At 71.3% G+C, this 55,873-nt stretch carries 54 protein-coding genes and 1 pseudogene (2 of these 55 running past the window's edge); 34 read left to right on the top strand and 21 right to left on the bottom strand.

Going from position 1 to position 55,873, the window contains the following annotated elements; genetic code table 11:
- From SSP08S_RS36280 to SSP08S_RS36240, 9 genes are all read left to right on the top strand, one after another.
- Nucleotides 1-323, top strand: partial view of a sensor histidine kinase gene (locus tag SSP08S_RS36280; RefSeq protein ID WP_019072550.1) — the 3' portion only. The gene continues 1,546 nt to the left of window position 1, outside the view; only the last 323 of its 1,869 coding nucleotides appear in the window; the start codon falls outside the window, past its left edge; its stop codon occupies nucleotides 321-323.
- Nucleotides 320-727 carry a roadblock/LC7 domain-containing protein gene (locus SSP08S_RS36275; protein WP_019072549.1) on the top strand — a complete coding sequence of 136 codons (408 nt, stop codon included), beginning with the start codon at nucleotides 320-322 and terminating at the stop codon, nucleotides 725-727. Before SSP08S_RS36280 ends, SSP08S_RS36275 begins: the two co-directional genes overlap by 4 nt.
- Nucleotides 724-1,068, top strand: a complete 345-nt coding sequence (locus SSP08S_RS36270; protein WP_019072548.1) for a DUF742 domain-containing protein — start codon at nucleotides 724-726, stop codon at nucleotides 1,066-1,068. Before SSP08S_RS36275 ends, SSP08S_RS36270 begins: the two co-directional genes overlap by 4 nt.
- Nucleotides 1,049-1,687 carry a GTP-binding protein gene (locus tag SSP08S_RS36265; protein WP_245608027.1) on the top strand — a complete coding sequence of 213 codons (639 nt, stop codon included), beginning with the start codon at nucleotides 1,049-1,051 and terminating at the stop codon, nucleotides 1,685-1,687. Before SSP08S_RS36270 ends, SSP08S_RS36265 begins: the two co-directional genes overlap by 20 nt.
- A complete protein-coding gene (locus SSP08S_RS36260) occupies nucleotides 1,684-2,889 on the top strand; it encodes a cytochrome P450 (RefSeq protein ID WP_019072546.1) in 1,206 nt (401 codons plus the stop codon). The genes SSP08S_RS36265 and SSP08S_RS36260 overlap by 4 nt, the downstream gene beginning before the upstream one ends.
- A 55-nt stretch (nucleotides 2,890-2,944) precedes the next feature.
- A complete protein-coding gene (locus SSP08S_RS36255) occupies nucleotides 2,945-4,174 on the top strand; it encodes a cytochrome P450 family protein (protein WP_019072545.1) in 1,230 nt (409 codons plus the stop codon).
- A gap of 109 nt (nucleotides 4,175-4,283) precedes the next feature.
- Nucleotides 4,284-5,402, top strand: a complete 1,119-nt coding sequence (serC, locus tag SSP08S_RS36250) for a phosphoserine transaminase (protein ID WP_019072544.1) — start codon at nucleotides 4,284-4,286, stop codon at nucleotides 5,400-5,402.
- Nucleotides 5,403-5,667: 265 nt separating this feature from the next.
- Complete coding sequence (locus SSP08S_RS36245) at nucleotides 5,668-6,492, top strand: acyl carrier protein (protein ID WP_245608026.1); 825 nt, start codon at nucleotides 5,668-5,670, stop codon at nucleotides 6,490-6,492.
- 65 nt (nucleotides 6,493-6,557) lie between these two features.
- Entirely contained in the window at nucleotides 6,558-7,175 is a 618-nt protein-coding gene (locus SSP08S_RS36240) for a transmembrane-type terpene cyclase (RefSeq protein WP_019072542.1), read from the top strand.
- Between the two features lie 550 nt (nucleotides 7,176-7,725).
- Here SSP08S_RS36240 and SSP08S_RS36235 read toward each other — a convergent pair.
- Both SSP08S_RS36235 and SSP08S_RS36230 read right to left on the bottom strand, forming a co-directional pair.
- The gene (locus tag SSP08S_RS36235) at nucleotides 7,726-8,595 is read right to left on the bottom strand and encodes an ABC transporter permease (RefSeq protein WP_019072541.1); all 870 of its coding nucleotides are present in this window, start codon (nucleotides 8,593-8,595) and stop codon (nucleotides 7,726-7,728) included.
- Nucleotides 8,592-9,593, bottom strand: a complete 1,002-nt coding sequence (locus SSP08S_RS36230) for a daunorubicin resistance protein DrrA family ABC transporter ATP-binding protein (RefSeq protein ID WP_019072540.1) — start codon at nucleotides 9,591-9,593, stop codon at nucleotides 8,592-8,594. Before SSP08S_RS36230 ends, SSP08S_RS36235 begins: the two co-directional genes overlap by 4 nt.
- A gap of 85 nt (nucleotides 9,594-9,678) precedes the next feature.
- Between SSP08S_RS36230 and SSP08S_RS36225 the strand changes: the two genes are divergently transcribed.
- Nucleotides 9,679-10,473 carry a TetR/AcrR family transcriptional regulator gene (locus SSP08S_RS36225; RefSeq protein WP_019072539.1) on the top strand — a complete coding sequence of 265 codons (795 nt, stop codon included), beginning with the start codon at nucleotides 9,679-9,681 and terminating at the stop codon, nucleotides 10,471-10,473.
- Here the strand turns inward: SSP08S_RS36225 and SSP08S_RS36220 are convergent.
- Complete coding sequence (locus SSP08S_RS36220; RefSeq protein WP_019072538.1) at nucleotides 10,457-11,446, bottom strand: hypothetical protein; 990 nt, start codon at nucleotides 11,444-11,446, stop codon at nucleotides 10,457-10,459. The genes SSP08S_RS36225 and SSP08S_RS36220 overlap by 17 nt on opposite strands.
- 79 nt (nucleotides 11,447-11,525) lie before the next feature.
- Between SSP08S_RS36220 and SSP08S_RS36215 the strand changes: the two genes are divergently transcribed.
- Complete coding sequence (locus SSP08S_RS36215) at nucleotides 11,526-12,302, top strand: SGNH/GDSL hydrolase family protein (protein WP_019072537.1); 777 nt, start codon at nucleotides 11,526-11,528, stop codon at nucleotides 12,300-12,302.
- Here SSP08S_RS36215 and SSP08S_RS56555 read toward each other — a convergent pair.
- Nucleotides 12,233-13,009, bottom strand: coding sequence for a Stf0 family sulfotransferase (locus tag SSP08S_RS56555; protein ID WP_019072536.1), 777 nt, complete (start codon nucleotides 13,007-13,009; stop codon nucleotides 12,233-12,235). The genes SSP08S_RS36215 and SSP08S_RS56555 overlap by 70 nt on opposite strands.
- Before the next feature lie 146 nt (nucleotides 13,010-13,155).
- Between SSP08S_RS56555 and SSP08S_RS36205 the strand changes: the two genes are divergently transcribed.
- Together SSP08S_RS36205 and SSP08S_RS36200 are read left to right on the top strand one after the other, a co-directional pair.
- The gene (locus SSP08S_RS36205; protein ID WP_019072535.1) at nucleotides 13,156-13,701 is read left to right on the top strand and encodes a Uma2 family endonuclease; all 546 of its coding nucleotides are present in this window, start codon (nucleotides 13,156-13,158) and stop codon (nucleotides 13,699-13,701) included.
- A gap of 44 nt (nucleotides 13,702-13,745) precedes the next feature.
- Complete coding sequence (locus SSP08S_RS36200) at nucleotides 13,746-14,738, top strand: aldo/keto reductase (protein WP_019072534.1); 993 nt, start codon at nucleotides 13,746-13,748, stop codon at nucleotides 14,736-14,738.
- Between the two features lie 201 nt (nucleotides 14,739-14,939).
- On the opposite strand, the gene thpR is transcribed toward SSP08S_RS36200, so the two are convergent.
- Complete coding sequence (thpR, locus tag SSP08S_RS36195) at nucleotides 14,940-15,512, bottom strand: RNA 2',3'-cyclic phosphodiesterase (protein WP_026179135.1); 573 nt, start codon at nucleotides 15,510-15,512, stop codon at nucleotides 14,940-14,942.
- Between the two features lie 84 nt (nucleotides 15,513-15,596).
- On the opposite strand from thpR, the gene SSP08S_RS58400 reads away from it, so the two are divergent.
- Both SSP08S_RS58400 and SSP08S_RS36185 read left to right on the top strand, forming a co-directional pair.
- Nucleotides 15,597-16,163, top strand: coding sequence for a bestrophin-like domain (locus tag SSP08S_RS58400; protein ID WP_019072532.1), 567 nt, complete (start codon nucleotides 15,597-15,599; stop codon nucleotides 16,161-16,163).
- 65 nt (nucleotides 16,164-16,228) lie between these two features.
- A complete protein-coding gene (locus tag SSP08S_RS36185) occupies nucleotides 16,229-16,753 on the top strand; it encodes a GNAT family N-acetyltransferase (RefSeq protein WP_019072531.1) in 525 nt (174 codons plus the stop codon).
- A 15-nt stretch (nucleotides 16,754-16,768) separates the two neighbouring features.
- Here the strand turns inward: SSP08S_RS36185 and SSP08S_RS36180 are convergent, their stop codons facing one another.
- Nucleotides 16,769-18,040, bottom strand: coding sequence for an MFS transporter (locus tag SSP08S_RS36180; protein WP_019072530.1), 1,272 nt, complete (start codon nucleotides 18,038-18,040; stop codon nucleotides 16,769-16,771).
- Between the two features lie 114 nt (nucleotides 18,041-18,154).
- Nucleotides 18,155-18,592, bottom strand: coding sequence for a MarR family winged helix-turn-helix transcriptional regulator (locus tag SSP08S_RS36175; protein WP_019072529.1), 438 nt, complete (start codon nucleotides 18,590-18,592; stop codon nucleotides 18,155-18,157).
- A 163-nt stretch (nucleotides 18,593-18,755) separates the two neighbouring features.
- Here SSP08S_RS36175 and SSP08S_RS36170 point away from each other — a divergent pair, with 163 nt between their 5' ends.
- Together SSP08S_RS36170 and SSP08S_RS36165 are read left to right on the top strand one after the other, a co-directional pair.
- A complete protein-coding gene (locus SSP08S_RS36170; RefSeq protein ID WP_019072528.1) occupies nucleotides 18,756-18,938 on the top strand; it encodes a ribbon-helix-helix protein, CopG family in 183 nt (60 codons plus the stop codon).
- Between the two features lie 91 nt (nucleotides 18,939-19,029).
- On the top strand, nucleotides 19,030-20,079 hold the full coding sequence (locus SSP08S_RS36165; RefSeq protein ID WP_245608025.1) for a phage baseplate protein: 1,050 nt from the start codon (nucleotides 19,030-19,032) through the stop codon (nucleotides 20,077-20,079).
- Between the two features lie 18 nt (nucleotides 20,080-20,097).
- On the opposite strand, the gene SSP08S_RS36160 is transcribed toward SSP08S_RS36165, so the two are convergent.
- Nucleotides 20,098-21,492: an NCS2 family permease gene (locus SSP08S_RS36160; RefSeq protein ID WP_019072526.1), complete on the bottom strand. Its 1,395-nt coding sequence runs from the start codon at nucleotides 21,490-21,492 to the stop codon at nucleotides 20,098-20,100.
- Between the two features lie 133 nt (nucleotides 21,493-21,625).
- Here SSP08S_RS36160 and SSP08S_RS36155 point away from each other — a divergent pair, with 133 nt between their 5' ends.
- Nucleotides 21,626-21,895, top strand: a complete 270-nt coding sequence (locus SSP08S_RS36155) for a DUF2530 domain-containing protein (RefSeq protein ID WP_019072525.1) — start codon at nucleotides 21,626-21,628, stop codon at nucleotides 21,893-21,895.
- 113 nt (nucleotides 21,896-22,008) lie between these two features.
- Complete coding sequence (locus SSP08S_RS36150; RefSeq protein WP_019072524.1) at nucleotides 22,009-24,405, top strand: cation-translocating P-type ATPase; 2,397 nt, start codon at nucleotides 22,009-22,011, stop codon at nucleotides 24,403-24,405.
- 132 nt (nucleotides 24,406-24,537) lie between these two features.
- Here the strand turns inward: SSP08S_RS36150 and SSP08S_RS36145 are convergent, their stop codons facing one another.
- The 5 genes from SSP08S_RS36145 to SSP08S_RS36125 form a co-directional block, all read right to left on the bottom strand.
- Nucleotides 24,538-25,389, bottom strand: coding sequence for a hypothetical protein (locus SSP08S_RS36145; RefSeq protein ID WP_019072523.1), 852 nt, complete (start codon nucleotides 25,387-25,389; stop codon nucleotides 24,538-24,540).
- A 208-nt stretch (nucleotides 25,390-25,597) separates the two neighbouring features.
- A complete protein-coding gene (locus SSP08S_RS36140; RefSeq protein WP_019072522.1) occupies nucleotides 25,598-26,377 on the bottom strand; it encodes a hypothetical protein in 780 nt (259 codons plus the stop codon).
- A gap of 125 nt (nucleotides 26,378-26,502) precedes the next feature.
- Complete coding sequence (locus SSP08S_RS36135) at nucleotides 26,503-29,628, bottom strand: sacsin N-terminal ATP-binding-like domain-containing protein (RefSeq protein ID WP_019072521.1); 3,126 nt, start codon at nucleotides 29,626-29,628, stop codon at nucleotides 26,503-26,505.
- Nucleotides 29,629-29,878: 250 nt separating this feature from the next.
- Nucleotides 29,879-30,547 (bottom strand): Type 1 glutamine amidotransferase-like domain-containing protein, encoded by a 669-nt coding sequence (locus SSP08S_RS36130; RefSeq protein ID WP_019072520.1) that lies wholly within the window; start codon nucleotides 30,545-30,547, stop codon nucleotides 29,879-29,881.
- A gap of 44 nt (nucleotides 30,548-30,591) precedes the next feature.
- Complete coding sequence (locus SSP08S_RS36125; RefSeq protein ID WP_019072519.1) at nucleotides 30,592-31,518, bottom strand: DUF3027 domain-containing protein; 927 nt, start codon at nucleotides 31,516-31,518, stop codon at nucleotides 30,592-30,594.
- Nucleotides 31,519-31,949: 431 nt separating this feature from the next.
- On the opposite strand from SSP08S_RS36125, the gene SSP08S_RS36120 reads away from it, so the two are divergent.
- From SSP08S_RS36120 to SSP08S_RS63770, 5 genes and pseudogenes are all read left to right on the top strand, one after another.
- Nucleotides 31,950-33,374: an MFS transporter gene (locus tag SSP08S_RS36120; protein WP_026179134.1), complete on the top strand. Its 1,425-nt coding sequence runs from the start codon at nucleotides 31,950-31,952 to the stop codon at nucleotides 33,372-33,374.
- A 698-nt stretch (nucleotides 33,375-34,072) separates the two neighbouring features.
- Nucleotides 34,073-34,537 carry a hypothetical protein gene (locus SSP08S_RS36115; RefSeq protein WP_019072517.1) on the top strand — a complete coding sequence of 155 codons (465 nt, stop codon included), beginning with the start codon at nucleotides 34,073-34,075 and terminating at the stop codon, nucleotides 34,535-34,537.
- Nucleotides 34,507-35,187, top strand: a complete 681-nt coding sequence (locus tag SSP08S_RS36110) for a futalosine hydrolase (protein WP_078532630.1) — start codon at nucleotides 34,507-34,509, stop codon at nucleotides 35,185-35,187. The genes SSP08S_RS36115 and SSP08S_RS36110 overlap by 31 nt, the downstream gene beginning before the upstream one ends.
- Entirely contained in the window at nucleotides 35,184-36,032 is an 849-nt protein-coding gene (locus SSP08S_RS36105) for a 1,4-dihydroxy-6-naphtoate synthase (protein ID WP_019072515.1), read from the top strand. Before SSP08S_RS36110 ends, SSP08S_RS36105 begins: the two co-directional genes overlap by 4 nt.
- 73 nt (nucleotides 36,033-36,105) lie before the next feature.
- Nucleotides 36,106-36,201, top strand: a pseudogene (locus SSP08S_RS63770) (1,4-dihydroxy-6-naphthoate synthase); the annotation flags it as partial.
- A gap of 17 nt (nucleotides 36,202-36,218) precedes the next feature.
- Here the strand turns inward: SSP08S_RS63770 and SSP08S_RS64295 are convergent.
- Nucleotides 36,219-36,602, bottom strand: coding sequence for a cold-shock protein (locus SSP08S_RS64295; protein WP_019072514.1), 384 nt, complete (start codon nucleotides 36,600-36,602; stop codon nucleotides 36,219-36,221).
- A 138-nt stretch (nucleotides 36,603-36,740) separates the two neighbouring features.
- Between SSP08S_RS64295 and SSP08S_RS36095 the strand changes: the two genes are divergently transcribed.
- Nucleotides 36,741-36,989 (top strand): SUR7/PalI family protein, encoded by a 249-nt coding sequence (locus tag SSP08S_RS36095; RefSeq protein ID WP_026179132.1) that lies wholly within the window; start codon nucleotides 36,741-36,743, stop codon nucleotides 36,987-36,989.
- Here SSP08S_RS36095 and SSP08S_RS36090 read toward each other — a convergent pair.
- Both SSP08S_RS36090 and SSP08S_RS36085 read right to left on the bottom strand, forming a co-directional pair.
- On the bottom strand, nucleotides 36,968-37,609 hold the full coding sequence (locus tag SSP08S_RS36090; RefSeq protein ID WP_026179131.1) for an HAD family hydrolase: 642 nt from the start codon (nucleotides 37,607-37,609) through the stop codon (nucleotides 36,968-36,970). The genes SSP08S_RS36095 and SSP08S_RS36090 overlap by 22 nt on opposite strands.
- Before the next feature lie 44 nt (nucleotides 37,610-37,653).
- Complete coding sequence (locus tag SSP08S_RS36085; RefSeq protein ID WP_019072511.1) at nucleotides 37,654-38,640, bottom strand: hypothetical protein; 987 nt, start codon at nucleotides 38,638-38,640, stop codon at nucleotides 37,654-37,656.
- A gap of 130 nt (nucleotides 38,641-38,770) precedes the next feature.
- Here SSP08S_RS36085 and SSP08S_RS36080 point away from each other — a divergent pair, with 130 nt between their 5' ends.
- Entirely contained in the window at nucleotides 38,771-41,335 is a 2,565-nt protein-coding gene (locus SSP08S_RS36080) for a helicase C-terminal domain-containing protein (RefSeq protein ID WP_019072510.1), read from the top strand.
- Nucleotides 41,336-41,526: 191 nt separating this feature from the next.
- The gene (locus tag SSP08S_RS36075) at nucleotides 41,527-42,216 is read left to right on the top strand and encodes a hypothetical protein (protein ID WP_026179130.1); all 690 of its coding nucleotides are present in this window, start codon (nucleotides 41,527-41,529) and stop codon (nucleotides 42,214-42,216) included.
- A gap of 20 nt (nucleotides 42,217-42,236) precedes the next feature.
- Here the strand turns inward: SSP08S_RS36075 and SSP08S_RS36070 are convergent, their stop codons facing one another.
- Nucleotides 42,237-42,731, bottom strand: a complete 495-nt coding sequence (locus SSP08S_RS36070; RefSeq protein WP_019072507.1) for an NUDIX hydrolase — start codon at nucleotides 42,729-42,731, stop codon at nucleotides 42,237-42,239.
- 86 nt (nucleotides 42,732-42,817) lie between these two features.
- Here SSP08S_RS36070 and SSP08S_RS36065 point away from each other — a divergent pair, with 86 nt between their 5' ends.
- A complete protein-coding gene (locus SSP08S_RS36065; protein WP_026179129.1) occupies nucleotides 42,818-44,461 on the top strand; it encodes a DNA repair helicase XPB in 1,644 nt (547 codons plus the stop codon).
- Nucleotides 44,462-44,495: 34 nt separating this feature from the next.
- Here SSP08S_RS36065 and SSP08S_RS59855 read toward each other — a convergent pair whose 3' ends face one another.
- Nucleotides 44,496-44,678: a hypothetical protein gene (locus SSP08S_RS59855; protein WP_086022036.1), complete on the bottom strand. Its 183-nt coding sequence runs from the start codon at nucleotides 44,676-44,678 to the stop codon at nucleotides 44,496-44,498.
- Nucleotides 44,679-44,958: 280 nt separating this feature from the next.
- On the opposite strand from SSP08S_RS59855, the gene SSP08S_RS36060 reads away from it, so the two are divergent.
- The gene (locus SSP08S_RS36060) at nucleotides 44,959-47,022 is read left to right on the top strand and encodes a HelD family protein (protein ID WP_019072505.1); all 2,064 of its coding nucleotides are present in this window, start codon (nucleotides 44,959-44,961) and stop codon (nucleotides 47,020-47,022) included.
- Here SSP08S_RS36060 and SSP08S_RS36055 read toward each other — a convergent pair.
- Nucleotides 47,019-47,348: an ArsR/SmtB family transcription factor gene (locus SSP08S_RS36055; RefSeq protein WP_019072504.1), complete on the bottom strand. Its 330-nt coding sequence runs from the start codon at nucleotides 47,346-47,348 to the stop codon at nucleotides 47,019-47,021. The genes SSP08S_RS36060 and SSP08S_RS36055 overlap by 4 nt on opposite strands.
- A gap of 105 nt (nucleotides 47,349-47,453) precedes the next feature.
- On the opposite strand from SSP08S_RS36055, the gene SSP08S_RS36050 reads away from it, so the two are divergent.
- The 3 genes from SSP08S_RS36050 to SSP08S_RS56545 all read left to right on the top strand — a co-directional run bounded on the left by SSP08S_RS36050 (nucleotide 47,454) and on the right by SSP08S_RS56545 (nucleotide 53,079).
- Nucleotides 47,454-48,635 carry an MFS transporter gene (locus tag SSP08S_RS36050; protein WP_019072503.1) on the top strand — a complete coding sequence of 394 codons (1,182 nt, stop codon included), beginning with the start codon at nucleotides 47,454-47,456 and terminating at the stop codon, nucleotides 48,633-48,635.
- Between the two features lie 149 nt (nucleotides 48,636-48,784).
- The gene (locus SSP08S_RS36045; protein ID WP_019072502.1) at nucleotides 48,785-49,216 is read left to right on the top strand and encodes a hypothetical protein; all 432 of its coding nucleotides are present in this window, start codon (nucleotides 48,785-48,787) and stop codon (nucleotides 49,214-49,216) included.
- Nucleotides 49,213-53,079, top strand: coding sequence for an nSTAND1 domain-containing NTPase (locus SSP08S_RS56545; protein WP_051106045.1), 3,867 nt, complete (start codon nucleotides 49,213-49,215; stop codon nucleotides 53,077-53,079). Before SSP08S_RS36045 ends, SSP08S_RS56545 begins: the two co-directional genes overlap by 4 nt.
- Before the next feature lie 7 nt (nucleotides 53,080-53,086).
- On the opposite strand, the gene SSP08S_RS36035 is transcribed toward SSP08S_RS56545, so the two are convergent.
- Together SSP08S_RS36035 and SSP08S_RS36030 are read right to left on the bottom strand one after the other, a co-directional pair.
- Complete coding sequence (locus SSP08S_RS36035) at nucleotides 53,087-53,776, bottom strand: copper homeostasis protein CutC (RefSeq protein ID WP_019072501.1); 690 nt, start codon at nucleotides 53,774-53,776, stop codon at nucleotides 53,087-53,089.
- 117 nt (nucleotides 53,777-53,893) lie between these two features.
- Nucleotides 53,894-54,574 carry a maleylpyruvate isomerase family mycothiol-dependent enzyme gene (locus tag SSP08S_RS36030; RefSeq protein WP_019072500.1) on the bottom strand — a complete coding sequence of 227 codons (681 nt, stop codon included), beginning with the start codon at nucleotides 54,572-54,574 and terminating at the stop codon, nucleotides 53,894-53,896.
- Nucleotides 54,575-54,618: 44 nt separating this feature from the next.
- On the opposite strand from SSP08S_RS36030, the gene SSP08S_RS36025 reads away from it, so the two are divergent.
- Complete coding sequence (locus SSP08S_RS36025) at nucleotides 54,619-55,281, top strand: HD domain-containing protein (RefSeq protein ID WP_019072499.1); 663 nt, start codon at nucleotides 54,619-54,621, stop codon at nucleotides 55,279-55,281.
- Nucleotides 55,282-55,346: 65 nt separating this feature from the next.
- Nucleotides 55,347-55,873, top strand: the 5' portion of a protein-coding gene (locus SSP08S_RS36020) for a GNAT family N-acetyltransferase (protein ID WP_102133490.1). It continues 541 nt past the right edge of the window; only the first 527 of its 1,068 coding nucleotides appear in the window; its start codon is at nucleotides 55,347-55,349; the stop codon falls past the right edge of the window.

Here is a 55,873-nt window from a genome sequence, read left to right as displayed (position 1 = left end):
CGGCCGCCGTGTCGCGCCCCGCGCCCACCGCCGACGACACCCTGGCCCGCGCCGCCCGCTTCAACAGCTTCCGCCAGGCCGTACGCGGCGCGATGACCGAACAGCTGCCGCCCGTACCGGAGTCCGGCCCGAGGACGGCCGAACAGCCCATGCCTGTACGGGAGTCCGGCGCGACGACGGCCGGAAAACTGCCGCCGCCCGTGTGGGAGTCCGGCACGAAGACATCCGAACAGCCCGCGCCCGTACCGGAGTCGGAGCCCGAGCGCCCCGAACACGCCACGTCCCTCACCCACCCGCACCCGGAAGGCAACCCCACCTCATGACCGGCACGACCACCGCCGACGAGAAGCTGACCTGGCTCATCGAGGGCCTCCTGGAGCGCACCCCGGGCGCGCGCCACGCGCTGGTGCTGTCCCGGGACGGCCTGAAGCTGTGCCGGACGCCCGAGCTCTCCGTCGACCAGGCCGACCAGCTCGCCGCGATCGCCGCCGGGATCCAGTCGCTGTCGCACGGCGCGTCGGTGGAGTTCGGGGACGGCAGCGGGGGTGTGCGCTCCGCGATGACGGAGTTCTACGGCGGGGTGCTGTTCATCGTCGAGGCGGGCGACGGCGCGCACCTGGCGCTGGTCACCACGGAGGACGCGGACGCGGGTCTGATCGGGCACAACATGAGCGAGCTGGTCGAGCAGCTCGGCGAGCACCTGCGCGCGGAACCCCGTACGTCATGAGCCGCCCCGGCAGGGACGACTCGCCCGACCGCCTCTACACGCTCACCGGGGGCCGCGCCCGTTCCGCACCGGACAACCCGTTCGACCTGGTGACCCTCGTGGTCGCCGAGTGCGATCCGGCGACCGGTATGCAGTCGGAGCACGCGGCGATCCTGCGGCTCACCGAACACCCCACCGCGGTGGTGGAGTTGGCGGCCGAGCTGAAGCTCCCGGTGAGCATCACCAAGATCCTCCTCTCCGACCTTCTCGCGGCCGGCCGGGTCAGTGCCCGGCATCCGCGGGCGGTCGTGTCCGATCCCGACGTCCTGGAACAGGTGCTCGTTGGACTCCGCAACCTCTGACGCGCGCACCCCCTTGGGTGCCGCCGCCGACAACGGCCTGAAGATCGTGGTCGTCGGCGGCTTCGGCGTCGGCAAGACCACACTGGTCCGTTCGGTCAGCGAGATACGTCCCCTCAACACCGAGGAGACGATGACGAAGGCCGGCGAGGCCGTCGACGACATCAGCGAGGTGCGCGGCAAGTCCGCGACGACCGTCGCCTTCGACTTCGGCCGCATCACGCTCGACGCCCGCAATGTGCTGTACCTGTTCGGCGCCCCCGGCCAGGAACGCTTCTGGTTCCTCTGGGACCGGCTGTTCTCCGGGACGCTCGGCGCGGTCGTCCTCGTCGACACCCGCCGCATCGGCGACTCCTGGTACGCCATCGACCGCCTCGAACACCACGGCACCCCCTTCGTCGTGGCCTGCAACGACTTCGGCGGCCCCGCCTACACCCCGCGGCAGATCCGCGAGGCCCTCGACCTCGACCCGCACGTCCCCCTCCTGGACTGCGACGCCCGCTCCCGCGCGTCCGCGAAGCAGGTCCTGATCTCCCTGGTCGAGCACGTCAAGGGCTCCTACGGCACCCAGGGCCCCGCCCGCCTCCAAGTCCCCGTACCCCACCAGGAGTTGGCCCTGTGACCGCGCCCGTACCGCTGAGTGGACCCAGGTTCCAGACCGAACCGGCGCGGCTGTACCGGGAGATGCGGCGCGAGCACGGCTCCGTGACGCCCGTGGTGCTGGACGGCGACATCCCGGCCTGGCTGGTGCTCGGCTACCGCGAACTGCACCAGGTCACCGGCGATCCGGTGCTGTTCAGCCGTGACTCGGACCTGTGGAGCCAGTGGGACCACATCCCCGACGACTGGCCGCTGCTGCCGATGATCGGCCGCAAGCAGCCGTCGATCCTCTACACGGTCGGCGAACGGCACCGCGAGCGCGTCGGCATGATCAGCGACGCGCTGGAGGCCGTGGACCCGTCCGAACTGCGGTCGTACGCCGAGAAGTTCGCGGACGAGCTGATCGACGGGATCTGCGCCAAGGGCGAGACGGACATCGTCGGCGACTACGCGATGCTGCTGCCGGTGCGGGTCCTGGCCCGGCTCTACGGCTTCCGGGACGAGCAGGGCCCGGGTCTTGTCACCGCGCTCAACGACATGATCGACGGCCGGGATCGCGCGATCGCCGGGCAGACCCATCTGGCCACGTCCATGGGGCGGTTGCTGGCCGACCGGAAGGACGAGCCGGCGGACGACGTCGTGTCGCGGATGCTGGCGCACGAGTCCGGCTTCGACGACGTGGAGATCGCCCAGGACCTGATGGTGATGATGGCGGCCGGTCACCAGCCGACCGCCGACTGGATCGGCAACTCGCTGCGGCTGATGCTGACCGACGACCGGTTCGCGGCCTCCCTCTTCGGTGGCCGCAACAGTGTCGCCGAGGCGATGAACGAGGTCCTGTGGGAGGACACCCCGACGCAGAACGTGGCCGGGCGCTGGGCCTCGCGCGACACCCAGCTCGGTGGGCGCCGCATCCGCAGCGGCGATCTGCTGCTGCTCGGCCTCCAGGGCGCCAACTCCGACCCGCAGGTCCGCACCGACGGCTCCGCGCTGACCGGCGGCAACAACGCGCACTTCTCCTTCGGGCACGGGGAGCACCGGTGTCCGTTCCCGGCGCAGGAGGTCGCCGAGGTCATCGCGCGGACGGGCATCGAGGTCGTACTGGACCGGCTGCCCGACATCGACCTGGCGGTGCCCGCCGAGTCCCTGACGCGCCGGCCCTCGCCGTGGCTGCGGGGACTGACCGCGCTGCCGGTGCGGTTCACGCCCGTACCCGCGCTCTGAGTTCCGAGTTCCCTTTGCCCGTTGGCCATGAGCCCTGCCCTGGAGGCGATCCCGTATGAGCACCGGTACCGAAGAGACCCGTATCGTCCTGGACCCCTTCGTCGGCGACCTGGACGGCGAGAGCGCCAGGCTTCGTGCGGCCGGTCCGCTGGCCGCCGTAGAACTCCCCGGTGGGGTGCCCGTATGGGCCGTGACCCGTCACGCCGAGGCGAAACAGCTGCTCACGGATCCGCGGCTGGTGAAGGACATCAACGTGTGGGGGGCCTGGCAGCGCGGGGAGATACCCCCGGACTGGCCGCTGATCGGGCTGGCCAACCCGGGCCGTTCCATGCTGACCGTGGACGGCGCCGACCACCGCAGGATGCGCACACTGGTCGCGCAGGCGCTCACCCCGCGCCGGGTGGAGCAGATGCGGGAGCGGATCGCGAAGCTGACGGAGGGGCTGCTCGACGGAGTCGAGGCGGCCGAGGGTGAAGTCGTCGACCTGAAGGCGGAGTTCGCGTATCCGCTGCCCATGTACGTCATCGCCGACCTCATGGGCATAGCGGAGTCCCGGCTCCCGCGCCTGAAGGAGCTGTTCGAGAAGTTCTTCTCGACGCAGACCCCGCCGGCCGAGGTGATCGCGACGCTGACGGAACTCGCGGGCATCATGGCGGCGACGGTCGCGGCCAAGCGCGCGGAGCCGGGCGACGACCTGACGTCGGCCCTCATCGCGGCCTCCGAGGACGGCGACCATCTCACCGACGAGGAGATCGTCTCCACGCTGCAGCTGATGGTCGCGGCGGGCCACGAGACGACGATCTCGCTGATCGTGAACGCGGTCGTCAACCTGTCGACGCACCCCGTCCAGCGCGCCCTGGTGCTGGCCGGCGAGGCCGACTGGTCCTCGGTGGTCGAGGAGACCCTGCGCCACTCCACGCCCACCTCGCACGTCCTGATCCGCTTCGCCACGGAGGACGTCCAGGTCGGCGACAAGGTCCTGCCGGCCGGGGACGCGCTGATCGTGTCGTACGCCGCGATCGGCCGCGACGAGCAGGCGCACGGGCCGACGGCGGGCGAGTTCGACATCACCCGCACCAGCGAGAACCGGCACATCTCCTTCGGCCACGGCCCGCACGTCTGCCCCGGCGCGGCCCTGTCCCGGCTGGAGGCGGACGTGGCGCTCCCGGCCCTCTACGAGCGCTTCCCGCAGCTGGACCTGGCGGTCCCGGCGTCCGAGCTCCGCAACAAGCCGGTGGTGACGCAGAACGACCTCTTCGAGCTGCCGGTGCGGCTGGCGCCGTAGCTCACCGTCCGCGGACGGGCCGGAGGGGGCCGGAGGGGTCGTCTCTCCGGCCGTCTCATCGAACGGACGCGTTTCCGTCCGGTTTCACCGAGGGGATACGCTCCGGCTCGTGGCTGATATCGAGATTCCCGCTGACATCAAGCCCGCCGACGGACGGTTCGGCGCTGGCCCCTCCAAGGTGCGGACGGAGGCGCTGGACGCGCTGGCCGCCACCGGTACGTCTCTGCTGGGCACCTCCCACCGCCAGGCCCCGGTGAAGAACCTGGTCGGCAAGGTGCGCGAGGGCGTCTCCGCGCTGTTCTCCCTGCCCGAGGGCTACGAGGTCGTCCTCGGCAACGGCGGCTCGACGGCCTTCTGGGACGTCGCGACCCACGGCCTCATCGACAACAAGTCGCAGCACCTGACGTTCGGCGAGTTCAGCTCCAAGTTCGCCAAGGCCGCCAAGCTCGCCCCGTGGCTGGCCGAGCCGACGGTGATCTCCTCCGACCCCGGCACGCACCCGGAGCCGGCCGCCGAGGCGGGCGTCGACGTGTACGCGTTCACGCACAACGAGACGTCGACGGGTGTGGCGGCTCCGATCAAGCGCGTGGCGGGCGCCGACGAGGGCGCGCTGGTCCTCGTGGACGCCACCTCGGGCGCGGGCGGCCTCCCGGTCGACATCGCCGAGACGGACGTCTACTACTTCGCCCCGCAGAAGTCCTTCGCCTCCGACGGCGGCCTGTGGATCGGCGTGTTCTCCCCCGCCGCGATCGAGCGCGCGGAGCGTATCCACGCGTCCGGCCGCCACGTCCCGGAGTTCTTCTCGCTCCCCACGGCGATCGACAACTCGCGCAAGAACCAGACGTACAACACCCCGGCCCTGTCCACCCTGTTCCTCCTCAACGAGCAGCTGGAGTGGATCAACGGCCAGGGCGGCCTGGCCTGGTCGACGGCCCGCACGAAGGACTCCTCCAGCCGCCTCTACAGCTGGGCCGAGAGCTCCAAGTACGCGACCCCCTTCGTCGCGGACGCCACCAAGCGCTCGCAGGTCATCGGCACCATCGACTTCGCCGACGAGATCGACGCGGCGGCCATCGCCAAGGTCCTGCGCGCCAACGGCATCGTCGACACCGAGCCCTACCGCAAGCTCGGCCGCAACCAGCTCCGCGTGGCGATGTTCCCGGCGATCGACCCGGCGGACGTCGAGGCGCTGACGAAGTGCATCGACTATGTGATCGAGAAGCTCTGACTTCCGGCTAGGCCTTTTCGGCTACGACACGGAGGGCGCCCCGCCGAGCTGGTCGCGGGGCGCCCTCCGTCGTCGTAGAAGACGGCGGGCGGCGTGCGCCCGACATCGAGGTGAACCCGGAACCGGGACAAATCAACCTCCCGCCACAGCCGCGTAACAGGGACAGCACAGGGAACAACTCCCACCTCACACCACCGGTCGAACCCGTTGCGTCGCACCTCCGCGGCGCAACTCCTCCACTCCCGACCGAAGTTGGAGTTGCCCCATGCCCAGTCCCATGCCCCGGAAGTCCCTGTCGGCGCGGCTCGCCGCCACCGCCGCGCTGCTGCTCGCCGCCGGCGTCCTGTCCGCGCCCGCCGCCTCCGCGACACCCTCGGACGCGTCCCCCGGCGACGCCTACGTCCTGAAGGTGACCACCAACCCGGCCGCCACCAGCTACGGCAACCGCCGCGTCGACGTCACCGGCACGGTCACCAAGGCCGACGGCACACCCGCGCCGCACATCCCCGTCACGGTCCAGGAAGTCGTCAAGTTCAGCACCTGGAACCCGTGGGGCGACCCGATCGACCCCACCTACTACGAGCCGCGCGACCTGGGCACACCGGTCACCGACGCGAACGGGAAGTTCACGATTCCCGGCGTCGACATCGACCACACCGGCGGCAGCAGCCTGCTCAACGTCCAGCAGGGGGTGGACATCACGGCCCTCTACGACGTGGACGGCAACCTCAACACCCCGCAGGACGGCTACTACGCGGACACCACCGTGAACGCCAACACCCTTGCCAGCTCGGTCAGTTACCGGGTCAGCAAGAAGAAGGTGAAGTCCGGCGACATCCTCACCGTCTCGGGCCGCGTCACCCTCCCCAAGGGCGTCCAGCCCGCGGGCACCGAGGTCTTCCTCCAGACCTACTGGGAGCAGGAGTACGACGTGAAGACGATCGCCACGTACAACGGCTCCTTCGTCCTGTCGGTCCGCGTCACCGGATACGACGACACGTTCGCGCTGCGCACGGCGCCCAGGGACATGTATGTGGCGGGGGCGACGCAGCAACTCCCCATCACCAACACGTCGTTGCCGCGCGGGTAGTGGACAGGCAGGGGTGGCTGCTAGCGTCCGCGCGACCTCTCAGAGATCCACAGCAGGAGACGCAGATGCATCTCTCCCTCATCCTCGCGAGCGGCATCGCCTGGACGATCGTGTACGTCGAGGCGATCCGGGTCGGTTTCCGTGAACGCACCTACGCCATGCCGGCCGTGGCGCTGGGCCTGAACTTCGCGTGGGAGTGGACGTACGCGGTGCACAACCTGGCCTTCGACCCGTCGGTGCAGGGCGGCATCAACCTGGTGTGGGGCATCGCCGACGCGGTGATCGTGTACACGTTCTTCCGGTACGGCCGCGCCGAGTTCCCGTCGTTCGTCACACCACGGATGTTCGCGGGCCTGAGCGTGCTGCCGTTCGGCATGTCGTTCGCCGTGCAGTGGCTGTTCCTGGCGAAGTTCGGCGCGGAGGACGGGGCCGGCTACTCGGCGTTTCTCCAGAACCTGCTGATGTCCGCCCTGTTCATCGCGGTGTTCGTGGCCCGGCGCGGGCTGCGCGGGCAGTCGGTGACGATCGCGGTCGCCAAGTGGCTCGGCACGCTCGCGCCCACGATCCTCTTCGGCGCCCTTCAGCACGACGGGTTCCTGCTCGGCCTCGGCATCATGTGCAGCGTGCTCGACCTCGCCTACGTCTGGTTGTGCGTGGGCGCGAAGCGGGACGGCACGGCGTAGCGAGCGCGCACAGGTTCGACCCCCGACTCCCCCACCCCACCCCCCCGTTGTGTGACCCACGTCTCAAGGAACCGGTGCAGCAGAAAGGGCCGCTCCGCGCTCATAGGGGGACAGGAAGGGAGGAGCGGTGTGGCTCTGGCAGCGAAGTGGAATGCACTGCTTTCCGAGGCGGGTCGAAGCGGTCGGTCCGGGCGTCGCGGCCGGGGCGAAGCGGCGTCCGTCGGTATGGACGCGGGGACGGACTTCGACTCCTTCGTCGCGACCCGCTCGCGGACGTTGTTCCGCGGCGCCCTGGTCCTGACCGGCAGCCGTGAGGCCGCCGAGGACCTGGTCCAGGAGACCCTGGTGCGCGCCTGCGGCCGCCGGCGCGCGATCGCCGACCGGGCGAGCTGGGGCCTGATCTGCCGGGCAGGCCCCAGGGTCTGTCTGACAATTCCGCTCTCGGCGTGCCGGGCGTGGACCCTCGTACGGGACGTACTTGGGTCTGCGCCCGGTGCGGCGAGCGTGCGTGCATGGCGTCGCGAGTTAGACGGGAATTGTCAGACCGGCCCTAGCGGCTCAGCCTGCGGAATCTCCGTATCGCCAGCGGCAGGAACAGCAGCGTCAGCGCGGCCGGCCATGCCCCGGCCAGGAGCAGCGCGTGCTGTTCCGGCCAGGACGCTCCCCTCGCGGTCGGTGCGCCGAAGAGTGCCCGGGTGGCGCCGGCCGTGGAGGAGAGGGGGTTCCAGAGGGCGGCCTGGCCGAGCCAGTGGGGCATCTGCTGCGGGGAGACGTAGATGCTGGAGATCATCGTCAGCGGGAAGACGATCGCGAAGAGGCCGCCCACCTGCTCGGGGCCCGGCAGCAGCAACCCCAGCCAGACGCCCACCCAGATCAGCGCGAAGCGCAGGGAGAGGAGGAGGACGACCGCCTTCACGAAGCCGAGGCCGTAGCCGAAGAGCGGGCCCGTGCCGAACTCCGGGCGCCAGCCCATGCCGTACGCCGTGGCCATCATGATGCCCAACTCGGCGCAGGAGACGATGAGATCGGTCGCGCCCCGGCCCGCGACCACCGCGGACGGCGCCATCGGCATGGAGCGGAACCGGTCGATGACACCCTTCTTGGAGTCGTTGACAAAAATCGTCGCCGTGGAGACGAAGCCCATGGCGACGGTCATCACGAACATCCCCGGCATCAGGAACGCCTTGTAGTCGCCGCCGCCCGGCACCTGGATGGCCTTGCCGAAGACGTACCCGTACAGCAGCACGGACAGGATCGGGAAGCCCAACTGCCAGAGGATGCTGACCGGTTGGCGCCGGTAGTGGGTCAGGCCGCGCCGCACGACGTTCCAGCAGTCGGCGACCGTCCAGAAGAGGCGGCCGTGCTGGGGGCGTCTGCGGTACGTCCGCCCGGTGCCGTCCGCCGTCGAGGCACTGCTCATACCGCCGCCCCCTCGGTCTCCGGTTCCGGTTCCGGCGCCGGTTCCTCCTCGGTACGGCGGCCCGTCAGCCGTAGGAACACGTCGTCCAGGCTCGGGCGGCGCAGGCCGATGTCCTCGACCGGGATGCCGTAGTGCTGGAGGAACCGGGCCACTTCGGTGAGCGAGCCCACCCGGTCGGCGACGGGCGCGTGGACGCGCAGCTCCGCGATGTCGGCCTCCGGTTCGCCGCCGTGGGCGACCCGGGCGACGGCCTGCAACGCGTAGGGGATGTGGGCGGGTTCGCGGACCACGACCTCGACGCGGTCGCCGCCGACGCGGTTCTTCAGGCCGTCGAGGGTGTCGTCGGCGATGGCCCGGCCGTGGTCGATGACGGTGATGCGGGAGGCCAGCCGGTCGGCCTCCTCCAGGTACTGGGTGGTGAGGAGGACGGTGGTGCCGTCCGCCACCAACTCCCTTACGGCTTCCCAGACTTCGCCCCGGCTGCGTGGGTCGAGGCCGGTGGTGGGTTCGTCGAGGAAGAGGACGGCCGGGGCGAGGATCATCGACGCGGCCAGGTCCAGCCGTCGCCGCATGCCACCGCTGTAGCCGCCCGCGCCCTTGTCCGCAGCGGCCTCCAGGTCAAACTGGCGCAGGAGTTGGGTCGCCCTCAACTTGGCCCGTCTGCGCCCGAGATGGAAGAGGCGGCCGAACATCTCCAGGTTCTGCCGCCCGGTGAGGATCTCGTCGATCGCCGCGTACTGGCCGGTGAGGCCGATGCGCGAACGCACCTGGCGCGGCTGCCGGGCCACGTCGAGTCCGGCGACGGTCGCGCTGCCGCCGTCGAGCCGGACGAGCGTGGAGAGGATGCGTACGGCGGTGGTCTTGCCGGCGCCGTTCGGGCCGAGCAGGCCGTGCACGGTGCCCTCGCGGACAGCGAGGTCGAAGCCGTCGAGGGCGCGCTTGTCGCCGTAGCGCTTCTCCAGCCCTTCGGCCTGCACGACGTATCCGTCGCTGCTCATGGTTGCCTCCCTCCCGAACTGAGTGCACCGTATCCGATGGTGCGTACGGTGTACTCGGTTTTCGCTGCGGACCTAGACTCCCCCCATGACGAGCAGGCCGGCGAGCGGCGGTCAGGAATCCAGCGGCAGCGGTGACATCGGCCGCACCCTCGAACTGCTGTGGGACACCGGCCCCCGCCCCAGCCGCGGCCCGAAGCCGGGCCTGAGCGTCGACCGGATCGTGGACGCGGCCATCCGCATCGCGGACGAGGAGGGGCTCGACGCGGTCTCCATGCGGCGGGTGGCCACCGACCTGGGCACGGGCGCGATGTCGCTGTACCGGTACGTCCCCGGGAAGGCCGAACTCCTCGACCTGATGCTGGACCGCGTCCGCTTCCCGGACCGGCCCAACACCCAAGCCACCGCCGCCGGTTGGCGCGCCGCCCTGGAGACAGCCGCCCGCGACGCGCTCGCCGTCCACCGCCGCCACCCCTGGCTGCTGCGCGTCAACCAGTCCCGCCCGCTGCTCGGCCCGCGCGCCCTCGCCACCCTGGAGCACCTGCTCGGCCGCATCCGCCCGATGGGCCTGACCGACCCGGAACTCGTCTCGACGGTCGTCATGATCGACGGCTACGTCGTCGGCGCCGCCCGCACCCAGGTCCACCAGGAGGAGGCGGCCCGCTCCACCGGCCTGACCGACGCGGAGTTCTACGGCGCCCAGGTCCCTTCCCTGGAGAAGGCCATGGCCACCGGCGCCTACCCGACCCTCGCCTCCCTCTCCCCCGACACCTTCACCGTCGGCTTCGACCACTTCGAGTTCGGACTGGGCCGCATCCTGGACGGGCTCGAGGTCCTGGTCCAACAGCGGGGCGGGAACCGAGAGTTCAGTTGCGGCGGGTGAGTCTCCGCAGCCCGATCACGGCTCCGAAGACGATCAGGACGGCGACGGCGCCCACCTTCAGGTTCTTCCCCGAGCTACTGCCCCCGTCGTCGCCGCTCGCCGAACTGCCGCCCTCCGAGGGGGACTTGGACGCGGACGAGGCTCCGTCGGGCGCGTCCTCGGCCTGCACCGGGCTGTCGGTGCCCTCGCTGCCGTACATCAGCTTGGTCCCGTCGGCGGAGTAGCTGACGGACTCCCCCTGCCCCTGCAAGGGCACGTCGAGACGCCCCTTGCGCTTGATCCTGCCGCCGTTCCAGTCGTAGTAGATACCGCCGAAGTAGCCGCGTACGGCGAGCTGTTGGCCGTTGGGGGAGAAGGCGGCGTCGGTGGCCCAGAGGTCGACGGAGGCGATGGGCTTGAAGTAGTTGGTGCCGGAGGAGGAGAGCTTGGCCGGGCCCTCGAAGAGATGCCCGCCGTCCTCCTTCTTGTCGATGATGTAGACGCGCCCGGTCTTGGGATGCACGACCAGCGATTCGGCGTTGCGTGCCCCGTCCGAGTACTTCACGACGTACTGCGTGGCCCGGATCGTCTGGTCCTTGAGCACCTTCGGCTCGGGCAGCTTGTAGATCCAGACGTAGGCCCAGGTCCCGTCGAGGTTGTCGCCGATGTCGCCGACGTAGATCTGGTTGTCCGGCCCGATGGAGATGGCCTCGACGTCACGCGGCTTGCCGACTCCGCTGAAGGTGACGGTGGCGACCGTCTTGCCGGTGCCGCTGTCGACGGCGTAGATGTACGGGCCGTCGTTGCTGTCGTTGTGCGTCCAGTAGATGCCGGGGTGGAGGTGCGAGGCGGCGAGCCCGCTGGACTCGGTGATCCGGGAGTCGGTGATCGTGAACCCCTTGTCGCCCTTGCCGTCACCGTCGGCGGCAGCTGCGGGCAGGGCGAGCGCGCCGACGAGAAAGCCGGCGCCGAGGAACGCGAGGAAGCGACGCATGCCCCCAAGCCTGCCATCGTGGCAGGCCTCACACCCCACCGGCTCCAGCGATCGGCCACTGATCGTCCATCATGAGCGGATGCTCAGGTTCATGCCCGTAGGCGACTCCATGACGATCGGGAGCGCGGGCGAACACACATGGCGCTACCGGATCTGGCAGCACCTGCGCGCGACCTACGGCGGCCCGTTCGCCGTGGTCGGCCCGCGCGAGACGCTGTACGACAAGGCGACGGACACACCCACGTCGTACGAGTACGCCGACCCCGGCTTCCCGCACTTCCACCTCGCCGGGTGGGGCGAGGGCTGGCTGCACATGGCCCCGCTCATCGGCGAGGCGGTCCGCGCGCACCGGGCGGACGTGCTGCTGGTCTCCCTCGGCCTGATCGACCTGGGCTTCTACACGAACGCGACCCAGACGGCGGAGAACGTCCGGTCCTTCGTGGCCGAGGCCCGCGCCGCGAGGCCCTCCGTCCGCATGGTCTTCCTCCCGGTCATCCCGAACGTCCGCGCCCAGACGGACGCCCCCTTCGCCGCCGAGGTCACCCTCTTCAACGAACTCCAGGCCAAGGCGGTCGCCGACCTCGACGACCCGCGGTCCCCGATCCTCCTGGCCTCCCTCCCGGAGTCGTACGACATCAACCACGACACCTACGACGGCACCCACCCGAACGCCTCCGGCGAGCACCGGATCGCGGGGGCGTTCGCGGGGGCGATGCACCAGGCGTGGGGCTTGGGCGGGGAGTACGACGAGGACGGCTCGGACACCTCGTCCACCGCACCCGACGATCAGACGCCAGGGGGCCGCAGCCGGTACCGGTCGGCCCACTCCTCGTTGAGGCGGTCGGCCTGGCGCTGATGACTGGGGGTGACGCGGCCTCCGGCGGCCAGCGCGAGACCGAGATGGTCGAGGAGGCGGAGGGTGACGGCTTCCGGCTCGGCGGAGAGGTCTTCGTAGCGGATGCGGTACGGCTCGATGCCGTGGCCCTCGAACCACCGCTCCCAGCCGGCGTTGTGCTCCTCGATCGTCCGCAGGGTGCGGGCGATGGCGTCGCGGTCGTAGACCGGCCGACCGCCGGCGGGGGTTGCCCTGCCTCCGCCGATCTCGCCCTTCCCGCCGATGAACCAGACACCGGTCTGCTCGGCGCGCAGCCATGACACGGCCTGCGCGAGTACGTCGTCCCGGCGCAGCTGCCCGAACCGGATCCGCGTCCCGAACTCCCGCTCCAGCAAGCCTAGTTCGTCCCCGGTGAGATCAGGGTGCAGGCGAGCGAGCCGAGTTGTGAGTTCGGCGTGCGTCCCCCACATGAGCTTGGCCCCGAAGACCCCGTTGCCGGTCCGCCCGGCCGCGAGCGCGGCCCGCACGAAGTCGCCGTAGTCCAGGACGTGTTGGGGGGTGTGCGCGACTCCCCAGCGCTCGGCCCACGCCACCTCGTCCGGCGACCGGAAGTAGGCCTGGGGGTGGCCGGCGACTCCGGTGGAGTCGAGCAGGCCGAGGAGGAGGGAACTGCCGGTTCGGGGGGTGGCGCAGATGAAGTAGGTGTCCGTGTCCGGGGGGTGGGTCACGAGAAGCAGGGTCGGGGGTGGAGGTCGGGGGCGACAACCGAATTACGGCGGTCGATGGCTTGATCGGCGCGTATCGCGGTCACGGCGGACGTCGTTGTACCGCGCGGCAGCACCTGAACGACGGGCAGCCGGGGAGGAGCACCATGATGACCAGCCTTGATGCCCTGTTCGAGCGTCTTGAGGGCATGCCTGTCCCCGAGGGCTACAAGGTCGAGATCGTCGAAGGGGTCATCGCCATGTCACCACAGGAGGCCACCCACTGGGAGATCATCCGCAGGATCGTGCGGGCGCTGGACGACACGTTCGGTATGGATGCGAAGGTCTTCTCCGACGTGCGTATCGACTTCCCCGGTCATCTCAATGGCTTCTGCCCCGACGTCGCGAAGTTGCGCGACGGCGCCCAGAAGACAGCCGAAGGCCGTTGGCGGCATCAGGACGTCGAGTTCGTCGCCGAGGTCATCTCCAAGGGCACCGCCGCCAACGACTACGGTCCGAAGAAGGCCGCGTACGCCCTCGCCGAAGTCCCGGTCTACGTCATCGCCGACCCCTACCAGGGCCGCTGCCACATCCACACCCACCCCAAGGGCGACGACTACGCGACCGAGACGAAGGTGGCGTTCGGGGACGACATGGATCTCACCGACACCGTGGTCGGCCTCACCCTCGCCACCGCCGACTTCCCCCGCGACTGATTCCCCTTGCATCGAGCGCACTCGAAGTCGTTGGCTAAGTACTCATGAAGTACACGCAGCTCGGACGCACAGGTCTCAAGGTCAGCCGGCTCGTCCTCGGGACGATGAACTTCGGTCCGCAGACCGACGAGGCGGACAGTCACGCGATCATGGACGCGGCGCTGGACGCCGGTATCAACTTCTTCGACACCGCCAATGTGTACGGGTGGGGTGAGAACAAGGGGCGCACCGAGGAGATCATCGGCAACTGGTTCGCCAAGAGCCCCGACCACCGCGACAAGACGGTCCTCGCCACCAAGGTCTACGGCAACATGGCCGCCGACGGCGACGCCTGGCCCAACCACGACAAGCTCTCCGCCGTGAACATCCGGCGCGCCGTGGACGCCAGCCTCAAGCGGCTGCAGACGGACTACATCGACGTCTACCAGTTCCACCACATCGACCGCGCCACCCCCTTCGAGGAGATCTGGCAGGCGATCGACACCCTGATCCAGCAGGGCAAGATCCTCTACGTCGGTTCCTCGAACTTCCCCGGTTACAAGATCGCCCAGGCCAACGAGATCGCCGCGCGCCGCGGCGGCACCATCGGGCTCGTCAGCGAGCAGTGCCTCTACAACCTCGCCGAGCGCCGCGCCGAGATGGAGGTCATCCCGGCCGCGCAGGAGTACGGCCTCGGGGTCATCCCCTGGTCACCGCTCCAGGGCGGGCTGCTGGGCGGGGTCATCAAGAAGGAGATCTCGGGCGGCCGCCGGGCGAGCGGCCGGGCCGCGGACACCCTCGCCAACCCGGCCTCACGCGCCCAGATCCAGGCCTACGAGGACCTCCTCGACAAGCATGGCATCGAGCCCGGAGAGGCGGCCCTGGCCTGGCTCCTCACCCGCCCCGGCGTCACCGGCCCGATCGTCGGCCCGCGCACGGCCGAGCAACTGGAGTCCGCGCTGAGGGCCGTAGAGCTCGAACTGAGCGAGGAGCTTCTGACCTCGCTGGATGAGATCTTCCCGGGTCCGGGGCCCTCCCCCGAGGCCTTCGCCTGGTAAACGCCGTAAGGGCAAACGCCCCTTCTTTCAGGGGCGCGGGGAACTGCGCGGCCGGCCACATCCGGCCCGCAGCCGAAAAACGACCCGCAGTTCCCCGTTCCTCACTTACCAAGCGCCGCCGCAAGCCCAACCACAACGAACAACAGCACAAGCACACCGGCCATGATCCGGTTCCGGAATTTCGGGTCCACGTACCCGAGCCTAACCGCCCGCCCCCAGCGCCCAGCGGGCGACCGCCTCGTACCGGGGCTGCTCCCCCGGAACACCCGACCTCGGCAGGTTGCTCCGGACAAGCGCCAGTTCGTCCACCGTCCACCGCCGGCCCGCGAAGTCGTCGAGGCGGTCGAGGTACGGCCGTACGTCCACCGCGTCCCGGCTGCGGGCCAGGGTGAGGTGGGCGCGGTAGCGCCGGTGGTCTCCCATCTCCACGCCCGCCTTCCGCGCCGCCGCCTCGCAGCGGTCCGCCAGCAGCCGCAGGGCCGCGAGGTCCCCCTCCGCCCCGGCCCACAGGGCCCGCCCCTGCCCGAACTGCCCGCCCCCGCGCACGGCCAGCCCGAACGGCTCGGTCCGCCGCGCCGCGCGCTCCAGCCGGGCCGACAGTTCGGGTACGACGTCCTCGTCGACCTCGCCGTAGAAGGCAAGGGTGAAGTGCCAGCCCGGGCGGCCCGTCCAGCGGAGCGTGTCCGCGTCCGGCAGCTGCCTCAACTCGTCGACGACCGCCCCGAGTTCGGCCAGCACACGCTCTGGTGGCAACAGCGCCGCGAAGAGTCTCATGGCGTCACCCTTCCAGGGAACGGATCACCCGGCCAGCGTCCCCCACGATGGAGGTACGCGCCGTCGACCGGGGGGACCGTCCAGATGCCGGTGCTCGGAATCGTGCCGCTCCTGGCCGGGTCGGCCGCCGCCGCGGGGCTGCTGCCGGCCGTCTCCCGCGCGGTGCCGCTCGCCGGACGGAAACCGAACAACGACGTCCTCGGGTTCGTGTACGCGCAGGTCGGGGTGGTCTACGCCGTCGTACTGGCGATGGTCGTCGTGGGGGTGTGGGACGCCCGGTCGCGGGCCCACGAGAACACGTACACGGAGACGAACGCGCTGCTGCAGATCGCCTGGTACAGCCGGACGCTCCCGCAGCCCGACCGGGGGCGGCTCGGCGCGCCGGCCGAGCAGTACACCCGCACGGTGATCCACATGGAGTGGCCGCTGCCGGGCGAGCAGCGGGACGACCCCGGCGCGTGGCGGCAGTTCACCGAGATCAGGGAGAGCGTCAACACCCAGCAGCCGGTGACCGGTGCCGATCAGGCCCGGTACCAGGGGGCGTTGGAGGCCGTGGCCCAGCTCGGGGACGCGCGGCGGGAGAGGGTGAACGAGGCGGCGACCGCCGGGGGGCCCGAACTGAGTTCGACTACCCGTCCGGCGGGCCCCTGAAGGTCGCCCCGACCGCCTTCCGACTCACTCTGGAGCGGATGAGAGCGGTCACCTAGCCTGCCTGCATGACGACGAACCGGGAGATCACCATCAGGGACGGCGGGACCGGCGACATCCCCGCGATACTCGGCATGTTCGACAGCGCGGTGGCGTGGCTCGCCGCGCAGGGGCGGACCGGGCAGTGGGGCACTACGCCGTGGTCGGAGAATCCGAAGGCCGTGGCGATGGTGGAGCGGTATGTGGCGGAGGGGTCGCCGTTCGTCGCCGAGGTGGACGGTGTGCCCGCCGGCACGCTCACCCTCACCGACTCCCCCGGGTCGTACGTCGAAGGCGTCGACGAGCCCGAGCGGTATGTGCATCTGCTGGCCTCCGACCGCCGGTTCAAGGGGTACGGCGTCGGCAGCGCGCTGCTCGCGCACGCGGCGGAGGTGACCCGGGAGGCCGGGATCTCGCTGCTGCGGGTGGACTGTTACGCGGGGGACGACCGCAAGCTCGTCGCCTACTACGAGGCCAACGGGTTCACCGCGACGGAGGCGTTCGTCGTCGGTGAGAACGACTGGCCGGGGCAGGTGCTGGCCCGGAGGGTGTAGCACCTGCCCCAAGTGTCATGCCGCCGCGGTCAGTTGCTCCCGGTCTCTCGGGACGAAGGCCACGCTCGGGTGGCCGTGGTTCCAGCCGACGGACAGGCGCAGGTCGCCGATGCGGGCCAGGACCAGGCCGATCGTGGCGGCGGCCAGGGCCGCGATGACACCGCCGAGCGCGAAGCTCACGCGGGGTCCGTAGGCGTCCGTGATCCAGCCGACGATCGGTGCGCCCACCGGCGTACCGCCCATGAAGACCATCATGAACAGGGCCATGACCCGGCCGCGCATGGCCGGGTCGGTGCCCATCTGGACGGCGGTGTTGGCCGTGACGTTGACGGTCAGTCCCGCGATGCCGATCGGGACCATGAGCAGGGCGAACAGCCAGTAGGAGGGGGCCACCGCGGCCACGATCTCCAGCAGGCCGAAGGCCGCCGCCGCCGCGATCAGGACGCGGAGACGGGTGGTGCCGCGGCGGGCGGCGAGCAGGGCGCCGACCAGGGAGCCGACCGCCATGAGGGTGTTGAAGAGGCTGTAGGCGCCGGCGCCCGCGTGGAAGATGTCGTCGGCGTAGGCGGACAGCCACACCGGGAAGTTGAAGCCGAAGGTGCCGATGAAGCCGACGAGGACGATCGGCCAGATCAGGTCGGGGCGGCCGGCGACGTAGTGCAGGCCCTCGCGGAGCTGGCCCTTGCCGCGCGGGGCGCGCTGTACGGCCTTCAGGTCGCGGCCCCGCATGAGCAGCAGGCTGGCCAGGGGGGCGACGAAGGACAGGCCGTTGAAGAGGAACGCCCAGCCGGTGCCGACGCCGGTGATCAGGACGCCCGCGACGGCGGGGCCGACCAGGCGGGCGGACTGGAAGTTCGCCGAGTTGAGGCTGACCGCGTTCTGCAGCTGCTCGGGGCCGACCATCTCGGAGACGAAGGACTGGCGGGCCGGGTTGTCGACGACCGTGGCGAGGCCGACGGCGAAGGCGGCGACGTAGACGTGCCAGACCTGGACGTGTCCGGAGATCGTGAGGAAGGCGAGGGCGAGACCGGTGAGGGCCATCGCGGACTGCGTGACGAGGAGGGTGGGGCGCTTGGGCAGCCGGTCGACGAGGACACCGCCGTAGAGCCCGAAGAGGAGCATCGGCAGGAACTGCAGGGCGGTCGTGATGCCCACGGCGGCGGAGGAGCCGGTGAGGCTGAGGACCAGCCAGTCCTGGGCGATGCGCTGCATCCAGGTGCCGGTGTTGGAGACGACCTGGCCGATGAAGAAGAGGCGGTAGTTCCGGATCCTCAGCGAGCTGAACATCGAGGACTTGGAGGACTTGCCTGGGGGTGCGGGCGGGGAGTCGGGGGTGGCTGGCGCGGGGGCGGAGTCTGCTCCGGGTCCCGAACTCAAAAGGTCGCCTCCTACATAGAGCGGTTACAGGTGTGCGAGTTTCTCCAGTACGGGGGCGGCGGCGACGATCTTCGCCCACTCGTCCTCGTCGAGGCCGTCGACCAGGCCGGCCAGGAACGCGTTGCGCTTGCGGCGGCTCTCTTCGAGCATCGCCTCGGCCTGGGGGGTCTTGGTGACGACCTTCTGGCGCCGGTCCTCGGGGTGCGGCTCCAGCTGCACCAGCCCCTTGGCTTCGAGCAGCGCGACGATGCGGGTCATCGAGGGCGGCTGCACATGCTCCTTGCGAGCGAGCTCGCCAGGGGTCGCGCTGCCGCAGTTGGACAGAGTGCCCAGCACCGACATCTCGGTGGGGCTCAGTGACTCGTCGACCCGCTGGTGCTTGAGTCGACGGGACAACCGCATCACGGCTGAGCGCAGGGAGTTCACGGCGGCAGCGTCGTCGCCATGGGTAAGGTCCGGCATGTTCTTTAGCGTAACTCATTACTCTCGCTAAAGACCAACCGAATGCGATGCGACACGCCGAGATGCCCGTGACCCTGGCCACTGAACCCTTCCGTCACCCATATGAGTGATCCGGGAGCGGAACGTGACACGGTGGCCGGAGCCGCCCCGGACCCTCGTCTGTATGGGGACCAGTGTGCTCAGCCTGCGGATAGACGGGGAGCTGCTCGAGCGGCTCCGGCACCATGCGGCGAAACGGGGAATGAGCGTCCAGGACTATGTGGTCCAGACGCTCATCCGGGACGACTTCGACGAGCGGTTCCAGACCGCCGTGGAGGAGACCGAGAAGTTCTACGGCCGTACCTGACGGAAACGGCGCGACGTCAACTCCCGTTAAACATAAGGTAGATCCTCCATGCCGGGCACCGGCCCGGCCGTAGCTGGGGGGGTTGTGACCCATGATCGACGGGACATCCGGAAGAGACCGGCGGGGGCCGAACAGACGCCAGATCCTGCGGGGCGGAGCCGGGATCGCCGGTGCGGCCGTGGTCGGCACGGCGGCGCCGCTGCTGGCGGCGGGCACGGCCGAGGCCTCCGTGGCGGCCTCGAAACACTTCTCGCTGTCCGGCAGCGGCGGCAACCCGATCTGGCGGGCCACTCTCCACCAGCCGTACTGGGCGATGCAGTCCTTCGCCTTCGACAACGTCAACGACCGCGTCTACTTCGCCCAGCACCGCATCGGCGACAGCGCCGGGCACAACGGCGACCTGTGGATCTCGCAGACCGACCTCTCGGGGAACGTGCTCGGCACGATGGCTCTGCACGGGTTCGGCCACGGCTCCTCGATGGGCGTCGAGCCGATGGGTGCGGGCAATGTGCCCTACCTGTGGATCGAGGGCAGCGACTCCGACGACAACGGAGCGGGCGAGAAGCTGTCCCGCTTCCGGTTCGGCGACGGACTGACCCTGGAGTCCGGCGCCTCCTCGATCTACGACCGCACGCCGACCATCTCCAGCTTCGTCAAACTGCCCCGGCCCGCGATCGACCCGTACACGAACCGGCTGCTGATCCGCTACGCGACCAGCGACTCCGCCTCCCGGGTGTGGCGCCTGGTCGTCTTCGACATGGCGGACGCCGTCGCCGGACGCCTGAGCGACGGCTACCGGCTCGTCGAGCGGGCCATCCCCAACAACGACGAGCTCGGTCTCACCGCCGCCGACCTGTTCCAGGGCATCACCCTGTGCGGGCAGTACGCCTATCTCCTCTACGGCGGCCCCGGCGGCCCCTCGTACCTGGTCACGCTCGACCTGAACGACACCGGCGGCTCGTACTACGACAAGTTCGAGACCACCGCGGGTGCCTCCCTGCCGGGGCGCGAACCCCAGGGCGCGGCGATCTGGCTGGTCTCCGGGGCGCCCCGGCTGGCCTTCGGCTTCTCGTCGAAGACCAGCGGGGATCCGGACACCCTGGACGCCAGCGTGTTCTACAAGAGCGACTTCGTCTCCTGAGCCGGCCGGCCCTGGACCTTACGTCAGGCCCAGGGCCGGCATCAGGTAGTAGAAGCCGAACACGGCCGCCACGACGTACATCGGCGCCGGGACCTCCCGGCCCCGGCCCGCCACCAGGCGCAGCACCACGAAGGTGATGAAGCCCATGCCGATGCCGTTGGTGATCGAGTAGGTGAACGGCATCATCACCATCGTGATGAAGGCCGGGATCGCGATCGTGTAGTCGGCCCAGTCGATCTCCTTGACGGAGCCCGCCAGGATCAGGAAGCCCACCGCGAGCAGGGCCGGGGTGGCCGCCTGGGAGGGGACCATCGTGGCGATGGGCGTGAGGAACAGCGCCACGGCGAAGAGGGCGCCCGTGACGACGTTCGCGAAGCCGGTGCGGGCGCCCTCGCCGACACCGGCCGTGGACTCCACGAAGCAGGTGGTGGCAGAGGAGGAGCTGGCGCCGCCGGCCGCGACCGCGATGCCGTCGACGAAGAGGACCTTGTTGATGCCGGGCATGTTGCCCTCGCCGTCGGTCAGCTTCGCCTCGTCGCTGATGCCCATGATCGTGCCCATCGCGTCGAAGAAGCACGACAGCAGGACCGTGAAGACGAAGAGGACACCGGTCAGCACGCCGACCTTGGAGAAGCCGCCGAACAGGCTGAACTTGCCGATCAGGCCGAAGTCCGGGGTGGCGACCGGGTTTCCGGGCCACTTCGGGGTGGTCAGGCCCCAGGAGGGGATCGTCGCGACCGCGTTCACGATCACCGCGAGGACGGTCATCGTGACGATCGAGATCAGGATCGCGCCGGACACCTTGCGGACGATCAGCCCGAGCGTGAGCAGCACGCCGAGGATGAAGATCAGCACCGGCCAGCCGTTGAGGTGACCGTCGGCGCCGAGCTGGAGCGGGACGGTGGTCTGGGCGGCGTCCGGGATGCGGGAGATGAACCCGGAGTCCACGAGCCCGATCAGCATGATGAACAGGCCGATACCGATCGAGATCGCCTTGCGCAGGCCGTAGGGCACCGCGTTCATGACGCGCTCGCGCAGCCCGGTGGCGACCAGCAGCATCACGACCAGGCCGGCCAGCACGACCATGCCCATCGCGTCCGGCCACGTCATGCGGGGCGCGAGCTGGAGGGCGACGACGGAGTTCACGCCGAGTCCGGCGGCCAGCGCGATCGGGACGTTGCCGATGACACCCATGAGGAGGGTGGTGAACGCGGCCGTGACGGCGGTGGCGGTGACCAGCTGGCCGTTGTCGAGGTGGTGCCCGTACATGTCCTTCGCGCTGCCGAGGATGATCGGGTTCAGCACGATGATGTACGCCATCGCGAAGAAGGTGGCGAACCCGCCCCGGATCTCTCGGGGGAGGCTGCTGCCCCGTTCGGAGATCTTGAAGTAGCGGTCGAGGGCGGTCTGCATTGGATGTTCCTACGAGCAGAAGTGGACAGACGGAAACCGTTTCAGTATGAACATATGAAGACGTCAGGCGCTATCTCCGCGCGTAGACCACGCGTGCATTCGGGCGCCTTGTGTCGCCTCGTAAGCTGTGGGCATGGCGAAGTGGACACCGACACACGAGGCACCGGAGCCCCTGGAGGGCCCGATCGTCCCGACCATCATCGGCGGCACGATCCTCTGGTTCGTCCTCTTCCTGGTACAGCTCCCGTTCTACGGCTGGTTCGACGACCACGGCCATCTGTGGTGGCTGTGGACCTGCCTGGCCGGGGCCGGGCTCGGGCTGATCGGCATCTGGTACGTCCGGGGGCGGGACGCGGCGCTCAAGCGCGCGGCGGAGGACTCCGCGGCGGCTGCTGCCGAGTAAGGACACTCCTCTACAACCACGGCATCACTCCGCCCCGCCCGCCGTCCTCCCCTGGTCGGATCTTCCGGGCACTCGGCGGGTGAAGCCGTAAATCCGCACGTACCGTCGAATGCATGACGCACACCGACGCGGGCGCCGAACTCGACCCGGTGCACCCCGTGCCCGTCCCGGCACGGCGGGCCCATGGACTCAGCACCGCCGAGGTCGCCGAGCGGGTGGCGCGCGGGGAGGTCAACGACGTCCCGGTACGCAGCAGCCGGTCCCTCGGCGAGATCGTGCGCGCCAACGTCTTCACCCGGTTCAACGCGATCATCGGTGTGCTCTGGCTGATCATGCTGTTCGTCGCGCCCTTGCAGGACAGCCTGTTCGGGTACGTGATCCTCGCCAACACCGGGATCGGGATCATCCAGGAGTGGCGGGCGAAGCAGACCCTCGACTCCCTCGCGGTGATCGGCGAGGCGAAGCCGACGGTACGGCGGGACGGGGCCGCGGTGGCGGTGAGCACCTCCGAGATCGTGCTCGGGGATCTCATCGAGATCGGGCCCGGGGACAAGGTCGTGGTCGACGGGGAGTGCGTCGAGGCCGACGGCCTGGAGATCGACGAGTCGCTGCTCACCGGCGAGGCGGATCCGGTCGTCAAGCGGCCCGGGGACCAGGTGATGTCGGGCAGCTTCGTCGTGGCCGGCGGTGGCGCGTTCGAGGCTACGAAGGTGGGGCGTGAGGCCTACGCCGCCCAACTCGCCGAAGAGGCCTCGCGGTTCACGCTCGTCCACTCCGAGCTGCGGACCGGTATCTCCACGATCCTCAAGTACGTGACGTGGATGATGATCCCGACCGCGATCGGCCTGGTCATCAGCCAACTCGTCGTCAAACAGCACGGGTTCAAGGACTCGATCGCGCGGACGGTCGGCGGGATCGTGCCGATGGTCCCGGAAGGGCTCGTCCTCCTCACTTCGGTGGCCTTCGCGATCGGCGTCATCCGGCTTGGCCGGAAACAGTGCCTCGTCCAGGAGCTTCCGGCGATCGAGGGCCTCGCCCGCGTCGACACGGTCTGCCTCGACAAGACGGGCACGCTCACCGAGGGCGGCATGGACGTCACCGAGCTGCGTCCGCTCGGTGGGGCCGATGAAACGTACGTACGCAAAGTCCTCGGCGCGCTCGGTGAGTCGGACCCGCGGCCGAACGCGTCCTTGCAGGCGATCATCGCCGCCTACCCGGACAGCGAGGAGTGGCGGTGCGTCGAGTCGCTGCCGTTCTCGTCCGCCCGCAAGTACAGCGGGGCGTCCTTCAGCGAGGGCGACGGGGAGTCCAGCACGTGGCTGCTCGGGGCGCCGGACGTGTTGTTGGGTGCGGACGATCCCGCGCTGGCCGAGACGGGGCGGCTCAACGAGCAGGGGCTACGGGTGCTGCTGCTGGCCCGGGTCGCCGGCGAGCTGGACGATCCCGAGGTGGCGCGGGGCGCCCGGCCGACCGCGCTCGTCGTCCTGGAGCAACGGTTGCGGCCCGACGCGGCGGAGACGCTGCGCTACTTCGCCGAGCAGGACGTCCACGCCAAGGTCATCTCCGGGGACAACGCGGTGTCCGTCGGCGCGGTGGCCGGGAAACTGGGGCTCACCGGGCAGGTCATGGACGCCCGTCAACTGCCCTCGGATCAGGGGGAGATGGCGAAGTCCCTCGACGAGGGCACGGTGTTCGGGCGGGTCACCCCGCAGCAGAAGCGGGACATGGTGGGGGCGTTGCAGTCCCGCGGGCACACGGTCGCGATGACCGGGGACGGCGTCAACGACGTACTCGCCCTCAAGGACGCCGACATCGGGGTGTCCATGGGCTCCGGGTCCGAGGCCACCCGGGCCGTCGCCCAGATCGTGCTGCTCAACAACAGCTTCGCGACGCTGCCTTCGGTCGTCGCCGAGGGGCGGCGGGTCATCGGGAACATCACCCGGGTGGCGACGCTGTTCCTGGTGAAGACCGTCTACTCGGTGCTGCTGGCGGTGCTCGTGGTGTGCTGGCGGGTCGAATACCCCTTCCTGCCACGGCACTTGACGCTGCTCTCGACGCTGACGATCGGCGTCCCCGCGTTCTTCCTCGCCCTCGCGCCCAACACGGAGCGGGCGCAACCCCACTTCGTGCGGCGGGTGATGCGGTACTCGATCCCCGGTGGGGTGATCGCCGGGGCGGCGACCTTCGTGACCTATCTGATCGCCCGTCACTACTACACGGGGAAGGGGTCGTTGGGGGCGGAGACCAGTGCGGCGACCCTGACGTTGTTCCTGATCTCCATGTGGGTGCTGGCGATCATCGCCCGGCCGTACACGTGGTGGCGGGTCACCCTGGTGGCGTCGATGGGGGCGGCGTTCGTGGTCGTCCTGATCGTGCCCTGGCTCCAGCACTTCTTCGCGTTGAAGCTGGTGGGAGTGACCATGCCGTGGGTCGCGGTGGGGATCGCCGGGGTGGCGGGGGTCTTGCTGGAGGGGGTGTGGCGGGTGGTGGATCGGCGGGGGCCGGCTTAGAAAGCAGCGACCGCGCCCCTGAAGCAGGGGCGCGGCAGCTGTCTTTAGGGGCGCGGGGCTGTGTCTAATTGCGGCTCCGCCGCGTGGGCGCGACCAGCCCCCACTCACCCGCAGTCGAACGACGACCCGCTGCTACTTCACGTCGACGAAGTCACCCGTGGCGTTGACCGCCGCGGTGCTGGCCGTGCCCGCGAAGCTGTAGCGGAAATAGCCGTCGACGGTCGCCGTGACGGTGGTCTTCAGAGCGCCGGTCGAGCTGGTCTTGATGGTCTTGACCGTGGTGTACGTGCTGGAGCCGTTCTTGCGGAACTGGAGCTTCACCGACTGGCCGGCGTAGCCCGCGTTCTTGTGGGTCTCCCAGTTGGCGCGGGACAGCTTGCCCGTGACCGTGATGGTCTTGCCCTTCTTGACCGGCTCCGGGGTGGCGTCGGCCGTGAGCTGGGCGGCGCGGCGGACCGGGACGTTGCCCATGTCGCCCTGGATCTTCTCGTCGCCGTTGGCGACGATGGCGAGGCCGCCCGCCTTCCAGGTGACGGCGTTGGCGTTCTTCAGGGCGGTCCCGGTCGAGCGGACGTAGAGCGTGGCCTTGCAGTTCAGGACGGTCGTCGAGGCGGCGGTGCAGGTGCCCGGGTCGTCGCTGATGATCCGCTTGGTCGGGCTGCTCGCCGAGGCGCCGAGGTAGATGAACGGGCCGCTCGCGAAGTTGTCCTCGCTGACGTCGAGGCTCGCGGCGTGGGTCAGGGTGTAGGTGACCGGGACGGCGACCTTCGTGTTGGCACCGACCACGACGGCCTTGCCGTTGTTCACCTTGAACTTCGAGAAGGTGACGTTGAGCGTGGCGGCGGCGGACGCGGTGCCGTCGGCGGTCGCGGAGGTGAGCGCGGTCCGGCCGGAGGTGGCGTCGGCGGCCTGTGCGGCCGGTACGGCGAAGGCGGAGAGGACCAGGGCGCCGGAGACGGCGGCCACGGTGGCGCGTATGCGCATGCGTTCCCCAAGTGGAGAAAGGGGGCCCCGGCGCGGTGGTCGTTCCGTACGGCTCGTCGTCGGCGCCGGGGCCCAAGTGATGGCGGAGCCTGTTGGCTCACAAGATCTGATCCGTGACGGGTGGGGCTGGTTGTACGGCGGATCGAGACTTTGTACGGGTATTACGAACCCGTGGTGAAGTGCGGAGACTCCGTCATCGCGCCCTGAACTACTTCACATCGACGAAGTCACCGGCGGCGTTGACGGCCGGGGTGGTCGAGGTGCCCGCGAAGCTGTAGCGGAAGTAGCCGTCGACGGTCGCCTTGACGGTGGTCTTCAGGGCGCCGGTCGAGCTGGTCTTGATGGTCTTGACCGTGGTGTAGGTGCTGGCGCCCTTCTTGCGGAACTGGAGCTTGACCGGCTGGGTCGAGTAACCGGAGTACGTGCCGGCGTCCCAGTTCGCGCGGGTCAGCTTGCCGGTGACCGTGATGGTCTTGCCCTTCTTCACGGGCTCCGGGGCGGCGTTGGCCGTGAGCTTCGACAGACGCTGGACCTGGAAGCCCTTCGCGTTGTCCTTCTGGACGTAGTCGTTGTCCTTGCCCGTGGCTATCGCCCAGACCTTCCAGCCACCGGCCGCGAAGTTGAACACCTCGGCGCCCGGCTCGAGGTTGTAGGTCGCCTTGCAGGTCGACGTCGTGGCGTTGACCGCGGTGCAGGTGGAGCGGTGGTTGCTGCTGGTGGCGACGGCACCGGTGTCGGAGGACTCGATGTCGGAACCGTGGTACAGGATGGCCTGCGCCCAGCCGACGCCCGAGGCGTCCTTCACGGTGAAGCTGACAGTGATGGTCTTCTTGGCGGTCGCGCCGACGACGACCGCCTTCCCGCCGTTCACCACGACGCCCGAGATCGTGGTGTCCCCCTGGACCTCGTCCGCCTGCGCGGCAGGGACGGCGAGGACCGAGAGGGCCAGGGCGCCGGTGACGACGCCGAGGGTGGCACGAATGCGCATGGATTCCCCAGTTACAGAAGTGATCGTGGAGCCAGTTGGCCCAGGAGATCTGACCTGCGACGAAAGGGAATGGTTGTACGACTCGTGGAAGATTTCCGCGAGGTCCGTGAAGATCACGCCCCCGCTCAGTCGAACCAGCGGTCGCGCTCCAACTCCTCCGTCCGGGACGGGTCCTCCAGCAGCGCGGCCACCTCGAAGCGTCGGAACCACTGGCCCGCCGCCCAGGCGAGGCCGGCGGCTACGCCTTCCAGGGTGGAGGCGTGGAGGACGCCGTCGCGGGTGCGGCGCCAGTCGATCTCCACGCCGTCGACGACGAGTTCCTCGTGTTCGACGTAGGTCGTGGGGGTGAGGGGGCCGAGGAGGACGCGGACGGAGTCCGGTACGTCGTGTTCGGTGCCCTCCGAATCCACGGAGCCCGTTACCGACTCGCTGAGGCGCCGTACCTGGAAGAGCTCGGCCAGCTCGGCTGCCCGGGACGGGCGTACGGGGAGGAGGGGGATGCCCGCCGTGAAGGGGAGCAGGTCGGGTGAGTCGACGACCACCGCGTCCGCCGCGTCCACGACCGTCACCTCGCCGTCGACGACCGCCCTCAAGTCGTCCGGCAGGGTGACCTGTTCGGGGTCCAGGTCGGCCAACGCACCGTACAGGGCGTGGAGTTGGGCGCCGGTGACCTCGCGGTCCGGGTCGGCGAGGCGGTCGAGGAGTTCGGCGGCGCCGCCGGGCTCGTCGAGGAGGGCGGCGACCGAGGTGCGGACGCCGAGTGCGCGGAGTACCTGTTCGTCGTCGAAGCCCGTCGCGTCGGCCTCGTCGTAGAGGCCCCGCAGGAGCGGGTCGCCGCCGGACGCCAGCAGGCCGGCCGGGCGGCGGCCGTCGAGCACCGGGTGGCCGCGCAGCCACCAGGCCGTGTAGGGCCGTACGACCTCGTAGGAGCCGTCGGGGAGCAGGATGCGGACCTGTTGGGTGATCGCGTCGCGGAGGGGCGGCTGGGCGAGGAGGGCGAGGGCCTGGGGCCAGCGGTCGTCGTCGACGAGGTCCAGGTCGCGGACCGCGACGAGTTCGGTGGCCACGGGCGGGACGGGGGTGTCGGGGAAGCGGTCGAGGACGTCCTCCGACCACACGTCCACCGAGTCCAGCAGGCCGGGGTCGTCCGGTTCCGCGAAGTCGCTGTCTCGGGGCTCCAGTTCGTCCGGGTCGAGGACCACGTCGGTGGCGCGGACGAGGGCGAAGGTGGCGAGGACTCCGCAGGCGGCCAGGGGCTGTTCGCCCCAGCGGTCCGCCAACTCGGAGTCTACGAAGGCCAGTTCGTCCTCGCGCATCACCTGGGCGAACGGGCTGCCGGGGAGGACGAGTTCGCCCGCGGGCGCCAGTTCGCCCTCCTCGTCGGGGAGGGCGAGCGCGCCGAGCCAGGGTTCGTCGCCGGGTTCCAGGCCCGCGTCCCGGACCAGGGCGAGCACCGTGTCGGCCAACTCCTCGGCGTCCGGGGTGGGTTCGTCCCACACGGCGCCGCCCTCGTCGTCGAGGGAGGCGGCCACGGCGGCCCGTACCTGGGGTGTCGTGAGGACCGCGCGCGGGGTCGCGGGCAGGGCTCCGAGCTTCTCCAGGAGGGGGTGCGCTGCGTCCGGGTGGGCGACCTTGAGGCCGAGGCGGGCGAGGACTTCGGGTTCTACGTGTGCGGAGTCGGGGGTGGGGAGGAGGACCTGCCGGGGGCCGATGGTCGTACGCCCGTCGGCGAGCGGTACCGGCAGGCCGGAGAGGCGGTCGGGGTCTACGCCCGCGAGGCTGTCGTAGAGCCGGCGCCACCAGTCGGGGGCCTTCTCCAGGCCCGCCAGGCGGTCGATCGCGTCGGTGAGGGGGACTCGGGCCGCGCCCAACGTCCGTAGTTCCACGCGGCGTTCGAGGCCGGCGGGGAGGAGGGTGGGGAGCACCTCGGCGAGGACGCGCACGGTGTCGGTGCCCGCGCCCTCGACGACCTCGGCGTCCCGGGGCCGTAGCGACTCGGGCAACTCCGTGTCGCCGGTGGGGGGTTCGACCGCGGGCGGCAGGAAGGCGGTGCGGGGCAGGCGGTCCAGGATGGCCTGGCGGAGGGTGCCGTCCAGCTCGCCCTTGCCCAGCGGGCCGGGCACGAGGTCGATGATGCCGGCGGTCACCGGGCGCCAGGCGGCGAGGAGTTCGACGTAGGCGTCGGCCGCGCGCTCCACGACGAAGTCGGTCAGCGGACCGGGGGCGGCGTGGCGGCGGGTGGTGTCGAGCGGGAGGGAGGCGATGAGCAGCGCGGGGACGCCGAGGGGCTCGTCGCTGGGCGTGGGCGCGTGCACGACGGGGCTGGTGCGGGGGCGGGCCGGGGTGCCGTCGGCGTCGACGGGGACGGCCCAGGTGACGGACCAGTGGGGCCGCAGCCGCTCCTCCACGGGGCGGTCGGCGAGGAGTTCCTTGGCGAGGTCGCCGTGCGCGTCGGCCGTACGCCAGCGGGTGGTTCCGTCGCGGCTGTCGTCGACGACGGTGTCGGCGCCGACCGTGCGGCGCGTGAGGCTGCGCGGGGCCTGGTCCCCGACCTCGATCACGACCTCCACCAGGCCCGGCAGGGCGAGCAGCAGGGCGTCGTCCACGGCGTTCAGGAGGCGCTCGGCCAGGTCCTCGGCGGCGGTGTCGCGCAGCGGGAGGATGACGACCGTGTCGTAGGAGTCGGGGGCGCTGCCGACAGCCGCGAACGGGAGGCGGAGGAGGGGGATGTGGCCGTCCCGGCGGCGGATCTCGGTGCCGAGGCCCGGGCTGTGGCGGGCGGTCTCGTCGGCGAGTTCGCGGGCCTCGGCGAGGGACCAGCGGACACCGCCGTGGCGTCCCACGAGGGCGGGTTCGTCGGTCACGGCGACGACGGCGGCGAAGCCGACGCCGAACCGGCCCACGGCGCTGTCGCCCGCGTCGCGTTTCGCGGAGGCGCGGAGGGTGGAGAGCGATTCGACGCCGGCCGCGTCGAGGGGGGCGCCGGTGTTGGCGGCGCACAGGACGCCGTCGCGGAGGGTCAGCCGGAGGCGGCCGGCGACGCCTGCGCGGGCGGCGGCGTCGGCGGCGTTCTGCGCGAGCTCTACGACGAGGCGGTCGCGGTAGCCGCCGAGGACGAGGTCCTCCTCGGCGTTGGCGTCCTCCCGGAAGCGGGCCGGGCTGGTCGCCCAGGCGTCGAGCACCCCACGCCGCAGACGGGCGGTCCCGAACGGGTCGGCACCCTCGGCAGCGGGCCGCACGAACTTACTCACGTACGTTCACTCTCCTCATCGGCGTCGCGATGAAGGTACCGCGCGGTGGGGGGTGCTGGGTTTTCGCCCACGGGCGGTGGTGGGGTCGGGGTCGTGGCGGTACGGCGAGCCCGCCGCGGGTTGCGACCCTCTGTGGGTTGCCAAATGGGCGGCGTTGGGACCGGCTCGGCGGCGGGCTGCGCCGTACCGCCACGACCCGCTCCCGTTTCGTCGGCGGCTGCGGGGGCGTGGCTCCGCAGCCGTTGTTGGGTTACGGGTGGTAGCGCCAGCGGCCTTCGGTGACGACATCCACCTCGTCGTCCCGGACGCGGACGGCCGTGTGGTCGTCGATGAAGTAGATCGGGAAGTCCGCGCGTTCGGTGATGCGGTCGGCCCAGGGGTCGTCGCGCTCGGGGAAGTCCGGCGAGTAGAGGTGGGGCTTGAGGTACCAGTCGAAGAGGGCGAACGGCGGCTCGACGGTCGTCGCGCCGAGGAGGTGGAGGTCGGCGGTGTCCCCGATGACGTCGGCGGAGTGCTCGGTGAGGTTGCGGCTGAAGATCATCGAGCCGGCGCTCACGCCTACGTAGACCCGGCTCTCCAACGCCTCCAGGAAGCCGTCGGTCAGGTTGTTGCCGGTGATGCTGCGGGCGAGGTGGTAGTGGTTGCCGCCCTCGGCGTAGATGACGTCGGCGTGGAGCAGGCGGTCGAGCACCAGTCGCGGGGGCAGGCCGTTGAGCTCCAGGATGTCGAACTCCCGCCAGCCGAGGCCGTGCAGCCGGTTCATGTCCTCGACCAGCCATGTGTGGTCCCCGGGTTCGGCTAGGGACGCCGTGGGCACGAACACGACGTTCGCCTCCCCGAACGGCTTGCCCAGCATGTCCCTGAGCGCTTCCCGCAAGGTGTCGTTGCGCAGCCCGCTCGCCGTCAGCAGAAGATTCATCGGGCGAGCCAAGCACGGGGGGCGAGCGGGCGCGAGTCCGACCCCTACGAATGCCCCAGTTCCGCCGAATCCTCGTCCACGCCCACCGGTACCGAGCCCGAGTCCGCCGACGGGCGGAGGGGGAACGGGTCGACCATCGTCTCGTCGATGACCGGGGCGGGGGGCTGGGGCGGTTTGGGCATGATGGCTGCTTCCGAGTGGCCGCCGCAGCCGTAGGAGAGGGAGACCACGTGGCCGTCGGCCGGGGAGAATTCGTTCGCGCAGACTCCGAACGCCTGGCCCAGGGAGCCGCCGATGGCGACCAGGAAGCCGCAGCTGACGCAGGCCGCGGGGGCCGCCTGGGCCATGGGGGTCTTGGGGCCGTAGCCGTCCTCCCAGCGGTCGGCGGCGACGTGCAGGCCGTAGCGGGAGAGGACTCGGGCTCGGCGGATGCCGAGTTCTTCGGCCACCGCCGCGATCGAGCCCCGGGTCGGTGCGACGGGCAGCGCAGAGGGTGCGCCTGCCGTCACCTCCGCGTCCTCCGCCTCGACCAACTCGGCCATCTCCTCGGAGACGGCCGAGTTCGGCGGGGGCTCGTCCTCGCCGGTGTAGCCGGGCTCCAGGCGCAGGTCCTCGGCGTCCGTGGGGAGCAGGTCGCCGGGGCCCATGTCGCCGGGGCGCAGGCGTTCGCTCCACGGGACCCATTCGGGGGCCAGGAGGGAGTCGGGGCCGGGGAGCAGGACGACCTCGTCCAGCGTCACCAGCTTCGCGCGGGACGCCCTCGCGACCGTCACCGCCCAGCGCCAGCCGCGGTAGCCGAACTCCTTGCACTCGAAGAAGTGCGTGACCACACGGTCGCCCTCGGATTCGAAGCCCGCGTGTTCGCCGACCACGCCGGGCGCGGCGGCCTCCTCGGCTGCGGCGCGGGCGAGGTCGACGGCCTCGGCGCACAGGCGGTCGGGGGTGCGGCTTCGCGTGGTCGCTGCGCTCACAGGTATCGCTTCTCTCCTACGCCGTCTCACGGGTGCGCCTGTTGCGGCGAAGGGAGCGGACGGAGCGGCTGAAAGACATGTACCAGGCCCTTGGGGGCACTGGTGAGGGGCCGCGTCGACGTCCGCGCCCGATCGCGCTCGGGCGCGCCTACACCATCCATTCTGCGGGATGGCCGAGAGGCGCGCGGCCGAGAACAATCGCCACGGCGCGCTACGCACGCTACCTGCTCCCGGGCCATGCGCCCACACCGACGGCCCCTTGGGCGGTGCGCGGCGATCAAACAGAGACCTGCCAGACACCTGCGGATGCCTGTGGATGCCCGTGCGGCCCTCGTCCCAAGACCTGTGCAACGGCACTGAATCCACCCCCACAGGCCGCCATACGTGCGGTAACGGCACTACTCGCACCGTTCTCGGGGCACTATGACGGGGTGGCAGCCGCGAGGTCGCCCCAAGGTGCCACCGGTGTCGGTGGAGCCAAGGGGAACATCCGAGGTGGCGGTTCGGGCCGGGTCGGCGGTTCCGTCCGCGCGATGGGTCGTGCCCTGCACTTCCCCGTCACCGGCACCGCCCGGGGCATCCGCAAGGCGACCCACGCGCACGGCGCGGGCGAGTCGGGCCTCGGCCGGCTGATCGAGCTGCACGCGGTGAACGGCGCCGGCGATGTCATGATCACTGTCGCCCTCGCGTCCACGGTTTTCTTCTCCGTCCCTACCGACGAGGCGCGGGGGCGAGTGGCCCTGTATCTCGCGATCACCATGGCGCCCTTCACCGTTCTCGCGCCGGTGATCGGGCCCCTTCTCGACAAGCTTCCGCACGGGCGCCGCGCCGCGATGGCCGCCGCGATGCTGGCCCGCGCCCTCCTCGCGCTGATCATCTCCGGCGCGGTCGCCAGCGGCAGCCTGGAGCTGTATCCGGCCGCCCTGGGCGCCCTGGTGGCCTCGAAGGCGTACGGCGTCGTCAGAAGCGCCGTGGTGCCCCGGCTGCTGCCACCCCGCATCTCGCTGGTGAAGGCGAATTCCAGAGTCACCCTCGCCGGGCTCCTCGCCACCGGCGTCGCCGCGCCGATCGCGGGCGGCCTGCACGCCATCGGCGATCCCTGGCCGCTCTACGGCGCCTTCGTGATCTTCGTCGCGGGTACGGTCCTGTGTTTCTTCCTGGACCCCAAGGTCGACTCCGCCAAGGGCGAGGACACGGCGCTGCTCGCCGCCGACGAGAACCATCTGCACGGCCCGCATCCCAAGGAGGTCAAGCGGCCGGGGCTGCGCACGGTCGGCATCGCCGTCACCCACGCGCTCGGCGCCAACGCGGCGCTGCGCTGGCTCTCCGGCTTCCTGACCTTCTTCCTCGCGTTCCTGCTGCGCGAGCATCCGATGACCGGGCAGAGCGCGGCCGTGTCGCTGGGCATAGTCGCCGTCTCGGCGGGCGTCGGCAACGCGCTCGGTACGGCGGTCGGGTCCTGGCTGCGGCAGCGGGCGCCGGAGATCATCATCGTGACGGTGATGGCGGTCGTGCTGGGCGCGGCGATCACGGCGGCGATCTTCTTCGGCGCGGCCCTGGTGGCCTGTCTCGCGGCCACCGCCGGGTTCTGCCAGGCGCTGGCCAAGCTGTCCCTGGACGCGCTGATCCAGCGGGACGTGCCCGAACTGGTGCGTACGTCGGCGTTCGCGCGCTCGGAGACGATGCTCCAGATGGCCTGGGTGCTGGGCGGCGCGATCGGCATCGTGATGCCGCTGAACGGCGCCCTCGGCTTCACCCTGGCCGCCGGAGTCATCGCCCTGGGCTGGCTGACCACCCTGCGCGGGCTGCTCGCCTCGGCCCGGCACGGGACCGGCGGACGCCCGCGGGTCGCCTGACCGGCAGCACTGGCACGGCGACGGCCGGCGCCCGCACGTCGCCCGACCCGCACCACCGTCGGCACGACGACGAACGCCCGCGCCCCGCCTGGCCCGCCCACCCCGGCACAGCGACGGCCGACGCCCACGCGTCGCCCGACCCGCACCACCGTCGGCACAACGGCGAACGCCCGCGGCCCCGCCTCGCCCGCCCACCCCGGCACAGTGACGGCCGACGCCCGCACGTCGCCCGACCCGCACCACCCGCCTCGGCGACACCGGACATCCGTGAGCCGCCTGGCCCCGCCACCCGGCACGCAAACCACCGACCCACACAACTCGCCACGGCACCGGACACCCGCGAGCCATCTGACCCCGCCACCCGGCACCGCACCGCGCAGCCGCAAACCACCGACCCGCACCACCCGCCACGGCACCGGACACCCGCAAGCCGCTGACCCACACCACCCGCCATGGCGACACCGTGACATCCGCGAGACGCCCGGCCCCCGCCACGCGACACCCGGCACCGCGGCAGACGCCCCGAGTCGCCGGTCCACGCCACCCGCCACCACACCGGGCACCCGCAAACCGCCCACCCGCACCACCCGGCACCGCAGCGGGCGGGCGCCCGCGAGTGGCCTAACCCTTGGTGCCAGGTCCGGCACGCCGTACCCCACGTGGGGGGAGTACTGGACGGGCCCGATAGCCTTCGCCCCATGACCATGCAATCCGCTGTGCGACGCCGCCGCGCCGTCGCCGCCGCCGGCGCCGTTTCCGCCGGACTGCTCGTCCTGTCGGCGTGCGACAAGCCGACGCCGATCTCGACGATCACCGTCGGGAGGAACTCGGTCCACACGGAGGCCACCTGCTACAACGACGGCGACGCGGTGAAGACCGCGGAGCTGGCGAAGTGCCTGAAGGCCTCCACGTCGATCTCGGTCGACCCGGACGAGACCGTGCGCTTCGGTGTCGACCCGAAGATCGCCGACAACGGCTGGACGATCCTGATGAACGGTCAGCCGCTGACCGACTCCAGCAAGAAGACCTACCGGACGATCCCGGGCAGCGTGTTCTTCAACACCCAGTACGGCGCGACCGGCAACTCCACCGTCGTCTCCATCAAGGAGGGCGACAAGACGGTCAAGGGCATCTGGTCCTTCAAGTTCAAGAAGGACTCCTGACCACGTCGTCCCCACGCGTCCTCGTCGCCACCGCCGTCCCGGCCGAACGGGACGCGGTGGCACGGGCGTTGACCGGCCCCACCTGGAACGTCATCGCCGTGGGGGTGGGCCCGGCCGCCGCTGCCGCCGGCACCGCGACCGCCCTCGCCCGTACGCCGTACGACCTCGTCGTCTCCGCCGGGATCGGCGGCGGTTTCCAGCCCGGGGCGCCCGTCGGCTCCCTGGTGGTCGCCGACGAGATCACCGTCGCCGACCTGGGCGCGGAGACCCCCGACGGGTTCCTCCCGGTCACCGAACTCGGCTTCGGCACCGTCACCCACCGTCCGCCGGCCGCACTCGTACGAGCGCTGGCGACCGCGAGCGGCGCCCGCCCCGGGACCGTACTGACCGTGTCCACCGTGACCGGTACGGCCGCCCGCGCCGCGGAGCTCCGTGCCCGCCACCCCCGGGCCCTCGCGGAGGCGATGGAGGGCTTCGGCGTGGCCGAGGCGGCCACCGTCCACGGCGTCCCCGTCCTGGAACTGCGCGCGGTCTCCAACCCCGTCGGCCCGCGCGACCGCGCCGCCTGGCGCATCGGCGACGCGCTCGCCGCCCTGACCGAGGGATTCGGGAAGTGCGCGCCCGTACTGGAGAGTTGGGAACAGTCATGACCGCTGAGACTTTGCAGATCGCGTACTCCCCCTGCCCGAACGACACCTTCGTCTTCGACGCCCTCGCGCACGGCCGGGTGCCGGGCGCGCCCGGGCTCGACGTGACCTTCGCGGACATCGACATCACCAACGGCATGGCCGAGCGCGGTGAGTTGGACGTGCTGAAGGTGTCGTACGCCGTGCTGCCGTACGTTCTCGACGAGTACGCGCTGCTGCCCTGCGGGGGCGCGCTGGGGCGGGGGTGCGGGCCGCTGGTCCTCACCCGGGACGCCGGCGTGGACCTGACGGGTCGTACGGTCGCCGTGCCGAGCGAGCGGTCGACCGCGTATCTGCTGTTCCGGCTCTGGGCGGCGGACACGGTCCCGGGAGGGGTGGGCGAGATCGTCGTCATGCCGTTCCACGAGATCATGCCGGCCGTGCGGGACGGCAAGGTCGACGCGGGGCTCGTCATCCACGAGGCGCGCTTCACGTACCAGAACTACGGGCTGCACAAGCTCGCGGACATGGGCGAGCACTGGGAGGCGACCACCGGGCTGCCGATCCCGCTGGGCGCGATCATCGCCAAACGGTCCCTGGGCGCCGAGCAGTTGAACCTGCTCGCCGACTCGATCCGGACGTCCGTGCGCGCCGCCTGGGACGACCCCGAGGCCTCCCGCCCGTACGTCATGGCCCACGCCCAGGAGATGGACCCGTCCGTCGCCGACCAGCACATCGGCCTCTACGTCAACGAGTTCACCGCCGACCTCGGCGAGGACGGATATGCCGCGGTCCGGGGCCTGTTGACGCGTGCGGCGGCGGAAGGGCTAGTACCCGCCCTCGGTCCCGACGCGCTCTCATTTCCCTGAACTCCCCGCCACCGGCCGCCGGACAGAGCCCGGCACAGCCGTCCGCAGCGCGCGCAGCGGCGCAAGGACGGCAGAAGGAGGAGCCGCCTCGGTCCGGGGCCTGTTGACGCGTGCGGCGGCCGAGGGGCTGGTGCCGCCCCTCGGGCCGAACGCGCTCGAATTCCCGTAGAACAGACGGTGTAGCGGCTATACGTCCAACTGGTCCGCCACCGCGCGGAGCAGGCCCGCGATCTTGCCGCCGGAGGCCTTGTCGGGGTAGCGGCCCTTCTCCAGCATCGGGGTGATGTTTTCGAGGAGGGTCGTCAAATCCTGGACGATGGAGGCCAGTTCGTCCGGCTTCTTGCGCTGGGCCGCCGCGACCGAGGGGGTCGGGTCGAGCAGCGTCACCGAGAGTGCCTGGTCGCCGCGCTGACCGGCGACGACCCCGAACTCCACGCGCTGTCCGGGCTTCAGGGCGTCAACTCCGGCGGGCAGTACCGAGGAATGGACGAAGACGTCGCCGCCGTCGTCGCGGGAGAGAAAGCCGAAGCCCTTCTCACTGTTGAACCACTTGACCTTGCCGGTGGGCACGTCTGTCCTCGTCCTCGTACTCGTCGGAAAACTGCTCGGAAAACGCTGGGGAACTGCCGGTACCAAGGCTAATGGTCTTCAGGCCGGTGACAAGACGTCGCCGGACTGTTCCTGTGCGCAGGGAACTACCCTGGTCGAGTGCGTGACAAAACCCAAACGAATTCCGCCGTGGCCGGTGACCGACTGATCCGTGCCGGTGCCATCGTCTTCTTCGTCGGTGCGGTGGCCACACTCGTCACCGTGGTACCGCTGCTGCTCCACACGACGCCTTTTCCGACGTACATGTACCTCTTGAGCATGCTCATGGGCGTCGGATTTCTGCTCGCGGCCGCCGGCGTACTCCAGTCCGTCGCCGCCGGACGGCGTCAGGCGCGCGTCACGAGGTAGTCCGAAAGCCATCGCGGGAACTCGGTGAGATCGCCGAGCACGACATCCGCACCGGCCGTCCGCAACTCCTCCGCATCACACGGCCCGGTCGCGACCGCGACCGACAGCGCCTCGGCGCCGCGGGCTCCGCGTACGTCACCGACGTGGTCGCCGACGTAGACGCTCGCGCCCTCCTCGCGCAGCGCCTCCGCCTTCCGCTCGGCCCACAGGTCGCCGATCACGGCGTCGGCGTCGATGCCGAGATGCGCGAGGTGCAGCTTCGCGTTGGGCTCGTACTTCGCGGTGACGACGACCGCCCGCCCGCCGGCCTCGCGTACGGCCGCTATCGCCTCGCGGGCGCCGGGCATCGCGGGGGTCGCGGCGATGGCGATCGACGGGTACATCTCGCGGTACAGGTCGGACATGGCGGGCACCTCGTCCGCCGGGAACCAGTTGATCAACTCGTCGGCGAGCGGCGGCCCGAGCCGGGTGATCGCCAGATCGGCGTCGATGTACGTCCCCGTCCGCTCCGCCAGCGCCAGATAGCAGGCGTGGATACCGGGCCGGGAGTCGATGAGGGTCATGTCGAGGTCGAAGCCGACGGTCGGAGCGGGCGAGGAGTAAGAAGTCATATGGGCCATTGTGCCCAGTCGCCACCACGATCCCACCGGGCCCCTCGATCGCCCTACCGCTGCCGTTGCGACCGCCACACCAGGAACAGTGCCGACGCCACGGCCGCGCCGCGCACCACCCACGGCCAGGTCTCGGAGATCGCGTCGTTCATGTGGCCCTGTGCGATGGGGGTGCCCCAGCGGCCGTCGTTGCGGCCCCACAGCCAGACGATCCCGGCCGCGACGGCCGCCGTCGGCAGACCGATCACCGCCGCCTTCGTCTCGGCGTCGGTCAGCCGCTTGGAGGCGTAGGCGATGAGCCAACCCAGCAGCAGCGCGAACCAGTTGCCGAGTACGGCGCCCACGACGAGCAGCGCGGCGGCGATCAGGAGGAGGGGGTTGGACCAGCCTCCGGTGGGGAGACGGGGGACCACCCGGCGCCGGCGGGCGGGGGCTTCCGGTGCCTGCTCGACGACCGGTGCGGCCACCGGCTCCGGTTCCTTCTGTTCCTTCTGGAGCGTCTTCGGGAGCTCTTTCGGCGGCGGGGGCTTGAGCAGTTCCGGGATCTCCACCCCGCCGGTGAACCCGGGCACACTGTCGCCGAGCGCGAAGCCGTTGCCCTCCGTCCGCCACCAGTCGGGCTGCAGCACGCTGTCGCCGAGTTCGGCCGCGCTCGCGAGATGTGGCGGGGCAGCGGCGTCGGGTTCCGGGGCGGGCGCGGCCTTGGCGGGGCGCGGGCGCGGTACGACCCGGCGCAGGCCCTTGGGCCGTAGATCGTCCTCGTGGTCGCGCTGTACGGGGACGGAGGCGGACGGTGCCCGGGGGACGCCGGCGCCGGTGCCGGCCGCGGCGACGACCTCGTCCGGGGAGCCGAGGCCCTTGAGGATGCGCTGGACGGCGGCGGGGGTGTCGGCGGTGGCTCCGGCGCGCTGCCGGTCGATCTCGTTGCGCAGCTCCGACACCAGCCGCATGCGGGTGACCGAGGGCAGCTGGCGTTGCTGCGCTACGTCACCGACGCGGCTCAGATACTCGTAGACGACCTGGTCGCTCTCGATACCCACGAAGTCCCCTCCGGGGCGGGTGCGTTGGATACCCCGTGGTGACAGACGTTACCGCCAGCGGGCCCGGTGCCGGGAACCTCACGTCCCGCGCGCTCCCCCGCGGTCACACCCACCCGCTACCGTGGGTCGGATGAGCACTCCGGCCACGCCGCCCCGTTCGCTCGCGGAGGCACTCCGAACCAGGGACGACGTCTCCCTGGCCGCGCTGCTGCGCAGCCGCCCCGACCTCATCACGCCCGTGCCCACCGATCTCACCCAACTCGCGACCAGGGCCGGAACGCGCGCTTCAGTGGTGCGGGCGCTGGAGCGGCTGGACCGTTTCACGTTGCAGACGGCGCAGGCGCTGGCCGTGGCCGCGGACCCGGCACCGTACGACGAGCTGCTCGGGCTGATGGCGGGGGACGCGCGTGATCCGGCGGTGGTGAACGCGCTGCCGCGCGCCGTCGCGGCGCTGCGCGAGCAGGCGCTGGTGTGGGGAGCGGACGACCGGCTGCGGCTGGTGCGGACGGCCCGCGAGCTGCTGGCGCCGGCGCCGCAGCATCCGTCGCCGACCGGGCTCGGTCCTACGGTCGCGGAGGCCACGGCGGGCATGTCGCCGGGCCGGATCCAGGAGCTCGTGACGGCGGCGGGCCTGCCCTCCACGCACGACCCGGTGTCGGCGGTGGCCGCGCTCACCAAGCTGTTCACGTCCCGGCGGCGGATGAAGACGCTGCTGGCCGGTGCGCCCGAGGAGTCCCTGGAGGTGCTGAACCGGCTGGTCTGGGGGCCGCCGTACGGGCAGGTGACGGCCGATCCGGCGGCCCGGCTGCGCTGGCTCATCGACCGGGGGCTGCTGCTGCCGACGGCGCCCGGGACGGTCGTACTGCCGCGTGAGGTGGCGCTGCATCTGCGGGCCGGGCGGGCGCACCGGGAGACGGAGCCGGTGGCGCCGCCCGTGGAGGCGAAGGCGACGCACCGTCCACAGGTTGTGGACGCGGCGGCGGCCGGGCAGGCGTACACGGCGCTGGCTACGGTCGAGGAGCTGCTGAAGGACTGGGACGAGGGCGGGCCGACGGTGCTGCGGGCCGGTGGTCTCAGCATCCGCGACCTGAAGCGGACCGCCGTCGCGCTGGACCTGGCGGAGCCGGTCGCCGCGTTCTGGGTGGAACTCGCCTATGCGGCGGGCCTGTTGGCGTCCGACGGCGAGGCGGACGAACGGTATGCGGCGACCCCGGCCTACGACGAGTGGCTGCAACAGCCGGCCGCGCAGCGGTGGGCGCACCTCGCGGAGACCTGGCTGACGGCGACCCGGACGTCCGGGCTGGTCGGCGGGCGGGACGCGAAGGAACGCACGCTGTCGGCGCTGGGCCCCGGCCTGGACCGCTCGGCCGCCCCGGAGGTACGGCACCGGGTGCTCACGCTGCTCGCCGCGCTTCCGGAGGGCACCTCGCCGTCCACGGAGTCTCTGCTGGCCCGGCTGCGGTGGGAACGGCCGCCGCGTGGGACGGGGAGTGCGGCGCCGCAGTCCGAGGACGACCTGCGCAGCCGCCTGGCCCGCTGGGCGCTGGACGAGGCGGAGTTGCTGGGGGTGACGGGGCGGGGGGCCCTGTCGGGGCAGGGGCGGGCGTTGCTGGGGGCGGCGAAGGGGACGGCTCCCGGGAGCGCTGCTGCAACAGCGAAGGGCTCGGCCGCCAAGGACACCCCTTCCGATGCCGGTGACAAGCTGCCCGTCCACCACCGCGCGCCCACGCTCCCCGAACCCCTCTCCCCCGCCGAGCAGGCCGTGGCGAGTGCCGCCGCCGCTCGGCTGCTCGCTCCGCTGCTGCCCGAGCCGTTGGACCACGTCCTGCTGCAGGCGGATCTGACGGCGGTGGCGCCGGGCCCGTTGGAACGGCCGCTGGCCGATGTGCTGGACGTGCTCGCCGACGTGGAGTCGAAGGGCGGGGCGACGGTGTACCGCTTCACTCCCGGCTCGGTGCGCCGCGCCCTGGACGCCGGCCGCTCGGCCTCCGATCTGCACGACTTCCTCACCGCGCACTCCCGTACGCCCGTTCCGCAGCCCCTCGCCTATCTGATCGACGACGTGGCACGCAGACACGGCCATCTGCGGATCGGCGCGGCCTCGGCGTATGTGCGCTGCGACGACGACGCGGTGCTCAGCGAGATCCTCGCGGACAAACGCTCGGCGGGCCTGCGGCTGCGCCGCCTGGCGCCCACTGTGCTGGCCGCGCAGGCGGATCCGGCGGCGCTCCTGGACGGGCTGCGCGCGATGGGCTTCGCGCCGGCCGCCGAGTCCGCGGACGGCGATGTCGTCATCACCCGCGCCCATGCCCACCGCACCCCGCCCCGCACGGCTCCGGAACCGGTACCGGACGGCCCGCCGACCCCCGACACGACCCTCCTGTCGGCGGCGATCCGCGCGATCAGGGCGGGCGACCGCGCCTCCACGACACCCCTCAAGACGACCCCCTCACCGACCGGCGAACTCCCCCGCACCGGCTCCGCCGAGACCCTCGCCACCATGCAGGCCGCCGTCCTCACCGGCACCACCCTCTGGATCGGCTACGTCAACGCCGAGGGCTCCGCCAGCCAGCGCGTCATCGCCCCCATCCGCGTCGAGGGCGGCTTCGTCACGGCGTACGACCACACGGCGGACGAGGTGCGCACGTATCCGCTGCACCGGGTGACGGGGGTGGCGGAGCTGGCGGAGGGCTGAGGCGTCCCGCCGTCCCCTCCCGCCGAGTCGGGCACGTGAGCCCGAGGCTGCACTGTTTTCCCTCTGCGCCCTCTTTGCGACGACTGTTCGCACTCGTACGCAACATGGAAAAAATCCGTATATCGATCACCTTCGTTGTGCTATCCCTGACTCAGCCCTTCGCAGGGCTTGCTCCGAGGAGGGGGACCTCGATGAGTGATGACTCCGCGTCCGGACGGAACGCGACACCGAGCACGAACAGCCATGCCAGGACGGGGCTGTTGATCGCCGTGATCGGCCTGGTCGCGGCGGTTGCCGGGCCGCTGGTCCCGGTGTTGGTCGCCCGCTCCGACGATGCCTCTGGGCCCTCGTCGTCCGGAACCGTGGCCGTGTCCACAGCCACCACGGCCAAGCCGACGGACACGGGCACCTCCGACCCGTCGGACACGTCCGACAACGGCACGAAGACCACGGCTCCACCGTCGACCGTCGAGAAACTGACGTCCCTGATCGCCTCGGGCCAGGGTTCGCTGGCCAACTGCTCCAAGTACGACACCACGGAGCCGCAGCCCCTCGCCGCCGTCAAGTGCGACACCACGACGAGCGACTCCCTCGTGCCCTACGTGTATTCCTTCGAGTCGCAGTCCGACCTCGACGACTGGATGGCCGGTGAGGTCGACCTCTACGGGACACCGGACGGCAGCAGGTGCAAGGCGGCCGGGACCTGGACGGGTCCCTGGTCGTACCGCGGCGCGACGGTCGGAGAACTCACCTGCGGGTGGTTCGAGGACTCCTACAGCATGTCGTGGACCTACCCCGACCAGCTGCTCGCGGTATCGGTGATGGACACCGACGCCGCAGCCCTCTACGCGTGGTGGGACAGCGTGCCCTTGATCTTCTGAATCGGCCCGTCCGGCCTCGGCTACCGCATCGGCATGGCGAGGTAGCGGTCCAGCGCCCCGACGGAGTCCGCCACGAACGTCGGGCGCCCGGCCATCTCCCGCAGCTCGTCCTCCGTGACCCACGCGTGCCAGGAGATCTCGTCCGGGTCGGGGGTGATGTCCGTACGGACGACCGCTTCGTGGACGCCCATCCAGTACGGGCTGATCACGCCCCGGCACAGGTACTTGAAGGCGAACCGGACCGGTGCCACCACCCCGAGTTCCTCGGTGAGTTCACGGGCCGCAGCCTCCTCGTAGGACTCCCCGACCTCCGCGGCGCCGCCGACCAGGAAGTTGTACTGCCCCGGGAACCGGGACATGTCCGCCGCCCGCCGGTGCACCAGGACCCGGCCCTCCCCGTCCCGGCAGACGGTCGTCGCGACGCGGTGCAGCCAGTGCCGCGCGATGGCCTCGTCCCGGTCCACCGTCCCGAGTATCCGGTCCTGTTCGTCCACCCGGTCCACCAGTTCTCCCATGGCCTCCACCCTCGCAGGGCCGGCCGTGATCATCGGCCGGTAGTGCACACTGGACGTTTGGCCGTGCGGAAGGGATGTGTACGTACGTGAATGGCCCCCTCATCGTCCAGTCCGACAAGACCCTGCTCCTCGAGGTCGATCACGAGCGAGCCGACGACTGCCGGCGCGCCATCGCGCCGTTCGCCGAGCTGGAGCGGGCGCCCGAGCACATCCACACCTACCGGGTGACGCCGCTGGGGCTGTGGAACGCGCGGGCCGCCGGGCACGACGCCGAGCAGGTCGTGGACGCGCTGGTCGAGTACAGCCGGTATCCCGTGCCGCACGCGCTGCTGGTCGACATCGCCGAGACCATGGACCGCTACGGCCGGCTCACCCTCTCCAAGCACCCCGCGCACGGGCTCGTCCTCACCACCACCGACCGGCCGGTGCTGGAGGAGATCCTGCGCTCGAAGCGGATCGCCCCGCTGGTCGGCAACCGGCTCGACCCCGACACCGTCGCCGTGCACCCCTCCGAGCGCGGGCAGATCAAGCAGGTGCTGCTGAAGCTGGGCTGGCCGGCCGAGGACCTCGCCGGGTACGTCGACGGCGAGGCGCACCCGATCGAGCTGGACGAGAACGGCTGGGCGCTGCGGCCGTACCAGAAGCAGGCCGTGGAGAACTTCTGGCACGGCGGCAGTGGAGTCGTCGTGCTGCCGTGCGGGGCGGGGAAGACCCTCGTCGGCGCGGGGGCGATGGCGCAGGCCAAGTCGACGACGCTCATCCTCGTCACCAACACCGTCTCCGCGCGGCAGTGGAAGCACGAGCTGATCAAGCGGACCTCCCTGACCGAGGAGGAGATCGGCGAGTACAGCGGGACCCGGAAGGAGATCCGGCCCGTCACCATCGCCACCTACCAGGTGCTGACGACCAGGCGGAAGGGGATCTACCCCCACCTGGAACTCTTCGACTCCCGTGACTGGGGGCTGATCCTCTACGACGAGGTGCACCTGCTGCCCGCGCCCGTCTTCAAGTTCACCGCCGACCTCCAGGCCCGGCGCCGTCTCGGTCTGACCGCGACCCTCGTCCGCGAGGACGGCCGGGAGTCGGACGTGTTCTCCCTCATCGGGCCGAAGCGGTTCGACGCGCCCTGGAAGGAGATCGAGGCGCAGGGCTACATCGCGCCCGCCGACTGTGTGGAGGTGCGCGTCAACCTCACGGACTCCGAGCGGCTCGCGTACGCCACCGCCGAGGCCGAGGAGAAGTACCGCTTCTGTGCGACGACCGCGACGAAGCGGAAGGTCACCGAGGCGATCGTGCGGCGGTTCGCCGGTCAGCAGATTCTCGTCATCGGCCAGTACATCGACCAACTCGACGAGCTGGGCGAGCACTTGAACGCGCCGGTGATCAAGGGCGAGACGTCCAACGCCCAGCGGGAGAAGCTCTTCGGCGCCTTCCGCGAGGGCGAGATCAGCGTCCTGGTCGTGTCGAAGGTCGCGAACTTCTCCATCGACCTGCCGGAGGCGACCGTGGCCATCCAGGTCTCCGGCACCTTCGGCTCCCGCCAGGAGGAGGCCCAGCGCCTCGGCCGCGTCCTGCGCCCCAAGGCCGACGGCCACAAGGCCCACTTCTACTCGGTCGTCGCCCGCGACACGATCGACCAGGACTTCGCCGCCCACCGCCAACGCTTCCTGGCCGAACAGGGCTACGCGTACCGGATCATGGACGCGGACGAGATCCTGGCGGAGAGCTGAGCCCGGGGAACGCAGCCGTAAGTGACCCCTGCGGTCACTTACGGCGTATGCCCGCTTCCTCGCCGTACTCTCCGAGGACGACCACGCTGAACGCGGCGCCCGCGAACACTTTTATGGCGCGGAGGGCATTGCCGAGGCGATGGGGGTGGCTGCCGCCGGTGGCCGGGGTGGCGCCGGACGGGCGGACGGGGACCGGGTGGATGGTTGCTGCGCTCATGAATCCATGGTGCGTCTTGGGACATAAGGCCGGCATCGGTCCAGAGAGCCAACCTGCGAGCCGCCCGCGTACGACTCCGGGCTGACCCGTTCCCCCGTCGGGTGGAGGGGTCGTCCCCTTGGGGACGAAAAACGATTGGCCCTCGCCGGGCCCGCGTCACTAAACTCTCCGCTCTTGCCCGCCTCCCCGCAGGGAGTGCCGCCGCCCGGACGGAAACCGGCCGGCATCCACCCAGCACGCACCCAGCAGCCGCACCAGCAGGTCCTCCGGAGGCACCCCCTTGTCCACGCCCGCCGCCGACCCCCTCGGCGATCCCCTCGACGACCCCCTCGCCCGCGAACGCACCCACCTCTCCTCCTCCCGTTCCGCGCTGCGCGCCATGCGCGAGGACGTCGAGTCCCTCGACATCAAGGACGTCACGGCGAACTGGGTCAACGCCGAGGTCCTGGCCCGCCAGATCGACGAGCGCATCAAGGCGCTGGCCGACCTGAGCGACACCCCGCTGTTCTTCGGCCGCCTCAACTACCTGCACGCGCCCGGCGCCGAGCAGGCGGAGGGCGCGGAGGGCGAGCAGTTCTACATCGGGCGCCGGCATGTGCACGACGGCGACGGCGACCCGATGGTGATCGACTGGCGGGCGCCGGTCTCGCAGCCGTTCTACCGGGCGTCGAAGAAGGACCCGCAGGACATCTCGCTGCGCCGCCGCTTCGGCTACACGGGCGGCGAGCTCACGGCGTACGAGGACGAGCACCTCATGGACCCGGCCGAGGCCGCCGCCACCAGCAAGCTGCTCCAGCAGGAGATCGAACGGCCCCGCGTCGGCCCGATGCGCGACATCGTCGCCACCATCCAGCCCGAGCAGGACGAGATCGTACGCAGCGGGCTGGGCGGAACGGTGTGCGTGCAAGGAGGGCCGGGTACCGGGAAGACCGCCGTCGGCCTGCACCGGGTCGCCTATCTGCTCTACGCCCACCGCGAGCGGCTCGCCCGCACCGGCACCCTCGTCATCGGGCCGAACAAGTCCTTCCTCCACTACATCGAGCAAGTCCTGCCCGCGCTCGGCGAGTTGACGGTCCGCCAGGGCACGGTCGACGACCTGGTCGCCCATGTCGAGGTGCGCGGCACGGACGAGGCCCCGGCCGCCGTCATCAAGGGCGACGCGAGGATGGCGGAGGTGCTGCGCAGGGCCGTCTACTCGCATGTGAGCATCCCGACCGAGCCGGTGATGGTGGTGCGCGGCTCGCGCCGCTGGCGGGTCCCGGCGTACGAACTCGAAGCCATCGTGCGGGAGTTGCTCGACCGCGACATCCGCTACGGCGCCGCCCGCGAGGCCCTCCCCCAGCGCATCGCGCACGCCGTGCTGGTGCAGATGGAGCGGTCGGGGGAGGCGCCGGACGACCGGGTGCAGGACGCGGTCGCGCGCAACGCGGCGGTGAAGGCGACCGTGAAGGCGGTGTGGCCGCCGGTCGAGCCGGAGAAGCTGGTGCTGCGACTGCTCTCGGACGCGGAGTTCCTCGCCGTCCACGCGGACGGGATCCTCGACGAGGACGAGCAGAAGACGATCCTCTGGGCGAAGCCCGTACGAAGCGTGAAGGCCGCCAAGTGGGCCGCCGCGGACGCCGTGTTGATCGACGAGGCGACCGACATCGTCCAGCGGACGCACTCGCTCGGGCATGTGGTGCTCGACGAGGCGCAGGACCTCTCCCCCATGCAGTACCGCGCGGTGGGCCGCCGCTGCACCACCGGTTCCGCGACCGTCCTCGGCGACCTGGCGCAGGGCACCACGCCCTGGGCGACGCGGAGTTGGGACGAGGCGCTGGCCCATCTCGGCAAGTCGGACGGTGTGATCGAGGAGTTGACGGCCGGTTTCCGCGTACCGACGGACGTCATCACCTACGCCTCCCGCCTTCTCCCCCACATCGCGCCGGGCCTGACCCCGGTCGCCTCGGTCCGTGAGAACCCGGGCTTCTTCGACCTCCGGGAGACCGCAGGGACGGCCGAAGTGGTCGCCGCCTGCGAGGAGTTGCTGCGCAACGAGGGTTCGACAGGCCTGATCGCGGCGGACGCCCGTGTCCCCGAGTTGGCGGCGGCCCTGACGGCGGCGGGCATCGGCTACATCGACCCGGGTGAGGAGACGACCGTGGACACGCGTCTGACCCTGGTCCCGGCCTCGCTCGCGAAGGGTCTGGAGTACGACTACGTGGTCCTCGACGAGCCGCGGGCGGTGGTCGACGGCGAACCGGACGAACGCACCGGCCTGCGCCGCCTGTACGTAGCCCTGACCCGAGCGGTCTCGGGCCTGATCGTGACGCACACGGCACCACTACCTGCCCAACTCGCCTAGTCGGGCAAGGACTTCAGCAGGGAGTCCAGGAGGCCGGGGAACCTCGCGTCCAGGTCGTCCCGCCGCAGCTGCACATAGCGGTTGCGGCCGACGGCCCGGGTCGAGGTGAGCCCGGCCTCACGCATGATCTTCATGTGGTGCGAGACGGTCGACTTGTGCAGATGGGCGATGCCGAGCGCGTCGGGCGCGCAGCTGAACCGCTCCCCCGTCGCGTACACCTTCAGCAGCGACAGCCGCACCGGGTCGGCCAGCGCCTGCAACACCTTGACCAGCTCGATGTCCTCGACGTCCGGCTGCGGCAGCCACTCGTTCTCCGCCTCGCTCACGGGCGCACCCCTCTCCGTACCGTTTGACAATCATCCAACAGTCTCTATTGTTTGACCAACGTCAAACCGTTGCGCAGTCCTGCGCCGGACGCACCTGGGGGACCCGTGCGCCTACGCCTGCTCCTGCTCGCCCTCGGCACCTTCGCCGTGGGAACCGACGGCATGGTGACGGCCGGCATCCTGCCGCTCGTCGCCCGCGATATGGACGTCTCCATCTCGGTAGCCGGACAGATGGTCACCGTCTTCGCCCTCTCCTACGGCGTCCTCGCCCCGGTCCTGGCCACCGTCACCGCCCGCTGGCCCCGCCGCCGCGCCCTGCTCACGGCGCTCGCCGTCTTCAGCGCCGCCAACGCCCTCACGGCGCTGGCCCCTTCGTACGACGCCCTGCTCGCCACCCGCGTGCTGGCCGCCGCGGGAGCCGCGCTCTACACCCCCACCGCGAACGCCGCGGGGACGACCCTGGTGCCGGCCGAGCGGCGCGGGCGGGCGATCGCGGTGGTGATGGGCGGGCTGACCGTCGCGACCGCGCTCGGGGTGCCGCTGGGCACCTGGATCGGCCGTACGGACTGGCGGCTCACGATGTGGCTGGTGACCGGGCTCGGAGTGGCCGCGTTCGCCGGACTGGCCCTGCTCCTGCCCGAACTCCCGCAGCCGGCGGCCGCGTTGAGCCTGCGCGCGCGGTTCGCACCACTCGCCGACCGGCGGGTGCTGGGCGCGGCCGGCACCACCTTCCTGGTCTTCCTGTCCTTCCAGACGACGTTCATCTACTACACGGTGGCCACCCGGCACGCGACCCACGGCTCCCAGGACCGGCTGACCCTGCTGCTCCTGGTGTCCGGCTGCGCGGCGGTCGCGGGCTCGTCGCTGGGCGGGCGGCTGATCGACCGGTGGGGACCCCGGGTGGTGATCCTGTCCGCGAGCACGGCCTACGTGGCAGTGGCGGCCGCCGCTCCGTGGACGCTGCGCACCATGCCGACCGCGCTCGTCGCCGCCGCGCTCACCCCGGTGTTCGGCTGGGCCATCATGGTCGGCCAGATCACCCGCGTCACCTCGCTCGACCCCGCCAACGCACCCGTGCTGATCTCCCTCAACAGCAGCGCCCTCTACCTGGGCATGGCGGCGGCCGGCGGCACCGGCAGCCTGGCGCTGAGCCTGTTCGGCGACCGCTGGTTCCTGCTGGCGGGGGCGGGACTCGCCCTGTTGGCGACGGTGGTCGCGGCCCTGACGACACGGCCCGTACCGCAGCCGCGCGTGCCCGCCAACACCCCGGAACCAGCGCGCACTTGAGGGCGTGCGCGGCGCGCGGACGGCAACAGGATGCGCTGGTCCGCGCCGCTCTCACCCCGGTGCGCCCGCTCGAAATTGTTCGGTTCCTACGGGCGTGGTCCCGGTCGGCCCGACAGTAGGGGGTCCATCGCACGAAAAGTGGGGGAATCATGATGGATCCGATCACATCGACCACAGCCACGGCCCTGGTGGGGGCCATGGCCACGGATGCCTGGCAGCAGGTCCGGACGGCCGTGGTCGCCTGGTGCCGCCGGAGCAGGCCGGAAGCGGCGGAGCTGGTGGACACGGCGTTCACACAGTCGCGCGAGCGGGTGCTCACGGCGCGCGGGGCGCGGGACGAGCGCGGGGAGGCGCTCGTGGTCGCGGACTGGCAGCTCCGGCTGGCCGCGCTGCTGCGGGAGGACCGGGTCCTGGCGGAGGGGCTGCGCCGCCTGCTCGACGAGGAGATAGCCCCGCTGCTGGCCCTGACCCTGGCCGACCGGGCGAACACCCCTCCCGCGCCTCAGGAGTTGAGGGCCGAGGCCTCCGGGCACGGGCGGGTGTACCAGGCCGGCCGCGACCAGAAGATCGTCGAGTCGTGAGCACGCTCGACGGCCACCGCCCGGGCGGGTTCGACGGCCACCGCGCCGACGAGGAGGACGTCCGCCTGCGCGCCGACGCCTCCGACCCGAACGAGAAGGACGTCCCCCCGCGCGCCAACGCCTCCGACCCGGACGAGAAGGACGCCCCCCTGCGCGCCAACGCCTCCGGCCGGGCCCGGATCTACCAGGCGCGCCGGGACCTGTACGCCTCGGAGCGGGATCTCCATCTGCACTACGAGGACGGGGTGCGCACCGCCCGCCGGGTGCACACCTCCGACGAGTCGCAGGAGTGCCCGTATCCCGGGCTCGCCGCGTTCGGCGCCGAGCAGGCCCGGTGGTTCTTCGGGCGGGACGCGCTGGTCGCCAAACTCCTGGTACGGCTGGACAGTTGTCTCACGCAGGGCGGGGCGCTGGTCGTCGTCGCCCCGTCGGGGGCCGGGAAGTCCTCGCTGCTGCGGGCAGGGCTGCTGCCGGAGATCGCCCGGGGCGCGCTGCCGGGTTCGGCGCGGTGGGCCTGCCGGTGGCTGACCCCGACCGCCCACCCGATGGCGGCCCTGGCCGCGTGTCTGCCGGAGGCGGCCGACGGCACAACCGGCGGACGGCGCACGGTACTTGTCGTCGACCAGCTGGAGGAGCTGTTCACGCTCTGCGCCGACGAGCAGGAGCGCCGGGAGTTCCTGGACACCGTCCTGGACCTCGCCGAGCCGGGCCCGCACGGCGAACCGCCCGCAGGACTGGTGGTCTTCGGGCTGCGCTCGGACTTCTACACGCCCTGTGCCGCGTATCCCCGGCTGCTGGACGCCGTCGAGCGCAACCAGGTGCTCGTCGGACCGCTGTCCCCGGAAGGAGTCCGGGAGGCGATCCTGTTTCCGGCCCGCGCGGTCGGCCTCGACGTCGAACCGGGCCTGGTCGAGCTCCTGTTGAGCGATCTCGGCGCGTCCGCGCCCGGCGAGCGGGTGGCGGGCGAGGAGGCGGGCGCCTACGAGATCGGGCGGCTGCCGCTGCTGGCGCACGCCCTGCGGGCCACCTGGCTGCGGCGGGCCGGGCATGTCCTGACCGTGGACGGCTACCGGGCCACCGGCGGCATCGCGCACAGCGTGACCACCGCCGCCGACCGCCTCTTCGACGCGCTCGACCCTGCCGCCCAGCGCACGGCGCGGACGATGTTCCTGCGCCTGGTCAGGTTCGGCGACGACAGCGGCGACACCCGACGCCCGGCCGTCTACGCGGAGTTGCTCGGCGCCGACGCGGATACGGACGGCACCGCCGACGTGATCGAGGCGTTCACCCGGGGGCGCCTGCTGACCCGGGAGCAGGACCGGGTCGCCATCACCCACGAGGCCCTGCTGCGGGCGTGGCCCCGGCTGCGGCAGTGGATCGAGGCGCATCGCGCCGAGTACGTGGTCCGGCAGCAGTTCGAGGAGGCGGCCTCGGCCTGGCAACAGGCCGACCGGGACCCGGAGTTGCTCTACCGGGGCGGCCGGCTGGCGACGGCCCGTGCCTGGACCGAGCGGCACGGCACGGACCGACTCGACGCGACCACCGCCGCGTTCCTCGCCGCCTCCGCCCGACTGCGGCTGCGCGCCCGGCGGATCCGCCGCGGGGTCGTCGTCGTCCTGGCGGCGCTGGCGCTGCTCGCCTCGGCCTCCGCCGTCGTCGCGTTCCAGCAGCGCGGTACGGCACGGCACGAGCGGAACACGGCGATCCTCGGCGAGATCAGGGCCGAGGCGGACCAAGTCCGGCTCGGGGACCCGTCGTTGGCGGCGCAGCTGGATCTGGTGGCACAGCGGATGGCACCGGCGGCGGGGACGGCGACGCGGTTGATCAGCGCGCAGAACCTGGCGCTGTCCACGGTGTTACCGGGTCACACGGACCGGGTGGACACCGTGGCCTTCAGCCCCGACGGACGGGTGCTGGCGAGCGCCGGGGACGACCGCACGATCCGCCTGTGGAGTACGGCGCGCGCGGGTCAACCGGCTTCCCTGGGCGCCCCGTTGCGTGGTTCGGGCGGTCCGGTGCGGGTGCTGTCCTTCAGCCCGGACGGGCGGATTCTCGCGGCCACCGGCGACGACGGAAGAGTGCGCCTGTGGAACATGGCCGACCCTCGTCGTCCCGCCCGCCTCGGCGTTCCGTACGACGTCGGCGCGGGGGCGCTCGGGGCCCTCGCCTTCAGTCCGAAGGGACACACCCTGGCGGTCGCGGGGCAGGACCGCCGCATCCGGCTCCTCGATCTCACCGTCCCCGACCGTCCCGAATCCCTCGCCACCCCGTTCACCGCGGTCGGCATCGCGCGCCAGGTGAACGGGCTCGCCTTCAGTCCCGACGGCGCTCTGCTCGCCTCCGGCGGCACCGAGGCGACAGTACGGCTGTGGCGGGTCTCGGACCCCCGGCACCCGGTCCCGCTCGGCCCGCTGCCGGGCGGTATCTCCTTCCAGTCCGGGGTCCCCGGCATTGCCCTGGCGGTCGCCTTCAGCCCCGACGGCCGCACACTCGCCGTCGGCGGCAGCGACAACAAGGCCCACCTGTGGAACGTGTCCGACCCCGAACACCCCACTGTGCTCGAACAGTTGGAGAGCAACAACGCCGTCAACGCGGTGGCCTTCTCACCGGCCGGGAACCTGTTGGCGTACGGCGGCGACGAGAACAACATCAGGCTGCGCAACATGACACGGCCGGACGACGTCTGGCCCCTCACCGAGGCCCTGAAGGGGCACACCGGGCATGTGCTGGCGGTGGCCTTCGACCCGAGGGGCGGCGCGCTGGCCAGCGCGGGCAGCGACGGAACGGTCCGGCTGTGGACCCTGCCGCGCACCATCCTCACCGGGCACACCGGCTACGTCGACTCGCTCGCCGTGAGCCCCGACGGACGGCTGCTCGCCACGGGTTCCGAGGACAACACCGCCCGGCTGTGGGACATCCGCGACCCGTCCCACCCGCGCCCGCTCGGCGCGCCCGTCCGCGGCGGCACCGGGTACGTCAACGCCGTCGCGTTCAGCCCCTACGGACACGTCTTGGCCGTGGCCGGCGGACCCGACGTACGCCTGTGGGACGTCACCTCACCCACCCGGCCCAGGCCGCTGAGCGGACCGCTGCACAACCGGCACGACAACTTCCTGCACATGGCCTTCACTCCGGACGGACGGACCCTGGCCGGTGCCAACGCCGACAACACCGTCACGCTGTGGGACGTCACCGATCCGGCCCGGCCCCGCGCCCTCGGCCCGCCCCTGGACCTGGGCGGCGGGTGGGTGATGCGTGTCGCGGTGAGCCCCGACGGCCGTACGCTCGTCTGCGCGAACGGGAACGGCACGATGCGGCTGTGGGACATCACCCGGCCCGACCGTCCGACCGCACTGGGCGCGCCGCTGCGCGCGAGTGCCGAGCAGCTGGACTCGATCGTGTTCGGTCCCGACGGGCGGACCCTCGCGAGCACGGGCAGGGACGGCCGTATCCGGCTGTGGGATCTCACCCGCCGCACGCACCCCGTGCGGCTCGGGCCGCCCCTGGCCGGTCACACGGACGCCGTCTACAGCCTGGCCTTCAGCCCGGACGGACACACGCTGGCCAGCGCGAGCTTCGACAACACGGTCCGCCTGTGGGACCTGACCGACCCGCGCCGCGCCCGCCCGCACGGGGCACCCGTGACCGGCTTCCTCAGCTACGTCAACGCGGTCGCCTTCACCCCCGACGGCGCCACCCTCCTCCTGGGCGACGGCGAGCACACGGTCCGCACCCTGCCCCTGTCGGTGCGGACGGCCACGGCCTACGTCTGCGCCGCGACCGGCGACACCCTGACACCGGCGCTCTGGCACACGTACATCCCGCAACTGCCCTACGACCCTCCGTGCGCCCGGCACGGCTGACCGCGCCTCAGCTGTCGAGCGCCGCCCGCCACTCCCCCACGGCCGCCGCCGACACCGGCCGCTCCCAGCCCTCGGGCCGGGCGGCGCCGCCGATGTGGAAGGCGTCGACCCCGGCCGCGCGCAGGGTGGGGACATGGTCCAGGCGGAGCCCGCCGCCGACCAGGATGCGCTGTTCGTAGCCGGGTTCGCCGTGCAGGGCCGCCTCGCGGAGCAGGGCGGGGAGGCCGTCGTCGACGCCGTCGGCCGAGCCGGCGGTGAGGTAGGTGTCGAGGCCGGGCAGGTCGGCGAGCTGTTTGCGGAGGGCGTCGCGGTCGGCGGCGCGGTCGATCGCGCGGTGGAACGTCCAGGCGCAGCCGTCCAGTTCGGCCACGACGCGTTCCACCGCGTCCAGGTCGACCCCGCCGTCCGGGTCGAGGAACCCGAGCACGAACTGGTCGGCGCCGGCGGTCCGCAGCTCCCCGGCGACCCGCACCAGCCGCTGTGTGTCGCCCGCGGCGAAGCCGTCCGCGAGGCGGATCATCACGCGCAGGTCGATGTCCACGGCGGCGCGGATCGCGGCGAAGGTCTCGACCGGCGGGGTCAGTCCGTCGGCCGCGATGTCGGTGACCACTTCGAGGCGGTCCGCGCCTCCGGCCTGGGCGGCGATCGCGTCCTCGGCGCCGAGGGCGATCACCTCCAGGACTGCACGCGTGCTCATAGGACCCCTTCCGTCGTGTTCCCTGGAGCGGCTACAGGTCTAGTCCAATCTCAGGGTACGCGGGCGGGTCGGGGGCCGCGAGATCACCCCCGGCGACGAGGCCCTGCGGCCGTCCGGTCAGCCGAAGATGTTCAGCTCCTCCGCCTTCGCGCCCGCCAGCTCGTACGTCGTCCCGTCCGGCACCGGGCGCCCCGAGTACAGCCGTACGAGCGTGGCCGCGTCGCCGATGTACCGGGCGGGGGTGCGGTCGCCCGACACATCGCCCAGGCGCAGCGGATCGTCCAGGTCGTCGAGGTCGGCGTGGAGAGGCTGGTGCTTTTTCTGACGGGTCACAAGGCCGAGAAGGGTTAGAGCGGACCCCAGCCTTTCGCCCCCATAGGCGCCGGGCTCGCCGAGGGTGTCCCGTACGTCGCCGGCGTGCACCCACTCGCCGAGCGCGACCGCGTCCAGGACCCCGCCCGCACGGGCGATCACCGCACCGGCCTCGGTCATCCCGCGCTCCAGTTCGTCGAGGACCCGCGCGTTGCTCCAGTCGGCCCGCTCGGCGATGTCCCGGTCGTTGGACTCCGGCGAGAACACCCCTTCCTCGAAGCGCCGCTCCACCACCCGCATGAGCGCGGACGAGCAGTGCGCGAGCACGTCCCGCACGGTCCACCCGGGACACGCGGCGGTCGCCAGCGCGAAGTCCTCCTCGGAGCGGGAACGCAGCAGCGGGATCAGCGCGTCGCGCTCACCGGCGAGAAGCCGTCCGGGCAGTTCGGGATCACGTACGTCGTGTGTCGTGTCGGCGTAAGTCATGGGTCCCACGCTAGGGGCGGGGCCGCGGGAGGAAAATAAGGGCCATGGCCGATCTCGACGCCCTTCGCGCCCGCTGGACCCGTGCTCTGGAAGGAGCCCGGGCGCCCGGCGGCGGACCCGACCCGCTGCCGTACGCGGAGAATCTCCTCGCCCGCTGGCAGGAGCCGCAACGCCACTACCACACGCTCACCCACCTCACGGCGGTCCTGGACCACATCGACGTGCTGGCGCAGTACGCCGACGACCCGGACGTCGTACGGCTCGCGGCCTGGTTCCACGACGCGGTCTACCTCCCCGACCGGTCCGAGAACGAGGAACGGTCGGCGCGGCTGGCCGAACGGGCGCTGCCCGAGGCCGGGGTCCCGGAGGCGAAGACGGCCGAGGTCGCCCGCCTGGTCCGGCTCACCGTCACCCACGCCCCCGCCGCCGACGACCGCGACGGCATGGTCCTGTGCGACGCCGACCTCGCCGTCCTGGCCGCACCGCCGTCGGCGTACGCCGCGTACACGGCCGCCGTCCGCGAGGAGTACCACTTCGTCCCCAACGACGCCTTCCGGGACGGCCGTTCGGCGATCCTGCGCCAACTCCTCTCCCTGCCCCAGCTGTTCAGGACTCCGCACGGGCTGGCGGAGTGGGAGGCGACGGCGCGCTACAACCTGACGGGGGAACTGGCCCTGCTGGGTTCGGCGGACCCGAGTGCCGGGTGAGGACGGCGAGTGGTGACCGATTTATTCACGGCGGGTCGCGGAACGTGGCCCGTATGCTCCCCGGCATGGGGACCACGGGCGCACCACAGGTGGAAGAGGCCGTAGCGAGCTGTCTCGCCCTGCTGGGCACGGCGACGGACCGGGACTGGGACGGCGTGCGGGCCGACCGCCTGGAGTGGAGCTGCCGCCACACCGCCGAGCACATCGCCAGTGATCTCATCGCGTACGCGGGCCAGTTGGCCGGCCGGGCGCAGCAGGCGTACCTCCCCTTCGAGATCACCCTCGACGAAGGCACCGACAACTCCGGTGTCCTGGAGGTGATCGGGGCGACCGGCGCGCTCCTCGCCGCCGCCGTCCGCACCACCCCGCGCGAGGTGCGCGCCTTCCACCCGTTCCCGTTCCGCAGCGCCAACCGCGAGGGCTTCGCGGCGATGGGCACCGCCGAGGTGCTGCTGCACACCCAGGACATCGCCCAGGCGCTGGGCCTGGACTACCAACCGGCCCGGAAACTCGCCGAGTTCGTCCTCACCAGGATCTTCCCGCACGTCCGCCCCGGCGCCGACCCCTGGCGCACCCTGCTCTGGGCGACCGG

It is taken from the genome of Streptomyces hokutonensis, from assembly GCF_000376565.1.
In the GTDB taxonomy this organism is placed as follows: domain Bacteria; phylum Actinomycetota; class Actinomycetes; order Streptomycetales; family Streptomycetaceae; genus Streptomyces; species Streptomyces hokutonensis.
Note: the sequence above shows the minus strand (reverse complement) of the source record. Positions and strands in the feature narration are given on the sequence as shown.

Coding starts and splice junctions, on each gene's coding strand:
- SSP08S_RS36140 (WP_019072522.1), bottom strand. CDS start 26,377: ATGCGCATTCGTGCCACCCTCGGCGTCGTCACCGGCGCCCTGGCCCTC.
- SSP08S_RS36200 (WP_019072534.1), top strand. CDS start 13,746: ATGAAGTACACGCAGCTCGGACGCACAGGTCTCAAGGTCAGCCGGCTC.
- SSP08S_RS36180 (WP_019072530.1), bottom strand. CDS start 18,040: ATGTTCAGCTCGCTGAGGATCCGGAACTACCGCCTCTTCTTCATCGGC.
- thpR (WP_026179135.1), bottom strand. CDS start 15,512: ATGAGACTCTTCGCGGCGCTGTTGCCACCAGAGCGTGTGCTGGCCGAA.
- SSP08S_RS36080 (WP_019072510.1), top strand. CDS start 38,771: ATGAGCACTCCGGCCACGCCGCCCCGTTCGCTCGCGGAGGCACTCCGA.
- SSP08S_RS36150 (WP_019072524.1), top strand. CDS start 22,009: ATGACGCACACCGACGCGGGCGCCGAACTCGACCCGGTGCACCCCGTG.
- SSP08S_RS36105 (WP_019072515.1), top strand. CDS start 35,184: ATGACCGCTGAGACTTTGCAGATCGCGTACTCCCCCTGCCCGAACGAC.
- SSP08S_RS36235 (WP_019072541.1), bottom strand. CDS start 8,595: ATGAGCAGTGCCTCGACGGCGGACGGCACCGGGCGGACGTACCGCAGA.
- SSP08S_RS36160 (WP_019072526.1), bottom strand. CDS start 21,492: ATGCAGACCGCCCTCGACCGCTACTTCAAGATCTCCGAACGGGGCAGC.
- SSP08S_RS36255 (WP_019072545.1), top strand. CDS start 2,945: ATGAGCACCGGTACCGAAGAGACCCGTATCGTCCTGGACCCCTTCGTC.
- SSP08S_RS36270 (WP_019072548.1), top strand. CDS start 724: ATGAGCCGCCCCGGCAGGGACGACTCGCCCGACCGCCTCTACACGCTC.
- SSP08S_RS36145 (WP_019072523.1), bottom strand. CDS start 25,389: ATGCGCATACGCGCCACCGTGGCCGCCGTCTCCGGCGCCCTGGTCCTC.
- SSP08S_RS58400 (WP_019072532.1), top strand. CDS start 15,597: ATGCCGGTGCTCGGAATCGTGCCGCTCCTGGCCGGGTCGGCCGCCGCC.
- SSP08S_RS36225 (WP_019072539.1), top strand. CDS start 9,679: ATGACGAGCAGGCCGGCGAGCGGCGGTCAGGAATCCAGCGGCAGCGGT.
- SSP08S_RS36215 (WP_019072537.1), top strand. CDS start 11,526: ATGCTCAGGTTCATGCCCGTAGGCGACTCCATGACGATCGGGAGCGCG.
- SSP08S_RS36030 (WP_019072500.1), bottom strand. CDS start 54,574: ATGACTTACGCCGACACGACACACGACGTACGTGATCCCGAACTGCCC.
- SSP08S_RS36090 (WP_026179131.1), bottom strand. CDS start 37,609: ATGGCCCATATGACTTCTTACTCCTCGCCCGCTCCGACCGTCGGCTTC.
- SSP08S_RS36175 (WP_019072529.1), bottom strand. CDS start 18,592: ATGCCGGACCTTACCCATGGCGACGACGCTGCCGCCGTGAACTCCCTG.
- SSP08S_RS36025 (WP_019072499.1), top strand. CDS start 54,619: ATGGCCGATCTCGACGCCCTTCGCGCCCGCTGGACCCGTGCTCTGGAA.
- SSP08S_RS36130 (WP_019072520.1), bottom strand. CDS start 30,547: ATGAATCTTCTGCTGACGGCGAGCGGGCTGCGCAACGACACCTTGCGG.
- SSP08S_RS36205 (WP_019072535.1), top strand. CDS start 13,156: ATGACCAGCCTTGATGCCCTGTTCGAGCGTCTTGAGGGCATGCCTGTC.
- SSP08S_RS36045 (WP_019072502.1), top strand. CDS start 48,785: ATGATGGATCCGATCACATCGACCACAGCCACGGCCCTGGTGGGGGCC.
- SSP08S_RS36075 (WP_026179130.1), top strand. CDS start 41,527: ATGAGTGATGACTCCGCGTCCGGACGGAACGCGACACCGAGCACGAAC.
- SSP08S_RS36230 (WP_019072540.1), bottom strand. CDS start 9,593: ATGAGCAGCGACGGATACGTCGTGCAGGCCGAAGGGCTGGAGAAGCGC.
- SSP08S_RS36245 (WP_245608026.1), top strand. CDS start 5,668: ATGCCCAGTCCCATGCCCCGGAAGTCCCTGTCGGCGCGGCTCGCCGCC.
- SSP08S_RS36070 (WP_019072507.1), bottom strand. CDS start 42,731: ATGGGAGAACTGGTGGACCGGGTGGACGAACAGGACCGGATACTCGGG.
- SSP08S_RS36275 (WP_019072549.1), top strand. CDS start 320: ATGACCGGCACGACCACCGCCGACGAGAAGCTGACCTGGCTCATCGAG.
- SSP08S_RS36240 (WP_019072542.1), top strand. CDS start 6,558: ATGCATCTCTCCCTCATCCTCGCGAGCGGCATCGCCTGGACGATCGTG.
- SSP08S_RS36185 (WP_019072531.1), top strand. CDS start 16,229: ATGACGACGAACCGGGAGATCACCATCAGGGACGGCGGGACCGGCGAC.
- SSP08S_RS36155 (WP_019072525.1), top strand. CDS start 21,626: ATGGCGAAGTGGACACCGACACACGAGGCACCGGAGCCCCTGGAGGGC.
- SSP08S_RS36035 (WP_019072501.1), bottom strand. CDS start 53,776: ATGAGCACGCGTGCAGTCCTGGAGGTGATCGCCCTCGGCGCCGAGGAC.
- SSP08S_RS36165 (WP_245608025.1), top strand. CDS start 19,030: ATGATCGACGGGACATCCGGAAGAGACCGGCGGGGGCCGAACAGACGC.
- SSP08S_RS36115 (WP_019072517.1), top strand. CDS start 34,073: ATGACCATGCAATCCGCTGTGCGACGCCGCCGCGCCGTCGCCGCCGCC.
- SSP08S_RS59855 (WP_086022036.1), bottom strand. CDS start 44,678: ATGAGCGCAGCAACCATCCACCCGGTCCCCGTCCGCCCGTCCGGCGCC.
- SSP08S_RS36170 (WP_019072528.1), top strand. CDS start 18,756: ATGGGGACCAGTGTGCTCAGCCTGCGGATAGACGGGGAGCTGCTCGAG.
- SSP08S_RS36220 (WP_019072538.1), bottom strand. CDS start 11,446: ATGCGTCGCTTCCTCGCGTTCCTCGGCGCCGGCTTTCTCGTCGGCGCG.